Raw genomic sequence first — 57671 nt, 5'->3', positions numbered from 1 at the left:
GCTCGACAAGTCGACACCGATCGACTCACCACTGGCCAAGATCGGCTCCCTGTTCGGCGGTCGGGCACCGCTGGAGACCACCGAGCCCATTTCCGGCGCCACCATCACTCCCCTGAAACGTCCGGCTGAGAAGCAGCCGGACGTGGTGGTCAACGGCGAAGACCTGTCCGACTACATCGACTGAGGGAGGAAAACCTTGTCCAGGAAGGAAACCATCCCCGTCGCGGGACTGTCCATCTACGACCCGGTACACCTCGGCATCTACGAGGACGGGCATGGCGTCGACTTTGAACTGATCTGGCGCAACATCCTGCTCGCCGGGGAACCCGGTGCGGGAAAGTCCGTGGGGCTCAACAACATCGTGGCGCACGGGGCGCTCTGCCCTGACCTGTCGCTGTGGCTGTTCGACGGAAAACAGGTCGAACTCGGTCTGTGGCGAGACGTCGCCGACTTGTTCGTCGGCCCTGACATCGACGGTGCACTGTCCGCTTTGGAACGTCTCCAGGAGGAGATGAACCGCCGCTACCGCGAACTCGATCGGGTCCGGCGGCGCAAGATCGACCGGCGTGACCCCATCGACGTCATCATGGTCGTCATCGATGAACTGGCTTTGTTCTCGGCCACGATGGGCACCAAGGACCAGCAGGACGTCTTCGTGCGCCTGCTGCGTGATCTCGTGGCGCGCGGCCGGGCCGCCGGGATCATCGTGGTTGCCGCGACACAACGACCTTCGGCCGACATCATCCCGACGTCGCTGCGGGACCTGTTCGGCTACCGGATGGCCTACCGGTGTACCACCGATTCGTCCTCGGACATCATTCTCGGCCGTGGCTGGGCCAGCCAGGGTTACGACGCGTCCACCATCACCCCGGAAGAACGGGGCGTGGCGCTGCTCCTGGCCGAAGGCGGCTTCCCCCGCCGTATGAAAACCGCGTACCTCACCGACGCGCACATCTATTCCCTCGTGGAATACGCACGCCAGTTGCGTACCAAGAAAAACGCTGCCTGATTCCGCAATTCCCCTTTCTTCTCACAGGAGAGGACTGTCCACAATGCTCACCCCAAGCCAGCCGATCGCGACCAGTCCGGACCAGGTCTGGGTGTTCGTGTCGGCCACCGGCGGCGCTGTCGACGTGGTTCGGCTCGCGCATGTTCCCGGCTCACCGTTGTTCGTCGGGCTGCCGATCGAGGCATTCGACCCGTCCGCCGTACTGCCCACCTACAGCGCCACCGGGGAACTCGTCGAGGGCTACCGCTGGGCCACGGCGGCCGACGTCGACGAATACGCCTACCTGTTCGCCGAGCAGGACTGACGCGCTGGTGACCGTCTCGACCATGACTTCTGGCCCCACCGCTACGGCTGTGGGGTTAGAAGCCGTTGCCGAGTCCCAGTCACGTGACGCTACCCATCCACCGGTCGGCGAGATAGCACAGCTTCCGCACCAGGTGGAATTCCATGTCCGGGACGAGTTGCATCGTCGGTCCCATCGCAAGCCACTTCTGCCAATCGCCGTCGAGGTACCGTGCGGCTTTGTTGGTGCCCAGCTGCGAATCGAGGTACAGCAAAGCGCCGAGTGCCGAAAACTGGTCGTGGCGCAGATCGGTCCGCGGCAGGTACTTGTCCAGATATTCGGCAAGAATCCCTGCATCCTCTGGGGTGCCGAAGCGTGCCAGGGCAAGGCAATACCCCTGACCAGCACGCACGATCTCGCTGGCAAGCAAGAGCTCCCTGATGCGATCGCGATGAACGGTTCGGCGGTCGAGAGCGATGAGCCACGCGGCAGTCAGGCTTGCGCCCCATTCGTAGCTGAGCAGTTCGGCCAACTCGTGATCGGTGATCGCACGGGCGTCAGTGGCGAGTGCGCGACCGAACTGTGCACGGGTTTCCTGATCCATGGCGAGCACACCAGCCTCGGACAGTTTGAGGTGGCGCCCGCCGGGCGTGACGTACCGGCTGACGATCGCGCCAAGCTCGGGCTCCTCAAGATGATTGCGCACCATCACATCTTGCCGCGCCGTCGCGAGTTTGGGCAGGCCGTTCCGGTGGTGGTTCCGTGACCACTGCGCAGCTCGCCGAAGAAGCCACTGCCCGGGCCACGCAGCACGGATACTCGTGGTGGCTCGCGCACGTCATGCCCGCAGCGGCTTGCTCACGGCCAGTACGGCTCCGGCTGGATGCCAGGTGGGATGACGGCACCACGGAGCACGTCACCGACGACATGCCCGACGGGCGGCTCTATGTCGCTTGCAAGAACCGACGCGCATCGGTGTGCCCGGCCTGCGCGGAGACCTACCGGGCCGACACGTACCAGCTCGTGAAAGCCGGGCTCGTCGGCGGCAAGGGTGTGCCCGAGACCGTCACGGAGCACCCGTGCTTCTTCGTCACCCTCACCGCTCCGGCGTTCGGCCCCGTCCACACGCGGGTGACCGGAACAAATGGGCAGGTCCGCCCATGCCGGCCGCGCCGGTTCGCCCCGCTCTGTCCGCATGGCCGCTCGACCGAATGCCGGGTACGGCATGCCGAAGACGACCCGTGCGTCGGGGAGCCGATCTGCCGGGACTGCTACGACTACGACGCGCAGGCGGTGTGGAACTTCCACGCGGGCGAGTTGTGGCGGCGCACCACGATCACCCTCAACCGCTACCTCAAAGCAGCCGCCAAAGACCGGGGCGTCAAAGTCCGGCTCTCGTTCGCGAAGGTCGCCGAGTATCAGCGGCGCGGCACCGTCCACTTTCACGCCCTGATCCGGCTTGACGGGCTCAACCCCGATGACCCGGATACCATTGTGGCGCCGGATGCTTCGATCACGCTGGAGCTGCTGAGCAGCCTCATCGACACTGCTGCGACCGTCACGCGCTTCGCTACGGCGTCCCATCCCCGGCAACGCACCGGCTGGGCCCTGCACTGGGGCACGCAAACCGACATCCGCCGGGTCCGCCTCGCTACCGGTGACCACGACGACCACGGCGCCCTGACATCAGCCGCCGTGGCGGCGTATCTCGCCAAGTACGCCACGAAAGCCACCGAGGAAGCCGGGCACGTATCGAGGAAACTGACCCAGCAGACCGCCAACATCTACGCCGACCAGGACACCCACCAAGCCCGGCAACTCACGGCCTGCTGGTCCCTCGGCAACCGCCCCTTCTACTACACCTCGCAAGCTCAGCGCGAAGCCTGGGACGAGGGCTGGGGCCGCCTCCAGAAGTGGGCGCACATGCTCGGCTACGGCGGCCACTTCTCCACTAAGAGCCGCCGCTACTCCACCACCCTGACAGCCCTTCGCGCTGTCCGTAGGGCCTTCCAGCGCGGCGATAGGCACCCCGAGGACGCGCCGCCGTCCGACGCCGACCAGCTCGGCGACGAAGCCGCGGTAACCCTCAATTGGATCTTCGACGGCGTCGGCTGGCTCACCATCGGCGACGCCGCACTGGCCAACACCGCTGCGGCCAAAGCCCGGGAGCGCAGGCGGATTGCACGAGAGGAAAGGGAGGAATCGTTGGCACGGAAGTGAAAGGACGTGACAGATGGAGAGACTTTGGACGGTCGAAGACGTAGCCGAATACCTCTGCGTCCCGGTCAACACCTTGTATGACTGGCGCGCCCGGGGCTACGGCCCGCAGGGCAAGCGAGTCGGTAAGCACCTGCGCTACAAGGCCGAGGACGTCATCCGGTGGTTCGACTCGCTCAACGACGTGGCTTGAGAGGAAAGGGAAGTGGCACGTCAACCTCTGCCGGTGGGCACGCACGGCAAGATCGGCTCAAGACGGGACGGTGCCTCCTGGAAGGCATGGTGCAAGTACAGGGATACCGACGGTCGGGTGCGCAAGATTCGACGTTGGGCAGCGACCAAGGGCGCAGCAGAGAACGAGGTGCGTGAAAGTGTCCGCGATCGCCGGGTCGGCTCCGGGCTGATCACACCTGAGACGAAAGTTGTCGTTGTCGCCGAGAAGTGGCTTGAGGAGTTCCGCAATCAGGTCGACTTGGGCGTGCGTAGTGGTACCTCGTATGACACCTACGAACAGCGGTGGCGGACGCTCGTCAAGTCTCGCGTTGAGAGCCTGCGAATTAACGAACTCACGACCGGGCGCGCCGACAAGATCATTCAAGACATCAACACAAGCCACTCGGCAAGCACCGCCCGGACCGTCCGGGCCATCATCTCGGGGTTCTGCGCTCTCGCTGTCCGGCACGAGGCACTCAAGGCCAACCCTGTCCGCGATGCGCGGGCCGTAGAGAACCGCAAGCGCAAGAAGCCGGTGCGCGCGCTGAAGGTCGAAGAGGTTCTCGACATTTTCGCCAAGGCTGATGCCGACGAAGTGGCCGTGAGACAGGACCTACCCGACATTATGCGGTTCTACGGCGGCACTGGGGAACGAACCGGTGAGGGGATCGCCGTCCGCTGGGAGAACATCGACTTCACCGAAAAGATCGCCTGGGTTGCAGGCAACATGGTTCGCACAAAGGCTGACGGGGCGAAGATCAACGACGGCAAGACGGAAAATGCCCTCCGAGGCGTCGCGCTGGCCGACTGGCTTACCGCAATGCTGCTGGATCGCCGAACGAGGGTCGCCGCCGAAGCCGGGGTCGCCCCGGAGGAACTGACCGGCTGGGTGTTCCCGAACTCCCTCGGTGGGTTACGCGAGAGCAGTAACCTCCGCCGGGACTGGCGGGCCTTCCGGGAGCGTCACGACATCGGAGACTGGTTCACTCCCCGTACATTCCGCCGAACCGTCGCAACTCTGGTCACTGACGCGCTCCCGGCCCGAGAGGCAAGCGATCTGCTCGGCCATTCCCGCGTGTCACAGACCACAGACACCTATGTGGGCCGTCAAGCGCCGTCCCGTCGTCCGGCCGTTGTATTGGCAGCCTTGGACTCGACGAAAAGGGACAGTTTTGGGACACCAAGATCAGAAACCACAAAACCCCAGGCCGTTGACCTGGGGTGATGGTGCGCCAACAGGGACTCGAACCCCGAACCCGCTGATTAAGAGTCAGCTGCTCTGCCAGTTGAGCTATTGGCGCGAATCTGTTGCCGCGAGGTTTCCCTCGCTGGCGACGAAGAAAAGATTAGCACGCGGCCCCGACCCCCCTCACGCAGGGTCCCCACCTGCCATCACCCCTGGTCACCCGGCACGATTGACTTCGAGTGCGCTCTAAAAACTAGCGTGGCGGCATGACATCGACACTGATCACCGGAGCCAACACGGGACTGGGCTTCGAGACCGCGCGTCAGCTCATCGACGCAGGTCACACCGTCTATGTCGGCAGCCGGGACGCCGGACGTGGGCGGCAGGCTGCCGAACAGCTGGGCGGACGGGCCGTGCAGCTCGACGTCACCGACGACGCGTCCGTGCGGGCCGCGGTCAAGGTCATCGAAGCCGACGGCGGGCTGGACGTACTGATCAACAACGCCGGTATCGCTCCGGAGTGGACCGACGACGGGGTGATCGGCGCCGCTGACCTGACCGCCGACCTCATGCAGCAGACGTTCGAGACGAACGTCTTCGGCACGGTGCGCGTGCTCCACGCGTTTCTCCCGCTGCTACAGCGTTCCGCCGCCCCAGTGGTGGTGAACGTCAGCAGCGGGCTCGCCTCACTGAGCCGGCTCACCACCCCGGACACCTCGGCCTACGCCTACGCGGGAGTCGCCTATCCCGCTTCGAAGACCGCCGTCAACGTGATAACCGTGCAGTACGCGAAGGCGTTCCCGGCCATCCGGATCAACGCGGTGGAGCCCGGCTTCACCAAAACCGACCTGAACGCGAACGCCGGGGCGCAGACCGTCGAGCAGGGGGCCGAGATCATCGTGCGGATGGCCCAGGTCAGCCCCGACGGGCCCACCGGAGGCTACTTCGGCAACGACCGGACCTTTCCCTGGTAAGCGGTAGCGTCGGGCCGTGCCCACGCAGAGTGTCTTCCTGAACGCTGTCCTCACCGCACTGACCGGCGGCGGGGACAGCGTGCTGTTCCACCACCAGGGCCCGATGACCTACCGCGAGGCGCACGACCGGTTGCTGCGCCTGCACGGTGGGCTCGGCGAGGTCGACGTCGTGGCGGTCGACCTGGCGAACCGGCCGGAGACTGTGCTCGTCCAGCTTGCGGCGATGCTGCGTGGCGCGCGCGTGCTGCTCGTGGCGGCCTCGGCTCCCCGCGCGGACCAGCTGGCGGCAGCCGCCGCGGCGGGGGTCACCACTGTCGTCACCGATCGACCTGACGCCTGGCCCGCGGGCGATGTCCGGACGTTGGCCGACCTCGACGGCGAGCCCGTGCCACTCGTCCTGCCTGCCGCGGTGGACGTTCTCCTCCCGAGCGGTGGCACCACCGGCGCGCCGAAACTGATCCGGCACAGCGGGATCTACGACGGCATGGCGCATATCTTCGCGGGATCACCGGCCGAGCCGGGACGCGTGCTCGTCGTCGCGCCGATGACGCACATGACCGGTCACGCGAGCGTGGTCGGCGCCTTGCTGCAGGGCGAAACCGTTGTGGTGCATGACGGTTTCGACGCCGGAGCGGTCCTCGCCGACATCGAGCGGCACCGGATCACGTCGCTGTCCTTGACGCCGCCGCGACTGGCCGAACTGCTCGACCACCCGGCACGGCCGGGCACCCGCCTCGACAGCGTCCGCTCCCTGTCCCTTGGCGCCGCACCGCTGCCGCCGCACCGGCTCGCGCAGGCCCTCGATGTGTTCGGACCTGTTGTGGGACAAGGATATGGGCTCACCGAAGCGCCGATGATCGCGAGCATCTCGGCCGGCGAGCTGATCGGGCGGCCCGAGCGGCTGGGCTCGGTGGGCCGGATCGTGCCGGGGATGGCCGCCCGGATCGTCGACGGGGAGGTCGAGGTGCGCGGACTGGCGATGATGGACGGTTACCTCGGCGCCCCGCCGGTCGGCGACGGCTGGCTACGCACCGGCGATCTCGGGCGCTTCGACGACGAGGGCTACCTCTACCTGCTCGATCGCGCCGACGACGTCGTCGTTGTCGGCGAGCATGGCACGAAGGTCGCGCCGGCCAAAGTGGAGCGCGCGCTGGCGACGCATCCGTCGGTGCGCGAAGTGGCTGTGTTCGGCGTCAACGGGCAGTCGCTGCACGCCGTGGTGGTCGCCGAACCGCCGCTCAGCGCCGAGGAAGTCCGGGCGCACGCGCGCGCGGCGTTCGGTCGCGAGCACTACGTGCCGGCGAGCGTGGACTTCGTCGAGGCGCTCCCGACGACGGGCGTCGGGAAAATCGACAAACGCGCGCTGCGATCCGAGTTCGGACGGTAGCCCGAACAAGACGCGCAAAACCCCACGCTAGGGTGAAACCGGGCATGATCATCGCTGCCTGGGGGAATCACTACCGCAAGCCGTCGCGGGCAGGAAAGGAACAAACACGTGACACAGCTCGTCGACGCTTCACCTGACAACGCGGAGCTCCCCGAGCCCGCGCCGGAAGAACCGGACAGACGCCCGCGCGGCAATCCCGCGTGGTGGATCGCGGCTGTCGCGCTCGTCCTCGGCTTCGGGTTCGTCGCGGGATCGTTGCTGTGGAACAGCGGCAAACTGTTCGCCCCGCTCGACGACGTCTACATCCACCTGCAGTACGGCCGCCAGCTCGGCTCCGGCCATTTCTTCCAGTTCAACACCGGCGACGAGATCAGCGCCGGCGCCAGCAGCATGCTCTATGCGTTCGTGCTCGGCGCCGCGTATGCGGTCGGCCTGCACGGAAGCTTATTCCTGGCCTTCGCCATCGCATTCAACGTCTGTTGCTTCGCCGCGGCAGCCGCGCTGACCAGTGTGCTCGGCGCGCGGCTCATCGGCAGGACGGCCGGGATCTGGGCCGGTCTGCTCGTCGCGGTCAGCGGCCCGCTGTTGTGGGGCGCGGCGAGTGGCATGGAGGTCGGCCTGGTCGCCCTGCTCGTCACGGGGCTGACCCTCACCCTGGTGCGGGAGCAGCCCGCCGCCCGCTTCCGCTTCACGCCGCTGGCGGCCGCGTTGCTCGCGCTGGCACGCCCGGAAGGGCTCATCTTCGCCGGCGTGCTCACCTGCGCGGTGCTGTGGACACTGTGGACACATCGTCGCCTGTCCGGCATTCCCAGGATGCTGCTGCGCGCGGTATGGAGCCTGCTCCCGGTGGCGGTCGGCATCGCGCAGCTGGCGTTCTACCGGATCGCGACCGGTACGGCGTCGGCCAATGGCGTGCAGTCGAAATCGTTCCTGCACGACTCCCCCGTCTTCTATCCCGGCGACTTCCTCGACCGCGTCACCGCCACGCTGCGCAGCTTGCTCGGCACGTTCCTCGGCTTTTCGGCGCAGGACTTCACCTTTCCCGGCGCGCTGCTCCTCGCCGCCGTCGGCGCCGCCTGGCTGCTGCTGCCCCGCGCGAACCGGCCGGTGATCATCGCCGTGCTCGCCGGACTGCTCGGCGCCGTCGGCTCACTTTCCACTTTGAACACCGCGCTGTACCACGAGCTGCGCTACTTCCAGCCGTTCCTGCCACTGTTCTTCCTGTGCGTGGTCGCCGGCGTGCACGGGATCGCGAGATTGCTGCCGCAGCCCCGGTTCCGCCGGTTCGCGCTGCACGGCGCGCTCGTCGTCGCGCTCGTGTTCTCGCTCGTCGCGGTGCCGATGTGGGGCGTGCGCTACGCCAGGGCCGGTGCCGCGATCCGCGATTCGGACGTCTCCTACGCAGCCTGGATGACCGGGCATCTGCCCGCCGATGCCGTCGTCGCCGTCAAGGACGTCGGCGCGGTCGCGTACTTCTCCGACCGGCGCATCGTCGATCTGCTCGGCCTGGGCACCAACGGGCTCGCCGAGCCGGTCAACAACGGCATCGGCTCGCTCTACGAAGCGCTCCGGCACATGCCGCCGACGCAGCGGCCGGACTACTTCGCCACCTACGACACCGGTCCCGGCCCGAGCATGGCGCCGTTGCGCGACGCGGGCCTGCTGGAGCAGCCCGCGGTGGGCAAGTTCCAGGCGAAGACTCCCGCCGATCTGCGTGGTATCACCGCGGTGCCGTTCCGGGACTTCAGCATCGCGAAGGCGAACTGGAGCCTCGCCGGAAACGCCGACGCCGCACCGGTTCCCGGCGAGGTGCGGGACTACCTGAACGTCGCATACCTCGACGACGAGCAGGGCCACGACTACGTGTACGTGCCGGGGCAGACCGGGATGCAGCCGTGGACCGCCGTCGCGCGCGTGCAGGACGTGATCGACGCGGGCCGGATGATCGTCGGCGGCGAGACTTTCAGTCTGCACAACGCGATCCAGGGCAAGCCGGCCACGCTCACCGCCCGCGCCGACATCCGCGGCATCCCGGACATGACCGTCGTAGTGGACGGGCAGGAGGCCGGGACGTGGATCCGGAACGAGTCGGACGAGGCGTGGCAGAGCGATTCGTTCACGATCCCGGCGGAGCTGATCACCTCGCCGGACGTGCACATCGAACTCCGCCAGCCGCGGCCATTGCTGAACCCGTACCCCGAGTACACGTCCTACGGGTACTGGCTCACCCAGTGAAGGGCTCCGACGCCGGCACGCCCAGCGGGAGGGTGACAACCATCCCGTGCCCGTGCCGGCCGTCCAGCCGCACGAGGCCGACCGCCCATTCGCCCGCCACCCGGGTGAGCACGTCCGTCGCGTGCTCCAGCGCGGCCGGGTCGGCGGCGGCGATGCGCAGTGCCGCACCGGCTTCCGGTTCGGTCCCGGTTTCCCGGCTCGCGCTGACGGCGACCGTCACGGCCGCGTAAGGCGTCACAGTCAGCAGCCTGTGCAGCAATTGTGGTGCGACAGCAGGGGAAACACCGGCCCAGCCGACGAGCTGGAACGTCGTCTGCGAGACCGGCCCGCTGTAGAAGAGCCGCCAATCCTCGCGGACGTGGTGACGGCCGGCGGTGACGTGTGCGAGTGAGGCCAGTGCGCTGAAGAACTCGTTCTCCGGCAAGGTTTCCATCCGTAGACCGGACCGCTGCAGGCCGCGCCGCACCCGGCGCAGGGCGTTGCCGAGCGCCTGCCGCATCTCGGCGTCCTGGTAGACGTCGACAGTGCGCCGGGCCTGCAACGCGAGCCACGACCGAAGTGGACGATCGGGTCCGATTCCGGCGTGGTGCACCACCTGCGCGGTGAACGCGACGTCCTGCACCGGCGGCAGCAACAGGCCGGGCGGGGGCACGGCGAGTTCCCGCCCAGCGGTTTCCGGGCGCAGCACAACGGTGATCCCGGTGATCCGGCTCAGCATGAACACCGGCTCCTCGCCGACGTGGTGCACCAGGCTCACCGCCTCCGGAGAAAGCGCCCGCAGCAGCGCCCGGCCGCTCCCGCCCGCATCCCGCAGGTCATGCTCGAACCGGCGCAGCGCGTACCGCGCCCCCAGGAAAAGCCATTCGTAGAGCCAATGACCGCGCATCCGAACGCTCGCCAGCAGCACCAGGATCGCCGCGCCGAACACCACCACGGCGAACACCGCCCACCGTTCCCGCAAGGCCAGCACGGTCACCATCAGCGCGAGCTGCCAGCAGACCAGCTGTGGCACCCCGAGCCCGCCCAACGGCGCTCGCGGACGCGGCGCCGGTAGCCGGTACCGCTGCACCGCGGGGTTCGGCGCGGTGCGAATGCCACCAAGATGGGTCACCGGAATCCCTCCTCGTTTCGTCGGCACCAGCCTGGGCGGGCGAACATGAGGATTCCGTGACACCTGCGTCTTCATCTGGATTCCATCGTGGACCGCTAAAGTTCCGGGATGTACCCGCGCTGTATCCCCAGCCCCTAAGGTTGCCGCGTGACCAGTGAACCTTCCGGCGCGAAACGCCGTTTCCGGCTGAGTGCGCCGGCGCGCCGCCGTACGGTGGTTTTCGTGCTGGTCGGCGCGTGCGTCGCGGTGCTGGGCGCGGCAATGACGGGGAACGCGCCGCTCCCGTCCGCACTGGACTTCCTCCAGGTCGGGCATTGGGTCTACAACGACGCTTCCTCTTCGGCCGTGCACGTCGACGGCTCGACAGGCCAGGTCGACGCCCGCGCGAACGTTCCCGCGGCCGCGGGAAGCCAAGTGACACAAGGAGATCACTCGGGTTACGTGGTGGAACGCTCGCGGATCACCGAATTCGACAAGTCGACGCTCAGCGTGGGCAGCAGCACCGCGCCGCCGTCCACGGAGGAGCCGTTCGTCGTCGAGTCCGTCGGCGGGCCGTATCTCGTTTACCGGACCGCGGGGCAGATCGTGCGACTCGGCGACCCTGCTGCCACGATCCCGGCCGGCGGTCCGCTCTCCGCTCCGGTCGTGACCTCGGACGGAACCCTGTGGCTGCACCGGATCGACAACGGCGCGGTCTGTGAACTCCCGCGCGGGGCAACGCTGCTGGCCTGTCCCGGCCGGTTGCCGCAGGGCCACGGCGGCTCGGTCGCGATGGTCGACGACAGGCCGGTGGTGGTCGACACGACGGCCGACACGATGAGCCTCGTCGGCAAGGACGGCCTCGGCGACGGCGCCGGGCTCGGCACCGATCTCCCGGATACCGCACAGGTCGCGAACGACGCGGTGGACGGGCGGCTCGCGGTCGCGGATCCGGAACGCGGCAAGCTGGAGCTCATCGACACGGGCTCACTCGTGACCAACACCCAGCCCGCCGCACCCGTTTCGGTCGACCTGCCCGCGAACGGCCGGTTTTCCGGGCCGGTCGCCGCCGCACACACCATCGTGCTGGTCGACCAGGTGCACAACGAGCTGCTCAGCTACCACAGCGACGGTTCGCTCAACGACCGGAAGCCGGTGTCCGGGCCCGGCGGGACGGTGCAGCCGGTGGTCGGCCAGGACGGCCGGATCTACGTCGACAACGCGGACGGTTCGCACGTGCTCGTCGTCGACGGCCAGGGCGGGGCGGCGACCGACGTGGACGTCGATCAGCAGCCGCCCGGGGACCAGTCCGGCGGCGCTCCACAGACGCCCCCTTCCGCGCCGCCGTCGCTGCAGGCCGGGCCCATCGTGGTCGCGCAGCAACCGCCGCCGGACGCCACGCCGCCCGGTGCGCCGCGCAATGTCAAAGCGACGGCCGGGGACGGTTCGGCCACGGTGTCGTGGTCCGCCGCCACCTCCAACGGCGCGAAGATCAGCGCGTACGCCGTGTCCTGGCCGGGCGGTTCCACCACCGTCAGCGGATCCAGAGGCAGCGTCACGATCAGCGGTCTGGAGAACGGCCGGTCGTACACCTTCACCGTGGTCGCGCAGAACTCGGCCGGGCAGAGTGCCGGCGCCAGTTCGAAGGCCGTCGTCCCCGGCCACGCCGCCGACGCGCCGAAGGTGACCGCGACGGCCGGTTCCAGCGGGGCGGTTTCGGTTTCCTGGTCGGCGCCGGACCTGCACGGTGCGACGCTGGACCACTACGAAGTGACCGCGACCGGCCAGGGCACGCGGCAGGTTTCGGCCACGTCCACGTCGTTCACCGGGTTGAGCGGCACCATCTCGTTCACCGTCCGCGCGATCACCCACTACGGCTCGGGGGCGATGTTGACCGGCGCGTCCGGTTCGGCGAAGGCCACCGTGGCATCCGGTCCGCCGACGGTCTCGATCCTGAGCGTCCGGGGTTCGCAGTCGAACCAGACCATCTACGTGACCGTCGACGCGAACGGAAACGGCGCGCCGGCAACCTGCCAGACGACGTTCCTCAACACCACGCAGAGCCCGGTGGCGTGTTCCGGCACCACCGAGATTCCCATCCCGAACGCGTACTGGCTCGGTCAGGTGACCATCAGCGTCACCATCAAGACCTCACTCGGCACCGCGAGCGACAGCTGGACCGGCACGCCGTAGCGGCGGAGAACGGCCATGCACCAACAGAAAGGGAAGTCGTGACCCTCACGCCGAAAGCGGCCTACGATCTGATCGCCGACAACGTGCAGCGGGTGCTGCGCGGGCATCCGGAGACAGTCCGGCTGGCGGTGGCGGCCCTGTTCGCCGAAGGTCATTTGCTGATCGAGGACGTGCCCGGCGTCGGGAAAACCACGCTGGCGCGGTGCATCGCGGCGAGCCTCGGCGGCCGGTGGAACCGGATCCAGTTCACGCCCGACCTGCTGCCCGGCGACATCACCGGCGTGATGGTGTATCACCAGAACACCGAGAACTTCCAGTTCCACCCCGGCGGCATCTTCGCCAACGTGGTGCTGGCCGACGAAATCAACCGTGGCACCCCGAAAACCCAGTCCGCGCTGCTGGAGGTGATGGCCGAACGCCGGGTGACCGTGGACGCGGTGCGCCAGGACGTGCCGCGGCCGTTTCTCGTGGTGGCCACCCAGAACCCGATCGAGATGGAAGGCACCTACCGGCTGCCCGAGGCGCAGCTCGACCGGTTCCTGATGCGGCTCTGGCTGGGTTACCCCGAGCACGACGCCGAGGTGATGGTGGTGATGGGCGACTGCGCCGGGATCACGCCGGACGAGGTGCGGCCGGTGGTCGGGATCGACGACGTGCAGCAGGTGATCGGGCTGGTGCGCCGTTCGCATCTGGCGTCGGAGATCGTGTCGTACGCGGTGCGGCTGGCGGCGGCGAGCCGGGCCCATCCGGCCGTGCGGTACGGCGCCAGCCCGCGCGGCAGCATCGCGCTCATCCGTGCCGCACAAGGACTTGCCGCCACCTACGGACGTGATTTCGTGACCCCGGACGATGTGAAGGCCGTGGCGCATCCCGTGCTGGGGCACCGGCTCGTGCTCACCCCGGACGCCGAGCTGAACCAGCGCCATGCCCGCGACGTGGTGGACGAGCTGCTCGCGGACACGGCCGTGCCCGCGGTCTCGACAGGGCGATAGCCGTGCGGCTCACCCGCCGTGGCCTCGGCGTGCTCGTCGCGGCCGCCTGTTGTTACGCGCTCGGTGAAGTGGCGGGGTTTCCGTTGCTGCGTGCGATCGCCGGCGTCGGGATCGGCGCCGTGCTCGCCGGGCTGAGCGTCGCGCTGTGGCAGCCGAAAGTCGAGGTCAGCCGGTCCGTCCAGCCGGAGCGGATCGAACGCGGCAAGCCCGCGCTGGCTTCTTTGGTGGTGCGCAACGGAACCGGTCGGCGGCCCCGCGGGTTCGCGGCGCACGACCGGCTCGGCGCGGCGGAGCACCTGGTGCAGATCCGCCCGCTGGAAGACGGCGCGGCGGCCACGTACCACTACGAGCTGCCCACGCACCGGCGCGGCAGGCTCGCGGTGGGGCCGTTGGTGCTGCACAGGTCCGATCCGTTCGGGCTGGCGCGCGGCGAGCGGGCCATCGGCGGGATCGCGCACCTGTGGGCGTATCCGCGGCTGCACGCGGTGCGCGCGAACGGTGCCGGATACCCGCGGCACCACCACGACGGACCGATCACCGATCCGCCGTTGCGGGGTTCGTCGGATCTGCTGGCCGTCCGCGAGTACGTGATGGGCGACGAAGTCCGGTTGCTGCACTGGAAAGCCACGGCGCGCACCGGTCAGCTGATGGTCCGGGAGTACGCCGACCCGGCGCAGCTCCGGTTCACGGCGGTACTGGACACGCGGTCCGGTTCGATGAGCCCGGAGTTGTTCGAGGAAGCTGTCGAGGTGGCGGCTTCGTTGCTGTACGCGGCGGCGTCGGCAGGGCAGCATTGTGGACTGATCACGGCGAGCGGGGCACACACCACTGTGGACAGTGGACTGCGCGTGGCCCGGCTGCTGCTGGACGAACTGTGCGTGGTCGCACAGGACGCCGCGGACAGCGAGCCGCTGGTACCGGCCGCCCGGTCCCGCCCCGGCGGCACGCTCGTGCTGGTGACCGGTGCGGGGGCCGATCTGGGTACCGCGAACCGGTGGCGGCCCGACGTGGTGGTGCGACTCGGGGACGGGCCTTCGGGCGGCGGCACGGTCAGCGCGCCGGACGCGGCGGGGGTAGTGGCGAAATGGAACGCACTGGGGGCGCGGTGACTACGGCTCTGGACCGAGGTGGCGAGCCCGCGGAGGGCTCCCGGCTCGCGGTCGTGGGGTTGCTCGGCTCGTCGGTGGTGGCCGGCCTGTTGTTCACGCCGGTGTTCGGCCTCGGCACGCTGGCGCTGCCGGTGCTCTCGCCCGCGATCGCCGGTTACGCCGGTTTCGAGATCTGCCGTCGGTGGCTCAGTTCGTGGCGGCCGTTGCTGGTGCTGGTACTCGGCGTGCTCGGGCTGTTCGCGGCGGTGCCCGGCACCACGGCGGCAACGCTGGTGCGCGGCGTGACCGAGGGCTGGCTGCGGACGCTGCAGTCCACGTGGCCCGCCCGGCCGGACGCCGATCAGCTGCTGTTCGTGCCGATTCTGGTACTGCTCGCCGTGATGGTCGGCCTGGAAGTTTTGCTGCGCCTCAAAAAACCCGCGGTGGCACTGCTGCCGAGCCTGCTGGTGGCTATGCTCGCCCAGGCTTACCAGGCGTTGACGGGGCTCACCGCGATGCTGGCGGCGCTCGCCTACCTGGCCCCGGCGGCACTGTCACTGTGGACCGCACGGCCGGGACGCCGACGGTTTTCCGGTTCCGGCGCGGTATTGGCACTGTCCACTGTGGTCACGATCGTGGCGGGAGTGGCCGCCGTCGGCAGTCTCGACCCGGTCGGCAATGCGCCGTACCGGCTGGCGGACAGCCACCCCGCGCCCCCTCCTCAGACCGGGATCAGCAACCCCCTCAACGAAATCGCCTCACGGCTGATGCATCCAGGACAGGAGGTGTTCCGCTACCGCACCGACGCACCCGTCGACCGGTGGCGGCTGGTCGTGCTGGACGGGTTCGACGGGGCGGGCTGGTCCGCCGACACGAACCTGCGGCGGCTGGGAGTCGGGCCGGACGGCAACGGTGCCGCGGTGAACACCGCGGATGTGCGGGTCGACGGCCTGTCCGGCCCGTGGCTGCCGAGCCAGCAGAACCTGGTGAGCGTGGCAGGCGCCGATCCGCTCGTGGACGAGACGGCGGAAACCCTGCTCGCACAGGGCAACGAGCAGGCGGGGTACCGGCTGAGCTGGTCGGCGCCACCGTTGCCGGCAGACCTGGGCGCCGCGCGGGTGGACACGCAGGCGCCAGGCGGGCTCGGTGCGCTCGGCGTGGTGCCCGACGACATCAGCCAGCTCGCGTGGCACGCCGTGCGCGGGCTGCGCCCGAGCTTCCAGGCCGCGCTACAGCTGGAACGGTTCCTGCGGGAGAACTACCGGGTCGTCGACGGCGGCACGCCCCCGACCGGGGACGGCTGGCCGCAGCTGCGGGAATTCCTGACGCGGACGAAGGCAGGGACGAGCGAACAGTTCGCCGCGGCGTACGTGGTGCTGGCCAGGATCACCGGCATCCCGGCGCGGCTGGCCGTCGGGTACCGGGGTTCGGCGGAGACGGTGGACGGGTTCCACGTGGTACGCAACAAGGATGTCCTGGCCTGGCCGGAGGTCGCGGTGTCCGGGGTGGGCTTTGTGCCGCTGGATCCGACCTCGGGGGCCGACCGCACGGACCGGCCGCAGAGCGCGCTGTCTCAGGCGGCCGCACAGGCCCGGGCGCAACTGCCGCCGGAGAACCAGCTGCAGCCGCAGACTCCGATCCCGCCGGACGCGAGTGGGGACCAGGTGACCAGCGCCGGATCGAACGTGAGCTGGGCGGTCGCGATCGGGGTTGCCGCGCTGTTGTTGTGCTGGCTTCTCGGGGTACCACTGGCGAAAGCCCTGCGCACGCACCGCAGGCGGCGCCGCAACGGTACCGACGGCGTGCTGGGGGCTTGGGCTGAGGCGCGGGATCTCCTTGTGGCGCACCGGATCCCGTACCGGGCCGGGATGACCCCGCGGGATCTGGCGGCGACAGCGGGCACGCCGATCGAGGAGCCGCTGCTCGGGCTGGCGCAGGTGCTGGACTGGGCGCTGTGGTCGAGAATTCCGGTCAACGACGACGCGCCGCGCCACGCCTGGGCTGCCGTGCGGGCGATCCGCCGGAGCCTGGCGCGGAGGCCTTTCCGCGAGCGCTTGCGGGCCGCGCTGGAGGCACGCACTTTGCTGCGTTCGCGGCGTTCTTGAAGCGCCTTCAGGGATTGCAGCTCGCGCCCCGGAGGGCGACCGGGGCGGTGGAGTAGATGTGTGTGCCGTCCGTGGCCCGGATCTGGAAGCAGTACTTCCGGGTCTGGTCCACCGGCACCGTCATCGCGTGCTGCCGCCCGGCGACGATGGTCGCGGTCGGGATCCGCTCGCCGGCCACCACCACGGCGAAATCCAGGTCACCGGTCGCGGTCCAGTTCAGCTGGACCTTGTCGCCGAGGTCCGATGGCGGGTTCAGCACCAGCTTCACGTCGGGCGCCGGCGCCACGGACGAGACCTGCGCCGGGCCGACAGCGGCCGGCAGGTTCTGCTGCTCCGGCGCCTGACCCGGCCGCAGCACGAACGGCAGCACGCTCAGCCCCACGACCGCGACCCCGAGCACGGCGAGCGCCAGCGGCCGCCAGCGGATTCGCTTGCCCGCCTTGGGTTTGTCCTCGGGCCCGTAGCTCAGGACCAGAGCACGGCCCAGCGTCGGCGCGGGAGGAGCGGGAGCGGGGCTCGGGGCGGCGGCGAAGTCGTCGAACTCCACGGCGCGCCCGTCGCCTGCCCGGTACAGCTTGCGGAACGTGTCCGCCAGTACCGCCGGGTCGCGCGGGCGGTCCTTGGGATCCTTTGCCAGCAACCGGCCGACCACTTCGGACAGTTCCAGTGGCAGGCCCGGTGCCTGCAGCGGCGGCACCGGTTCCCGCAGCACCTGCAGGATCCGCTCCCCCGGCTGCTGTCCGGTCCGCCGCGGGAACGGTGGCGCACCGGTCAACGCCGCGTACAGCACCGCCCCGAGGCCGTAGAGGTCCGTCGCCTCCGTCAGCGCGTCGTCCCGCAACATCTCCGGCGCCGAGTACTCCACGGAATACATCGGGTCACGGGGGAACGCTCTCCGCAGCGCGGTACCGAAGTCGGCGAGAACCAGCTCGCCGGTATGACGGAAAAGTACGTTGTGCGGGGTGACTCCGCCGTGTACCACGCCGACCCGGTGCGCGGCCGCCAAGGCGCCGGAGACGGTCTGTCCGATCGCGAGCGCGTCCCGCACCGTCAGCCGGGCGCCGGAAGCCAGCAGCCCGGCGAGCGAGCCGCGGCACCCCGCCATCCGCAGGCCCGCCCGGCCGTCCGCGAACTGGATGACCTCGTCGGCCTGCAGGATCGCGCGCTCCGAGCGCACCGAATCGAGCGCCTTCCGCTCTCTCTCGAGCCCCGTCGAGGTGTCCCGGCCGAACCCGGCGGGGAACACCTTGACGGCAGCGGCGCCTTCCGCGTACACAGTGGCGACCGGCCCCTCCGCGAGCAGCCTGACTCGCCCGGCCTCGATGCTCATGAGCCCATTCTCGCGCATCCGGGACGGATTCCTGATGCACTACGGCAGGTTCCTGCCTCTGTCAACCATCCGGGCACCGGCCGGCCGAAGCTTTTCCCATGCAGACTGCCGGTTTGATCAGGATCACGATCGCCACACCGAAGCGGCGCATCGACATGGCGCTGCCCGACCACGCGTCCGTGGCCGAGCTCCTGCCCGGAGTCCTGGCCCGCGCGGGCGAGGGCATGGTCGACAAGGGAGTCGCCGGGGGCGGCTGGCTGTTGCGCCGCGCCGACGGCACCCCGTTCGACCTGAACCGGACGCTGGGTGCGCACCGGGTACGGGACGGGGAGGTCCTGCACCTGACCTCGGCGCGGACCACCTGGCCGGAGCCGGAGTACGACGACCTCGCCGACGCGATCGCCACCGGCTCCGGCCGGACCGGCGGCGCGTGGGGGCCGCAGCACACCCGCCGGGCCGGGCTCGCCGCGGGCGCGGTCGTGATCGTGCTCGGGCTGTTCGCGGTGCTGCGTGCCGGGCCGCCGTGGACCGGGCCGGGGCTGTGGTCGCTCGGCACGGCGGTAGTGCTGCTGGTCGCGGGGGTCGTGCTGGCGCGGCCGGTCAGCGACGCCGGAGCCGGTGCGGTGCTCGCTGCCGCCGCGCTGCCGTTCGCCTTCGCCGGTGGGGTGCTGTCGCTGCTCGGGGGACACGCCTGGACCGACGTCACGGCGGGGCACGTCATGTTTGCCGGTGCCGCGCTGTTGTTCGCCGGACTGGTGGGCTATCTGGGAGTTGCCGTCGCGCAGGCCCTGTTCGCGGGCGCGGCCGCGGCGGGGCTGTTCACGGTGGTCGGCAGCGGCGTCGCACTCGCTTGCGGCCTGGCCGCGAACCAGGCCGCGGCGGTGCTCGCCGCCGGGCTGTTGCTGTTGTCGACGTTGTTCGCGCCGATCGCGCTGCGGCTCGGGAAGGTGCCGATGCCGGTGCTGCCCCGCTCGACGGCGGATCTGGTGCGGGACGATCCGCAGCCGCCGCTCACCCGGGTGCACGCTGCCGTCGCGCGCGCGGACGGGCTGCTCACCGGGATGGTCGCCGGAGCGGCGGTGGTCGTCTTCTGCGGCCTGTGCCTGCTGGCCGTCGCCGGCGATACCGCGTCCATGGTGCTGATCGCCGTGGTGACGGCCGGGTTCCTGTTGCGTGCCCGGCTCTATCCGGTGCCGCGGCATCGGATTCCGTTACTGGGCACCGGAATCGCCGGGATCGCGTGCCTGGTCGCGGGTCCGCTCGCGCTGCCGTCGGCCGCGGTGCTCGTTCTGCTGCTCGTCGTGGCGGCCGGGGTGATCACGGCCGGCATCCTGCTCAGCACGCGCACCGCGAACCCTTACCTCGGCCGGTTCGCCGAGTACTCCGAGATCCTCGTGCTGGCGGCTGTCGTGCCGATGGCGTGCTGGGTGCTCGGTCTCTACGCGTACGTGCGCGGGATGGGGGGCTGAAGGATGGCGTCCAAACGCGACCAGCTGCAGGCGTACCAGTTTCTCGTGCAGCGCGCGATTTCCGCGCTGGTGACCCGGGAGACCGACCCCGAGCAGCCGCCGTTCCGTCGTCCTGTCGGGGCGGCTTTCGCCAGTATCGCGCTGGCTGTCGTTTCGCTCGCGGGTGTCGGCGTGTACGGGATGATCAAGCCGGGCGGCAATGACTCGTGGAAGTCGGCCTCCGCGGTGATCGTGGAGAAGGAGACCGGCACACGGTACGTCTACCTGAACGACAAGCTGTACCCGGTGGCCAACTACACCTCCGCGCTGCTCCTGCTCGGACAACACAGCGCCACGGAACAGGTTTCGGCCAACTCGCTGGCCGGCGTGCCCCGCGGTCCGCGGATCGGGATTCCCGACGCACCGGACGCGCTGCCCACTTCGGACCGGCTGCTGACCGGTTCGTGGTCGCTGTGCTCGGCCCCGGCGGCGGACGTCGCGGGCAGCCAGATCGAACAGTCGGTGCTGCTCGCCGGTGCCGACCCGTCGGGCGGTTCTGCCTTGGGCGACAACGCTTTGCTGGTCCAGCTGACGTCCACAGGGGACCGTTACCTGATCTGGCGCGGGTACCGGCACCGGATCGACGACTACGAAACGGTCGGTACCGGGCTCTCGTTGAAGTCGGAACCGTGGGCGCGGGTCGACCAAGCATGGCTGGACGTGCTGCCGGAGGGTGCGCCGATCGGGCCGCTCCCGGTGCCGGACTCCGGTACACCCTCCACCGCGGTGCCAGGACGCGGCGACATCCTGACCGGGATGCTGCTGCTGGTCGAGACGAACGGCGGCGGAAAGCAGTACTACCTCGCGGAAAAGGACGCGCTGCGGCCGATCACCGAACTGCAGTACGACGTCCAGCTGGCCAGCAGCCGGCTTATGTCGGCGGCCTACCCCGGCGCGGTGCCCAGCGCGACGCAGCTCGCCCCCGCACTCGCCGCCGCGTCCCGGCAGCTCGACCCCGTTGCCGCGGCGCCGGAATCCGCCCCGCCCGCGCGACCCACGATCGCCCGCCTCACCGACGAATCGACCGCGGTGTGCGCGACTTTCGATCCCGGCCAGGCTTCGCCGCGGATGACTGTGGGCCCGTCGCTACCGGCCGCCGACACCACCACGGCCGGCCGTTCGGCGGACGGAACGCCACTGGCGGACCGGGTTTACGTGCCGCCGGGCTCGGGCGCGCTCGCGGAGTCGATGCCATCGGCCCAGGCGCCCGAGGGGACACTGGTTCTGGTCACGGACATGGGGCGCCGGTATTCGCTGTCCTCGCCGGATGTGCTGAAGGTACTCGGCTATGAGGCTTCCAGCGCCGTGAAGCTGCCGGCCGGTTTGGTCGCTCGCGTTCCCGAAGGGCCGGGCCTTGATCCTGACGTCGCGAAGGAGCAGACGGTCGGAGGCTAGTTCTCGCGCCCAGTCGTTCGACACCAGACGCTTCCCGGGGCCGATCGTGCGGGGCGACGGTAATGCTCTGCCGCTGGCCGAGGCTTCCTGCGACCTCATCACGTAGGCCCAGTCCTGGCAGCGGACCGACCCAGCTGGTTCGTTCCGGAGGCATTGCGCCTCCTGCGAGCAGGCGGAGCGAGCGTCAGCGGCTGGTCGAGATTGGTCGCACTCCGCCCCTGACGCAACGAAAACCGCCCCTGACGGAGCGGTTTTCGTTGTGTTTCAGCGCCAGAGGTCCTCGTCGAGGAGTTGGACCGAGCCGGAGTCCGTGTCGTCCTCACCGCGACGCCGGGCAAGCGTGAACTCCCCGGCCTCCTCGGTGCGCGACCGTCCCCGCAACGTAGCCGGGACCCCGTCGGTGCCGCTGGCGGACTTGCGTCCGCTGCTGGACCTGCTACCCGGCTCGACGGATCCCGGATGGAGCGTGCCCGCCGTGTTCGTGCCCGTGCGCGGCATCATCGGCGCCATCGCCCCGGTCGACGGCTTCGTCGCAGATTCCTCGGCCCGGCCCGGTTCCGGCTCACTCGCGAGACTGGGCGCACGCTTGCCGGCGACCGGCCTCGCTGCGGGCATGAGCCCCGCGGCGGCACCGGCCGCGCCGCCCGCCCAGCCGAACATGCCACTGGGCACCGGCGGCGTACCCGCCGAGGGCAGGGAGCCGAGCGACAGACCGGCGACCGGCGTCAGGCTCGGCGCCAGCCCGGCGAGCGTCGGCCCCGTCGAACCGGCGGAAACGGAACCCGGCTGGGCCAGCGCACTCGACAGGTCCGTCCCGGTAACCGAGGAACCCAGGTCCTGCAAGGCCGACAGCGTGTCCATCCCCGCCGAGGCGGCGTTCACGCCCGAGGTGGCGGCCTTGATGAAGTCCGCGGGAGAGTTGCCGTCCTTGGCCGGTTGCGGACCTTCCGGCAGCACGTCACCGGGCGACCCGAGCCCGGACCCCGAGACCACCTGGAGCATCGACGTGTCGAACTGCCCGCCCAGCGCGGTCATCGCCGTCCCCGCCGCCTGCTGGAGGCCCGGTAGCGTCGGCCAGGCCGCCGGGTTGAGTTTGGCGGCGTTGTAGGCGGCGTTGATGCCCTGCATGGTGACGTAGGTCGCTTCGACGGTGCCCGCGAGTGCATTGAGCCCGTCCGGAATCCGCGCCGCGTCGAGGCGTTCACCCCACATCTTGAGCTCGGAAAGGGTGCGCTGGGCTTTCGCCTCGTGCTCGCGCCCGGCCTCGTCCGTCCACTGTGGAGCGAGTTCGCCGACGCGGGTGTTCAGCTGGGTGCTGGTGTCCTCGATCCACTGCCGCACCTGTGTCCACATCCGCGCGGCGTCGGTCAGCTCCGGCACCTTGCTGTGCTGGGCCTCGATCATCGGCCACATCAGCTCGACCGGCAGGAAGTTGTAGGGAACTACCATGATCCAGCCTCCTCAGGCCTTCGTCCGCGCGCTGGTGTCCGAGCTGCCGCCGGACTGCTGCGCCTGCCCGGCGAACTTCTTCACCAGTCCGATCCCCTGCGTGGCGAGTTTGGCCGTCGAAGCAGCCAGATCCAGTGCTGTGGCCACGTCGGCTGCGCTGTACATCGTCGCGATTTCCTTGGCGTCGGTGGAAATCCGGACGATGTCCTGGGTCATCTTGACCATGAAGGCATTTATCTCCGCGGTCGCCGCCTTGTCCAGCAGGGTCATCGCGATGCCCTCGAACGTCCCGGTCAGGTTGGGCATACTGCCCAGCCGCGCCATCGACGCCGGTGGCGGCGGCGCCTGCAGCCGCGTGGAAAACGCGGTCATCGCCGCGGTGTTGCCGTTGATCTCGTTGCCGGCCATGTGCCCTCCTGCGGTTCGTTTTCTTCCGGGTTGAGCTGCCACAGCTCTTCGTCGAGCAGCTCGGTGACCGGCTCCCGCCGCCGCTGCGGCGCCGGCTCGCCCGGTTTCGCCACGCTTCCCTTGCGCGGCTTGGTTTTCCCCGCGCGCCCACGCAACGGCACGCCCGGCGTACCAGTGGTCTTGCGCTTGCGCACGCTGCCGGTTTCTTCGGCGGCGCCGGGGTTGACGCCACCGCTGCCCTGTCTCCCGGCCGTACGGGCCGGGTACATCGGCGGCATCATCCCGGGCCGGACCGCGCTCGCCGCCGCAGCCGTTCCGCCCACCGTGGCGCCGAGGCCCGCCACCGAGGTAGCACCGTCGGCCGAAGGGATGGCGGGAATCCCTGGCGTACCGCCCAAAGCAGCTCCGCCGACGCCGAGCCCGCCGGCACCGGCCAGCCCGGCCAGCGTGGGCAGTCCGACCGAACCGGCGTTCAGCTGGTCCAGGTACTTGCCGTAGTCCTCGGGGGTCATGGCGGCGAGATCAGCGGGGTTGTAGTCGCCGGGCGAACTCGTCAGGTCCGAACCGCCGCCGAGCAGACCGTCCAGCGACTGCATGGCTTGACTCAGCGCGTCGACCGCGCCAGGGGCCGCCGCGAGCGCGTCTTCTGCGGGATCCTGTTGGCGGGACGGCTGATCATCGGGCTGCTGGGGTGCAGAAGGATTCCGCGGGGCCTCGCCGCCCGGTGTTCCGGCCGGGGCCCGCGCCGTTGTGTCGTCAGGGCCGGCTTGCGGGCTCGTCTGTGCCGGGGGCGGCGTCATGACCCGGCGGCCGCTCCAGTCGGGACCCCGCACCTTGCCGAGCGCGGCGCCGACCGCCTCATACCTGGTGGCGAGTTGATTGAGCAGGCACCCGCCGGACCGCTGGTAGTCCGTGTCGTCGAACGTCTGCCCCGCCTGCTGTGCGGCCGCCTTCCCCCGGTCGTACTTCTCCGCCAGCACGGCGAAGTTCTGCGCGGTGTCGCCGATCAGCTGCGACAGGTCCGTGAGCGCGGCCACGACGGCGTTGTCCTCGATCGGCCCGGTCCAGTTCAGCATTTCGATCCGGCCCTGCTCCAGCTTTTCCCCGAAGTAGGGAAAAGTTCCGTCCGTCCAGGCGTTCGACAGTTCGACCTTCTTGTCGGCCAGCCTGTCCAGCTGTACACCGAGCTGGGTGGCGCAGTCCGCCCACATCCGCTGCGCGGCATCGACCTCACCGCGCCGGACACCGGCCTCGGCGGCGATCAGCCGCACCTGTTCCTCGAACGGGGTCTTCGTGTAATCGTCACTCATCACGGTTGTCCCGGAAAGTTGCCCAGCAGCTGGGGCAGGTTCGGGTCGTTGGCGCGTTTGGCCAGCACGGCGAACTGGTCCGCGGTCAGGTTTCCGGCGTGCTCGTAGCAGTCGGCGCATTCGCGGAGGATCTCGACCAGCCCGGCGACCCCCTGGCGCACCTCCGTGAGAAACCGCTCCGCCGCGCGCACCCGGTCCAGATCCGTCCTGGAGAAGCCTTCTCCCTCCCGCATCCCCCCGGAGAACACCGCGGGCAGCCAAGCGATGTCGCCGGTCAGGTTCATGGCGTCGAAATCCCGTGCTGCGCCGCGGATCCGGTCCGGGCGCCCCTGGACGTCAACCCCGTCTCCCATGTTTCCTCCTCGGTCATCGGGTCGGCGGCAGCCACGCGAGCTGCACGAGGTCCTTCTGCCCGCGCCGGTCCACCAGCCAGCCACGGCCAGGAGGCAGTACCTGCGCGCGCATTCCGCCGAGCAGCGGGCCTTCGTCGCGGTCGCCGGACATCATCAGGCCGGGCGTGCCGACCTCCCGGAGCCGCGAGAGCAGCGGTTCGAACAGGCCACGGCCCGCACCGCCGGTACGGCGCGCCAGCACCACGTGCAGCCCGATGTCCGCCCCCTGCGCGACCAACGGCACCAACGGCATCAGCGGGTGCTCCTTGTAGGTGGCGACCATGTCGTAGTCGTCGACGAGCACGAAGATCTCCGGGCCGCGCCACCAGCTCCGCTCCCGCAGCTGGTCCGGGGTGATGTCCTGCCCTGGCAGGCGTTTCGCCAGCGCCTCGGCGACCTGCTCGATCAACCCGGCGGTGTGCGTGTCGTTGGCGCCGGTGCCCAGCAGGTGATCCTCGCTGATCTGGCCCAGCAGCGCGCGCCGGTGGTCGACGAGCACGATCTGCGCGTCCTCCGGCGAATACGCCCCGGCGATCCGGCGCGCCAGCAGGCGCAGGAACGCCGTCTTGCCGCTTTCGGTGTCGGCAAGGAGGAAGAAGTGCGGGTCCGCGGCGAAATCCAGCCGCATCGGGGCCAGGTCGCGTTCGCGCACACCGACCGCGAATCCCGCGTCGTCCCCGGAAAGCCGGTCGGTGTCCGGCAGTTCCGCGTAGTCCAGCGTGCCGGGAAGCAGCCGGACCAGCGGCGCCTCTTCGCCCGGCCATGCCGAGGCGATCGCTTTCGTCAGCGCGCCGAGGCCGGCCGCGAGGTCCGCGCTTTCGTTGCTCCCGTCGATGCGCGGCAGTGCGACCAGCATCTGGTGCCCGCTCATCGCGAGTCCCCGACCCGGCGCGTCCGTCGGCACGCCCATCGCGGCGCGGCGGTCGATGACCGAGTCGATCGGGTCGCCGATCTTCAGCTCCAGCCTGCTGGCGAACAGGTCCCGCACGTTCATCCGCAGGTCGAACGCCCTGGTGCACGTCGCCACGACGTGCACGCCGTAGGACAGCCCGCGCGCCGCGATGTCGCCGAGCATCTCCTCCAGTTCGGGGAAGTCGCTGCGCAGCGTCGCCCAGCCGTCGACGACCAGGAACACGTCACCGTGCGGATCCTCGGCGAACTTCCCCTCCGCGCGCAGTTTGCGGTAGGTCACCATCCCGTCGATCCCGTGCGCCGCGAACAGCCGTTCCCGCTTGGCCAGCAGCGTGGCGACCTCCGCGACGGTGCGGCGGACGCCACCGGTGTCGAGCCTGCCCGACACCCCGCCGACGTGCGGAAGCCCGACGACCGACGCGAGCGTGCCACCACCGAAATCCAGGCAGTAGAACTGGACCTCGCGCGGAGTGTGCGTGAGCGCCAGGCTCGCGACCAGCGTCCGCACGGCCGTGCTCTTGCCCGTCTGCGGGGCACCCAGCACCAGCACGTGCCCAGCTGCGCCGGAAAGGTCGAGCACCAGTGGATCGCGGCGCTGCTCCAGCGGCCGGTCCACCAGCCCGAGCACCGGGCGCAACGAGCCGGCCAGTGCCGCCGAGTCGACGGTCAGTCCGCGCCGCGGGCGCTCGACGAGCGGGGGCAGCAACCCGTCCAGGGTGGGCGAATCCGCCAACGGCGGCAGCCACACCTGGTGTGCCGGCTTGCCATGTCCTTCCAGCCGACCCACCAGGATGTCCAGCAAAGTCTCGCCGACCGCCGCGTCGTCGTCCGGCTGCTGTTGCGCGGCCTGCTGTTCGTCCGGATCGATTTCGGGGGCGTGGTAAGCGGTGGTGTACTCGTGCAGGACCAGGTGCGGTGCCGCGGACTGCGCCGCCCCGCGGCCGGTTTTCCGTTGGTGGACACCGGAAACGTAGGCCGAGCGGAACCGGTCCATCGGCTCGGTACCGACCTTGAGGAACCCGTGCCCCGGTGCCCGCGGCAGCCGGAACGCGTCGGGCACGCTCAGCACCGCCCGGCTTTCCATCTCGGAGAACGTGCGCAGCCCGATGCGAAACGACAGATGGCCCTCCAGACCGCGCAACCGGCCCTCGTCGAGCCGCTGTGAAGCGAGCAGCAGGTGCACGCCGAGCGACCGGCCCAACCGTCCGATTTGGACGAACATATCGATGAAGTCGGGCTTCGCCGACAGCAGCTCGGAGAACTCGTCGCAGATCACCAGCAGCGTCGGGACCTCCGGCAACGGCGCGCCCGCCGCGCGTGCCTTCTCGTAGTCGCGCAAGGAGGAGAAGTTCCCCGCCGCGCGAAGAAGTTCCTGGCGGCGGATCAGCTCGCCGTTGATCGCGTCGGTCATCCGGTCGACCAGGTGCAGCTCCTCGGCCAGGTTGGTGATCACGGCGCTGGTGTGCGGCAGCCGGTCGAGCCTGGTGAAGGTGGCGCCACCCTTGAAGTCCACGAGCGCGAAGTTCAGCGAGCTCGGCGGGTGCGTCACGGCCAGCGCGAGCACCAGCGTGCGCAGCAGTTCCGACTTGCCCGAGCCGGTGGCGCCGATCAGCAGGCCGTGCGGCCCCATTCCGTCCAAAGCGGACTCTTTGAGGTCGAGTTCGATCGGGACCCCGTCGGCCTGGATGCCGAACTTCACCCGGAGCCGGTCCCGGCTCGGCCGCGCCTGCCAGGCATCGGCCGGATCGAACTCGTACGGGTCGCCGAGGTCGAGCAACTCGGCGAGGCCGAGCTCCGAACTCATCGGGGCATCACCCCGCATTCCCGCGGTGAGCCGCAGCGGCGCCAGCTGCCGGGCGAGCCCTTCGGCGGCGACCGGGCCGAACAGGTCCGCCTGCCCGAGCGGTGCTTCCCCGTCGACGGTCTCGCTGACGACCGCGCCCTCCGCGTCGACGGTGAGCACCACCGTCGTGCGGTCGAGAGTCCGGGGCGGCGGACCGCTCAGGTCGATGACGGTCACTCCTTCGACGCCGCTACCGGTCATCAGATGGTCCGAGCCCGCGGCGGAACCGCCGTCCACGACGACGACCAGATGCGGCCCCGGCACCCGGACGTCCGCATCCGGTTCGAACCGCGGCCGTTTCGCCAGTTCCTCTTCGAGCATCGATTCCAGCGCGCGGACGGTCGGCGCGACCATGCGCAACGGGCCGAGCGCGTCGGTGCGCTCCGGGTGCAGCGCGTGCGGCAGCCATTTGGTCCATTCCCATTCGCCACGCCGGTCCTCGCCGGCGCACACCCCGATGCGCAGGTCGTCCGGCGACTGCAGAACGGCCAGTTGTGCGAGCAGACCGCGGAGCAGGCCGAGCACCGCCTGCCGGTCGCCACGCAGGTGGATCCGGCTGAACCCGTCGATCGCGATGGCGATCGGCAGATCGTCCACAGTGGATTGCGTGGTGATGAAGCGGCGCAATGCCAGCGCGGACAACGGTTCCAGCTCGTCCAGCGGTTTCGTGTCCGGGGCGACGAGCGCCATCGCCGAGCGCTGCGGGCCGCGGCCGATCCGGGCGACGGCGAAGTCCTCGTCGTCCTTCCGCCGTTCCCACAGCCGGTAGCTCGCGGCGAGGGACCAGAGCGTGGCCGGGTCGGGGTGCAGGTACTCCATCGCCGTGCGCTGCCTGCGTGCCGCGCGGCGAAGCCGCAGCCGGTGCTGGGCGAGCTGCCGCAGGTATTTCCGGCGCGCGTTTCCCATCTCCCGCTTGCCCGGGCCGCCGCCCTGCAGGAAACCGGTGAGGACCATGCCGAGCATGCCGACACCCATCAGGCCGTAGATGACGTACCGGATCGAGCCGCCGAGCGAGCCGGAGTACATCAGCAGCATCGCGCCCATCATGGCCACCATCGGCAGCACCAGGAAGACCTGCGCCCACTGCCTGCCCGGCGGTGCTGGAATCTCCGGTGGCGGCTGCAGGATCAGTTCCCCCGCCGGCATTTCGGGCGCGGGTTTGCGCGCCGGCCTCTTCACCACGACAGTCGCCATACCCTGATGGTTCGCGATCGGAGCCGCTCCGTGCGGGCGCTGGCAGGAACTTGCCGTGGCAGGCGATTCGGCTTCGCCGCCCCATACCTTCGGACCGCGGAAGCAACTCGCGAAAAGGAGGGTGTATGACCCAGGGCAATTCGCTGAACCTCGACACTGCGGCACTCAGCCAAGCGACGAGCAAATACGAACAGGGCAACGAGACCAGTTTCCAGCTCAGGTCCCGGTTGCACGCCGACAGCAGCGCGGCGATTCCGGACGCGATGGGCGGCCGGGCAGGCGCGACCGCCTCGAACGTCACCGACCAGGTGCTCACCGACTACCAGCAGCACTACAACAACAACATGCGGCCGCTGCCGGACAAGTTCCGCCAGACCGGCCGGGCCTACGGCGACGCCGACGTGCAGGCCGCCGCGGCCATGAACATCGGCAACACCATCAATCCCTGAAGGAGGCTGAAATGTTCGATCCGAACGAGGTGAAGCTCATCGGCGGCCAGCTGGTGGAGCTGGCCGAGAACCATGGGGCCGCGGCCCGGAACATGCAACAGGAGGCCGAGGACCGGCTCAGCCAGATCCGCAACCTGGCCGGGCACTGGCTGGACGACAACTTCCACGTCGCGCACGACGACGGGCAGCGCGTCAGCAAGCTGGACGACGAGCAGAACAGCTTGGTGCTGGGTCTGCGGAAGGCCCATAACGACGCCAACGACATCGCCTGCTCGACGGCCGCACAGGCCCGCAACATCCTCGGTGCCTGAAACCGACCCCGAAACGCCCGGCGCCAGTGCGCCGGGCGTTTCGGGGTGCTCATTCAGCGAGCAGGAAAATCTGGTCCGGCGGCTCCACAGCAGGCGACTCGGCCGGCACCGGCGCGGCACGGCCGGCCTGCCAACGCCGTCGGCGTCCACGCGGCAGCACGACCGCCGCGATCGCGGCGAGGACGATCGCGGCTCCGACAGCGATTGCCGACCAGACAGCGGAAGAAGCGGCGTGCTGTTCCCACGCCGTTCGGTCGAGCTGCGCCTGATCTGGCGGCCGCGGCACAAAAGGCGGTAACGCGGCCGCCCGGCGGGTGTCGAGACCGTCCGTCACCGCGCGGTACGGATTCACGAGCCCCGCGCCGTAGGCATCGCTGTCCGCGCCCCCACGGGCCGGGCTCGCTGTCGCCTTCAACCGCTGGATGACCTGCGCCGCGGTGAGTTGTGGCCATTCCGCGCGCACGAGAGCAGCTGTCCCGGAAACGAAGGGCGCGGCGAAACTCGTTCCGTCGTCGTAGGCGTGCCCGTCGACCCGGGTCGCCGCAAGCACTTTCCCGCCCGGTGCCACGACATCCACGTACGGACCGATCTGCGAAGCGGAAATCCGCGCGCCGTCGATGTCCACCGCACCGACTCCGAGCACCCCGTCGTAGGCGGCCGGGTACGACGGCAGCTCGGGGCTCGTGTCCTGTTGCGCGTTTCCCGCCGCGGCAACGACGACCGCGTCTTTCGCCACCGCGTAGGCGACCGCAAAACGGATCGCGGGGAAGTCGTCGAGCGCGGCCAGCGACAGGTTGATCACCCGCGCGCCCTGGTCCGCGGCGTACCGGATGCCGTTGGCCACCACCTGCGGGTCGATTTCCAGGGACTGCCCCTGATCGCTGACGTCACGGTCGCTGATCCGCACCGGCAGGATCCGCGCGTCCGGTGCGATGCCGGCGAACCCGATGCCGGGCAGCTGGTCCGCGGCGATGATGCTGGCGACCCCGGTGCCGTGGGAGACGCAGTCGAAGTTCCCGGCCAGGGCGCCGTTGAGGTAGAAGTCGCGGCCCGGCAGGACTTTCCCGTTGGCACGCAGCTGTGGATGGTCGGCGTCGACGCCGGAGTCCACCACCGCGACCAGCACCCCGGCGCCCCGGCTGTACGGCCAGGCCCGCTGCGGGTCCAGCACCTGTTGCGCCCAGGGCAATGCCGGGATCTCGGCCCGGGCGGGATCGGCATTCGGGCAGGCACCGGCCGGCGGCGCCGCGTCCGCCGTCGGTCCGGTGAAGGTCTGCGAAGCGATCAGGGCCAGCGCGGCCAGGACCGTCGGCGCTCGATGTCGTCTCACGCCGCCATGGTCTGCCGGGCACGTGCTGCCAGTGCCGATGTGGCCGCAACAGGCCAACCGCCGATCGCGGGCTCGTCGTGCCGACACACTGAGCGGGAGACGACCGAGGAGGCACCATGGACGCGGATCTGTATGCCGACTACCGGCAGCTGGCGGAGGACGTGCGGGCCGCGCAGGACCGGATGGCCACGATACGCGTCACCGCGGAGTCCGACGACGGGCTGATCAGCGCGACCGTGGACAGCTCCGGCGGCCTGGCGGAACTGTCGCTGGACCCGCGCGTCTACCACGCTCCCGACTCGACGGCGCTGGCGCGGACCATCGTCGAAACCATCCGTCGTGCGGCGCAGAACGTGCTCGAAGAGCGGTTCGCCATCCTGGCCCGCTATCTGCCTGCCGACGCGACCCCGGAGACGTCCGATCTGAAACTCGGTCCCTTCCTGCACGAACTGGACCGCGAGGCGAACGGGGACCGGCGATGACAGACGCGGGCGAGGACACGGTCCACGTCAAACTGGACGAGACCGCGGCCCAGCTGAACCGGCTTTCCGCGGCGGCCCAGGACTTCAACGCCGCCTGGCAAGCAGCCGCCGCCGACTGCAACCCGACGGGCAAACTCGGTAACGGCCCGATGGGCAAGGCTTTTCAGCCGACGATCGCCACTGCCGCGAAGGCCGCCGAGCCGATCGCTTCGGTGCCCGTCTTCTACCAACGGCAAAGCGACAACGGCCGGACCGCGCTGCAGCAGTACCAGAACGGAGAAGCCGAAGTCATCATGGTGTTCAACCAAGACAAGTAGCCATGGCCGATTATCCCGAATCGTGTCTGGGCGACTCCCCCGAACCGGACTCCGACCTGTGGTACTGGGTGACCACCAAGGGCGGTTACGCCAAGGACGAAATCTGGCCGCCGGACAGTGTGGCCGAGGCCGACTTCGTGGGCCGCTCACTGCACGGTGTCGCACAGAAAATGCGCGACGCCACCAAGGTCGGCGCCGATGTCTGGGACAAGCTGTCCGGTACCTGGCCGGATTCGGTCGGCCTCCAGCTGCGTCACCTCATCAAGACCGGGAACGGCCGGATCTCCATCATGGCCGACGACGTGGACGGGCTCGCTGCCGCGTTCCGGGGCTACGCGGAGCTGACCGCGGCGGTTCGCGGGCAGATCGGCACCACGGTGTCGGACAACGAATTCAAGTTCTCGCTGATCAGGTTCACCAACCCGTGGGAACACGATTTTCTCCGTACCCAGTTCGCGAAACACCTTGCCCGGAACATCGCGGGCCAGGTGTCGAAGGCGGCGGAGGCGATCAGCAACCCCCAATCCGTGCACTCGGACAAGCCCCCTATCCGTCATCCCGGCGCACTGGGCGCGGTCGTGGACTTCGTCGAGGATCTCGGCGGCCTGATCGGCTACCGCGACGGCGACTGGAACGTGTTCAACGCGGTGGACACCTGGGAGGGTCTGGGAAAACTGGGGCTGGCCCTCGAGTCCTACGCCACGGCGTCCCCCACTGCCTTGCTGGACCTGACGACGGGTCAGCCCGGGCTCGCGCGACACGAGCTGTTGAACACACTGATCACGGCGGGCAAGGGGTTCGTCCATTCCGACGAATGGGGCACCGACTGGCCCCATGCCCTGGTCGGCACCGCGCTGAACGTCGGCACCCTCGTGGGTTCCGACGGTATCGGGGCAGCACTGCGCGCTGCCGGCGCCGGCGCCAAGGCGACCGAGCTCGCGGGCCTGTCACAACTGGGCTCGGGGGCAGTCCGCCTCGGCGAGGGTCTGGCCAAGGTCCCCAAGGTCAGCAACTTGGCGCTGCGCGGCCTGAGCAAGTTCGGCGAAGGTGTGGAGAAGGCCGAGAACGCGTTGCGCGACGTCGGCAAGGTCGACGACGGCGGACCGAATCCGCCCACAGCCAGGGAATCCGGCGAAGCCGTCCGGTGGACTCTCCACAAGCCGAGTACCGACGCGGTGACCGGCATAGTCGGGAAACACGTGGTCGGCGAGCTGTTCAATGAGAAGCTGCCCCACTTCCACGAGAACTCCACCCCGGACCCGCGAGCCACCGGGGCGCCGGCCTGGTCGGACAAACTCGGGCCGTACCTGCGCCAGTCGGATCTGACGAACGGGACTCTTGGTCACCCGGCGAAGCTGGGCGATGGGACCGTCCCGAAGGAGCTACCCGGCGACGGCGGATCGACCGTGCCTGCGCACGGTGGCGATCCGACCCCGCCGCCGACTCATGGTGGTGGCGCCGCCCACAGCGGTGGTGACGCCGGACCGTCCAAACCGGACGGTGGCGGTCGTGCCAGTACCTCCACGTTGGAGCATCATGGTGCGGGAACACCGGGCACCGCGGCAAAGCCTGCCGGTGAGGCCGCGCGGTCGGTCGAGCAGGCGCCGGCGGTGGCAAGGGCAACAGCGGAGAAGCCGGAAGTCGAGAGTTCACTCGCGCCGCTCGGCAAGGCGGCGGAAGATGCGGCCGAGCCACTCTCGGTGCGGATCATCGAAAAATCCGTGGAAGACAGCCGGGAGAGCCGACTTCCGCACGCCGAACCGCCCGAGCCCCCGCGGCTGGGCTGGATCGGCTCGATCGTCTCCCCCGCCGCTCCGCTGGACATGCCGCAGGTTCCTCACGAGATCACGCCCGCGCGTCCCTTGGAGGTGCGCGAGCCAAAGCAACTGGAGTACCGGCTCGACGGTTGGCCGAAACCGGTGGCTCCGAAGTTGCTGCCCGGACTTCCCACCGCGCCGGCGAATCCCGCCGCCCCAGGGGATTTCCCGGCTCCGGAACCCGGGAAACCGGACCTCCCGTATCACCGGCCACCGCAGCCGGCGGAACCGGCACCGATAGAGATGCCGATGCGCCCCGAGCACGACCCGGCCTTGCCCGCGACGTTGCCCGCCCGGATCGACCAACCTCATCCGCTCCCGCCGGAAATCCCGGCCCATCCTGGAAAAGGCCACGACATCCCCGACCCGGGCCGTGATCCACTATCGGAGATTCCGCCCGAGGTACTGGAGCAGCTGACCGACGCGGAGCGCGAGGCAGTGCGGAAACTGGCCACCGACGCCGGTGCCGCAGAGGTCCTGCACTTCGTTCTCGACGAGATCATCGACCGGATCCTCGCCGCGCCGCGGCCAGGGGAGCCACGCCGGATGATCTCTCGCGGCGCCGGCCTGGCGGACAAGCTGAAATTCCTGGCCGAGGAGGACGAACGCGACTGGCTCGGCGAGCGGCTCGCGGAGCGGACCGGCACCAAGCCGGAAAAACCGCGCCGGGTACGACCGAGAGGGCGCCCGATCGGGCCGGTTGTGCGCTTGCGGAATCCGATCTCGGTGGACTTCGCCGATGCCGCCGAACGGGAGCGGCAGGAGATCCTCGCGATGGACCGGTTCGCGGCGTATCTGGCCGATCCCGGGAATTTTCCCCTCACCGCCGAGGAACGGGCCGAGATCCGCGAGATTCTGGCGTACCGGGCGCAGCGGGCCGGCGGCGACAACCCAAGCCGGGCCGCAACGTACCGATGGGCGCTGGACAGTCCCGATCCGATCCCCGCGCCGGCCATGGCCAAACGTCTCCACGAGGAGGTGGAGACCAGGGCAAAAGCGTTCCTCGAGAAGCATCTGCCCGAACGGCCCGCCGACCCGCCGCCGGGCCTCCCGCCGCAGGTGTGGGAGAGGCTCGACGAAACCGCCAGGCAGGCGCTCATCGGATTGGACGGTCTCGACGTAAACGGCCGCGGAGTCCTGACCAGCATCGTCCGGGAACTGACGAAAGGAAAATCCGGTTTCAGCCGGAAAGGCGGGCTGGACAATTTCGCCCTGGTGGCCGACGAGCAGCTCCCGTACATCAGCGAAAAGCTGGACACCATGTTCCGGCAGAAGGCAAACAAGCCGAAGCCCGCCACTCGCGGCGAGAGCGAGGCCGTGTTCGACGCGTTGGGCTTTTCCCGGCACCTCGCCAAAATCGAGCGCCGGCTGCGAAAGCAGGGCGTGAAAACCGGGGATATCGCTTCGCAATTGCGGCACTTCGTGGACCTCGTCCGCGAGAATCCGGAGGCACCCGAGGTCCTGGTGGGGGCCCGCAACAACCTCAGCGGGCTCGAGGGAGAGCTCTACACGGCCTGGATGCTGAGCGTGGCCGGTGACCGGCAACTGGCCGAACTCGGTTTGGCAGGCTTGGAAATCGTCGAGGTGCGGGAGGGCTTCGAAAACGGCGACGGGCGATCAGGCGACATCGACGTGCGGGGCAGGCTGCCGGATGGGCGCACCGTCCGGATCGAGATCAAGAACACCGACCACATCGGCGTCGGCAAAGAGGCGAAATGGCTTGAGCAGGCCACAAAAGAAATCGAATCGGCCCCGCCAGGCACCGTCAGCCTGTTCGTGATCAGCAACAGGCTGACTCCGGAGACGACCAGCGGGCTGGCCGCATCCGCGAAAACGATCGTGGCGGCCGGTTTCGATGCCGTCGTGCACCATTCCACGTCTTTCGCGGCGCGTCAGGGCCGCCCCCGGTTCACGGTCATCGCGACCAAGGGCCGGGAGGCTTTGGGCGGCGACCCGCGTCTTGATCTGGACACCGGATGGTGGCTGACCGGCACAGCGCCAGGTTCATCGGCGCGGAGCTGCTCGACGCGGCGCCACAAGCCGCCGCTGCGCCAGGGGCCACATCCGTCACCCCGGAGGAACGCCCGATCGGCCGAGGACGGTTTCCAGCGGGCCAAGGCCGCTGTTCTGGCGGATCCCGCGGCGAGGAACCACCTGCTCGCGGTGGACCTCGACCTGGCCGAGTTGTACGCGCGGTTCGGGGACGACCTGCCCAAGGCTGTGCGCATCGCCGGGGTGCGCGGGGTCGGTTACCTGACCGACCTGTATGAGCGCTGGACGGGCCGCCCCTGGTCGGAGCCCGTTGTGCTGGCGGACGCGGGGCCGGCCGTCCGCGCCGATCTGGACTCGCTCGACCTCGCCCTGCGGCGCATCGTCGCTCGGTCGCCGGAGCCGCGCGTGGCCCGGGACGCCATGCCGTGGTTCGGCTTCAATCCACGTGATACCAGCGAAGTGGCCCGGTTCCGCCGCCTGCTGACGCGCGGCGGCCTGGCCGATCCCACCCCGGCGGAACTGCTGGCGTTACGGGAAACCGCCTTCGATCTGTCGGACACGCACGACCTTGCCGGCCGCCGGAACCTGTTCCAAACCCGGCCCCGGCTCGTCGGGGATGCAGTCCGGCACAAGATGGGCCGGTCGGCCACGCCGGCAGCGGTGACCGCGGGTCCGCCGCGGGAGTTCCACCGGGCCACAGCCCTCAGTCCCGAAGCGGCGCACCGGAAACTGAGCGACGCGCGGCGGAGATACGAGGACGCGCGGCAAGACCTCGCCGACCGGTTCGACCACGTCAAATGGCTCGTCCGGCAGTTGGCCCGGATGGTGGCGCCGGATGCCGGAACCGACCAGCAGGCCCTCGACCCGGCGGTGATCGAGACAGTGGCCGAAAGCTATGGCCTGACCACCAGCCTGGTCATCGCGATCCTGTTCGACCCCGACCGGCCGCTGCACGCGCCTGCCGCCTACCAGCACACCCAGAACGCGCCCGAACTGGCGCACGCCGCCGCCACCCATTACCGCGCACTCACCGAGCGGTTCAAGAAGGCACACCGGGAACTCCAAGAGGCCGAACGAATCTGGGCCGGCCTGCCGCAGGAACGGCGCGCGAACTTCTCGGCCGGCACCGGCACGGTTCCCGATCCCGGTCCGCTCCCGGCCGTCAAACCGTTGCACACCAAGCGTCCGCCGGCCGTGTTCGGGATCATGGGCGCGATCGCGTCGGCCGTGCACGAGGCGGAACCGGCGCGGCTCGCGGCGGAGACCCGGTACCGGAAAGCCTGGCGAGAACTGCGGGACGCGACCACGATCGCGCTCGGCACGGCGTTGCGTGACCAGCAGCTGGAGGACCGTCTCTCCGCCGCTTTCCTGGAGTTCCGGGAAAGCCAGGCGCTGCGCGTGGCGGCACATCTGGACTACGTACGGGGACTGTCCGGCGTGATCCACGACGCCGCCGCGCGGAAGATCTCCAACGCCCGGATCGCGAAGGCCACCAGACTGCCGGTCACCGAGGTCGCCGCCATCACGCTGGCGCCGGAAATGCCGCCGGAGCACCAGCACTGGCTCCGGGAACGGTTCCTGAACGTGCGCGAAGCCCTCGCGAACAGGCGGCACGGCCAGCCGCTGCCGAAGGAGGTCCGGGCCTGGTTCCGAGACCAGGACCCGACAGACCCGGAGCTGGCCGCGAAGCTCACCGACGCCGGTTTGGACCCGTGGGTCGCGCGGATGCTCGGCAAGAACCTCGACGCCAAACGGGATCACCACAACTCGCACGAGCACTGGTCGGGCTACGACCTCGGCGACGTGCCCACCGAGGCACGGCTGAACTGGGTACTCGGCCAAGGACTGTCGACCATCACCGTGATGTCCCCGATCCCGCAGCGCGGCATGGGCCTGATCAGCAGCTCCAGTGGCTCCTTTTACTACGGGGCACTGAATGCCAGCCGGCTCGCGACGGTGTTCGGGCATCAGGTGATGCACATGCGCGGGCAGCTTTCCGACGCGATGAACTTCGCCCTGCGGGAGAAATTGTCCACACGGCAACGGGATCGCTACTTCCCGGGCATCTCCGGGCACCGCGTGGACATCCCGGGCCCCGGCGCTTACCTGATGGCACAGGCGGTTCTGCACGGTGACGCCGGCCGATGGCTGGCCGAGACGACCTTCGCCAAGGAACTGGTCAAGCCGATGCTCAAGCGGCACGCGGGGGAGCTCGTCAATCCGCTGTGGCGCGAATACGTCGGCAAACTGGTCACCGCGGTGGAGCTGATCCGGCACGACCTCGCCGAGCGTCCCGGCACAGCCGGCCGGCTCCACAACCAGATCACCGACGCCGGCTGGACCGGACTCCTCCCGCTCGACGGCAGCGGCAGCCGCCTCGGCAGCATGGAATTCCTGGACGCCGCAATCGAAAACGCCGACGAGATCGACCGGCTGCTCGCCATCGCGGGGCACGGGCAGCTGCCCCGCACGGTGCCGGAGCCCTACAACCCGAACGCCGTCGAACTGCTGGAGGCGATCAGCGCCACTGGCCAGATCCTCATCCTGCACAACGACATGGGCGAAGCCCGGCTGACCGCCACCGGCCAGCCCGCGGTCGGGCCGCCGGACGAGCGCAACCTCTGGGCGATGGCCGCCCTGCTGCAGCGGGAGAAGTTCGCCAAGGCGAACGTGGTGTGGGCGCACCTCGGCGTCGGGCACTGGACCAACCTCACGGAAGACCACCTCGGCTGGCTGCGCTGGCTGCTGAAGACGGTGCCGGGCCTGAAAATGGACATCTCCTGGAACGTGCTGCCCCAGCACCTCCAGGAAGCTCACGACGACCGGCTCAAGGAGCAGTTCAAACAGTTCTTCGTGGACCACCGCTACCGCCTGCTGTACGGCTCCGACGCGGTGAACCCCCAGCCCGGCGGGCACTTCTACCGGCACCTGTACGAAATGCATCCGCTGTTCGCCGAGATCGAGCGGACGATGCCGGCCGGGAAAGAAGCCGTGCGGGACGTGCTGACCGGCAACTTCCTGCGGCTGCACCAAGAGGCGGGCGAACGGGTGGAGCGCTTCGCGTTCAACGAGATCCACTCCGGCGCCTGGGACGGCTTCCTCCGGCACCTCGGCGAAGAGAAATACGAGAAAGTCCGGCGTTGGTACGACACCAAAGCGAAGGACGGCTGGCAGCCGACAGGCGACCCGATCATGGGCCCCGCCTTCGGGATGGCCCCGCACCAGTCGTGGCAAGACAACCCGCAGCTGAAGGCCATGCTGCGCTGGCAGCGCGACGCCGATCTGCGGCTGGGCAAGGCGAATCTGCTCCGCCGTTGGACCGGCGCCGCGGGGCTACCGTTCGCCGATCTGGGCAGTGACGCGCGGATCGTCGCGGCCGAAGCGCTGCGGCGCCGGCGGGAGGACGGCCGCCTGCGCCCGTCGACGGCAACGGGCGGAGCGCTCGCCAAGCCCACGACACTGGCCACCCTGATCGCCGAACGGGACCTGCGCATCGCGCTCCGGCAAAGCGATCTCGATCCGGACACGCAGGAACGAGAACGCCGCCGGATGGCCGCGGCGGTCGAGGACCTCGAACGCGGCCAGCTGGCCAACCGCGCCAAGATCAACGAGCTGCGCCGGACGTGGGTCCGCCGGACCCGCGCGTACGCCGCGGCCCTGACGCTCGGCGCGGTCGGCGCGTCCACCGCCGTCGGGCTCCTCGGCGTTTCCCAGGACGTCCTCACCGCGATGACGCTCGGACCCGCCGCCGCGGCCTTCCTCGTCCGCGGCTCGCTCAACGCGCTCAAGGTGACGAGCAGCCAGAACAGCCGCGTGGCCTGGGAAGCGATGGTCGAACGCAGCCGGTTCGGCGCCGGGCTGGCCGGCTCGCTGACCCGCGTGATCGTGAAGAACATGGGGCGCGAGGTCGATCCCGAGGGCCATAACCCGACGGCACGGCACCAGCTCGCGTCGTACGTCCGGGAGCAGGCCGACAAGTTCCTGCTCACCATGGAGGCACTGCAGGACGTGCCGCTCGGCCCGGACGAGCCGGTGGAACAGCGCGCGGCGATGGTGAACATGATGTCCTCCCGGTTCCTGAACCTGGTCGGGCGGGCGCTCGGCGGCGCGGCCGAGTCGCTGAGCAGTCTCGCCCCGCACGCGGGCCCATTGGGCAAGACGATCGCCACCGGAATCGGGCTCAGCTGGATCGTCAACTTCGCCGGCCACGTCGGACAGGCATTCCACGGCAGTTCGCTGGGCGCACTGACCGGGGGTACCTACGCGCTGGCGGACGCGTTGTTCATGGTGGCCGCGCTGCCCAACGCCGTCGGCGGCTGGTCCGGTTACGACAACTCCCTGCGCGCCCTGTACCGGAGGGTGCAAAATGCGCTCGCGTTCCCGGTGCTCACTGCCGCCAACGGACTGCTCACCGTCCAGTACGCCGGCCACCTGCAGGGATGGCAGGCCCTCATCGCCGCCCTGCTCACCTACTCCACGGCCAAGATCTCCGCGCTGGGACTGCGGATCGAAGCCCAGCGCGGCAGGGTTTCGCCATGGGTCGGCCCCGCGCACGCGGGCACCACCGCCGCCGCACTGGCCGCGCTCGGCGCCATCGGACTGTTCCCCGGCCTCACCACGGAACTGCTGGGCGTGGGCGCGACCTTGACGATTCCCGCGGTCCGCGGGATCAACAAGCTGAAGAAGACGATCGACGCACGCCGGGATCCGTTCGTGTACGCGAAGGACGGTCCAGTATGGACACTCGACCTGGACCCGGTGACGGGTGAGCTCAACGCGGAGCGCACCCGTGGACCACGCGTTTTCTCCGGCCCCCGCGGTGTTTCGGTCGAACTCACGCTCGGCCGCCTGCCGAGGGTGACCCCGGTGGTGCCGCCGAAGCGCTGGGCACCGGATCCGCCCGGGCACGTGCAAGCCGTGATCGGCGGCTTGGTCAAGCCCGGCCGCACCCCGGCCGAGCGGGACGACAGCTGACCCCACGCCGCGGTGGAGCCCGCGTGCTCAGGCCCCGCTCAACGGCAACCGCAGTTCGAAGATCGCGCCGCCCTCATCCGCGTTGTAGACGGCGAGGGTGCCGCCGTGGGCCTGCGCCACCCAGCGCACGATCGGCAGGCCAAGACCGGATGAGCCGCCGGTGCTGCTGAAGCGGTCGAAGGCGTCGGTGGCGGCCGCGGGGTCGATACCGGGGCCGTGGTCGGCCACGGTGACCGCGCCGCCCGCGACGGTGATGTGCACAACGGCCTCCGTGCCGGGCTGGCGCCCGTAGCGTACGGCGTTGTCCACCAGGTTCCGGATCGCACGCTGCACCAGGACCGGGTCGACGTCCACTTTGGTCGGTGCGGCGGTGACGGTGACGTGCGCGTCGCCGGTCACCGCCTCTTCCACGACGCCGGTCACGAGCTGGTCCAGCCACACCGGTTGCACGTTCAGCTGCTCCACCCCGGCCGCCAGCCGCGCGCGCATGAGCAGCCCTTCGATGATGCTGCCCATCCGCACCGACAGCTGCACCGTGCGCGCCAGCAGCTCCTCCCGCTGGTCCGGGTTGCCCGACGCGCTTTCGGCGAGCGCGCGCAGCGACGCGATGGGGCTGCGCAGGTCGTGCGCCGTCTCGGCGAGGAGGACCTCCTGTTGTTGCAGGGCCGCCGCCGCGGGCCGGATCGACCGGCCGGACAGCACGTGTCCCGCCACCCCCAGTGCGGCGATGAGCACCGCGGACCCGCCGATCACCATGAGCAGGAGCCCGGTGTGCCGCGAGTTCTCGGGCCCGAGATCGGCCACCGCGACGACCGCGCCGATGGAGTGGCCGCCCTTGCTCAGCAACGGATTCGCGCGTACCCGCACCGCACCACCGGTCGTGCTCTCCTCGTCCCGGGTGATCACCGAACCCGTGCGCACCGCGTCCGTGGCCACTCCTTCGAGCACCGCGAGGTCCATCGGCACGCACGTGCGGGCGGACAGGTGCGGGTCGAAGGCAGGCGCGCCGCCGGGCAGGACCGCGAACTGCGGGCAGGCAGTGTTCAGCTCGTCGGCGTTGACCAGGGTGAAGTCGAAGGTCCCGTCGAAGCCGACCAGCCTGTCCACCGAGGACGTGACCCGGTTCAGGTCGGCGTCCACCCCGGCGATGCCCTGTTTCCCGTCCGCGTACACGAAAAGCCAGGCGAACACGATGAGCGCGACGGCGTTGATCACGGTGAACAACCCGGTCAGCACCCAGCGGAGCCGGCGAAGCCGGTCGGCGGCGGAGTTGGTGCCGCTCATGAAAGACCGAGCCGGTAACCGAAGCCGCGCACGGCGTGGATCAGCTCGGGTTCCCGCAGCTTCCGGCGCAGCCGCTTGACCACCGCGTCCACCACATTGGACGACGGATCCGCCAGCTCGTCCCAGCAGTGTTCCATCACCTCCGCGCGGCCCACCGCCTGCTCCGGCCTGCTCAGCAGGTACTCCAGCACGGCGAACTCCTTGTGCGACAGGGTGAGCAGCACTCCGGCCCGGCGCACTTCGCGGCGGGCACAGTCCATCACGAGATCGGTGTGGGCCAGCACCGGCGGTCTGTCCACTTCGGACCGTTGGCACAGGTTGAGCACGCGCTCGGTCAACTCCGCCATGGCGAACGGTTTCACCAGGTAGTCGTCGGCACCGTGCTCGAAACCGGCCACCCGGTCGGCCGGCGTGTCGCGGGCGGTGAGGAACAGGACCGGGGTGCGCCAGCCCTCCTGGCGACGCAGGTGGACGTACGAGATCGCGTCCCCGTCCGGCAGCATCCGGTCGAACACGACGCAGTCGCAGCCGGTGCCGCGCAGGACGTTGTCGGCGCCCGCGATGTCGCCGGCGGCGTGGACCCGGAAACCGACGGAACGCAGCTGTGCCGCCACCGCGATCCGCAGGTCGTCGTCGTCCTCGACGAGCGTGACCAGTTTGCCCTGCTCCATCGCCATCCCCCGCGGCTGCTCCGCTGTCATCGAATCCTCATGTGCCGCGTCGGAAAGTTAGCGCATGCAGTTTTACGTACTCGGTCCGATCGAGGTGAGCACGCCCGGCGGGGCGCACGTCGAGCCTGCGGCCACGAAGCCCCGCGCCCTGCTGGCTGTGTTGCTCCTGCACGCTAACGCCTGGGTCGGCGTAGAGCAGCTGATCGACGGAATCTGGCATGAACAGGCCGTCCCCTCCTCCGCTGTCCGAAACCTGCGCAGCTACGTGTGGCAGCTCCGCAAGACGCTCGGCGAGCGGCTGGAGAGCCGGCCGGGCGCGTACCGGCTCAGGGCCCTGCCCGGCGAGACCGACCTCGAGCAGGCCGAACTGGCCGTCGACGCCGCTCGTGCCGCCATGTCCGACGGCGCGTACGAGACGGCCGTGGACCAGGCGTCCGGCGCGCTCGCGCTGTGGCGGGGCACTCCCTTCGACGACGTGGCGGCCGAGGCGGCAAAAGCGAGGTGCGCCGAGACGCGCCGGGAGCTCCGCACGATGCTGGCCGAAGCGCAGCTCGCGCTCGGCCGGACCGCCGCGGCGATCGCCGTCCTGCGCGAGCTCACCGACCAGGAGCCGCTTCAGGAAATCATCTGGACGAAGCTCGTGCTGACGCTGCACCAGGCCGGCCGCACGGCCGAAGCGCTCGCCGCGTACGACCGGGCGAAGGAGATCCTGCACTCCCGGCTCGGCATCGAGCCCGGCCGGCAACTCGTTGCCGCGCAACGAAAGGTGCTCTCCGCGACGGAACCGGCCGGCAATCCGCGGCTCAGCCTCGTCGTGGGCGGCGGCAAGCGCACCGGGGTCGACGCGCTCCTGGCATCGGCGACGAAGGAAGTGCTCATAATGAGCGCGGGCGCCGGGCCCGGCCCGATCGACGCGATCCGCCGGCTCAGCCGCGCGAGCCTGCGGCCCGGGGTGCGCTACCGGGTGCTCTGCCCTGATGCGGCACGACTGTCCGGTGTCCTCAGCGCCGTTTCCCTGGCCGGGGTGGACGTCCGGACGGACGCCGAGGTGCCGATGGAGGCGCTGGTCGTCGACCGGACCGCCGCGCTGCTGCCCGCCGACCGCGCGACCTCCCCCGCCGGCGTCGCCGTCTTCCGGTTGCCCGGCGTGGTGACCGCGACGACCGGCCTGTTCGAGCGGATCTGGCAGGACGCGGTCCCGCTCGCGCCTGCCGACCTGGCCGAAGCACGCGACGCCGCACTGACCGGCCGGGAACGTGACCTGCTCACGTTGCTGTGCGCAGGAAGCACCGACGAATCGGCCGCCGCCCGGCTCGGCATCTCCGTCCGCACGGTGCGGCGAATGGTCGCGGACATCATGAACCGGCTCGGCGCACGCAGCCGGTTCCAGGCCGGGGCCAAGGCGGCGGGGCGTGGCTGGCTGCTGGACAGGGCGGGCTGATGACCGCCGCAACCCGGAACCTGCTGGTCGCGGACCGGCCCGGCGCCTTCCCCACGATCGGCGACGCACTGGTCACGGCGACCGGCGAAACGGTCGTCACCATCGCCGAAGGTACCTACCCGGAACTGCTTTCGCTGTTGGGAATGCACGTGAGCCTGGTCGCCGAGGCCGGGGCGAAGGTCGTCATCGACGGCAGCGGAGCGGACCACCCGGTGCTGCGCGCGCACGGTGGATCCCTGATGCTGCAGGGCATCGAACTGCGCGCCGGTAACCACGCCGCGCTCTTCGCCGACGACGCGGGGCTGGACGTCCGATCGTGCAAGGTGACCGGCGGCCGGGGCCCGGCGGTGAGCATCCGCGGCTCCCGGGAGTTCACGCTCAGCCGTTGCACGATTTCCGCGGTGGAGCAAGGACTTCTCATCGAAGGCGCGTCCGGGCGGGTGCAGGACACGGTGATCGAAGACGCCACCGGCGACGGGATCGTGGTCAGCGTCGGCGCCGCTCCGGTGATCCGCGACTGCACGATCACCCGCTGTGGGCTGCGCGGGGTGTACGTCTACCAGTACGGCCGCCCGGTGCTCGAAGACTGCGAAATCTCCGGCACCGGACACGAAGGCATCGCGGTCGCGCACCACAGCGCACCCGTGCTCCGGCGTTGCTCCGTGCACGACACCAGCGGCCCCGGCATCTCCTTCGCGGCCGACTGCCAGGGTTCCGTCGAGACCTGCAGCGTGACCAACACGGCGGAACCAGGTCTGCTGCTGGCCCAAGGCGCGAGCCCGGCGGTGCAGGAGGCGGCGGCACGGGCCTCCGGGCTCGAAGATCTGCTCGAGGAACTCGACAGCATGATCGGGCTGCCGAACGTGAAGGCCGAGGTGCGCGCTCTCGTCGACGAGTTGCAGGTCAACGAATGGCGCCGCGAAGCCGGGCTGCCCGTCGGCAGCGCGAGCCACCACCTGATCTTCGCCGGCGCGCCGGGCACCGGAAAGACCACCGTGGCACGGATTTACGGCAACCTCCTCAAGGAGCTCGGCGTCCTGCCGCGGGGCCGGTTCCGTGAGGTCTCCCGGCGTGAACTCGTCGGCCAGTACATCGGGCATACCGCCGAAAAGACGACACTCGTCTTCGAGGAAGCCCTCGGGGGTGTGCTGTTCATCGACGAGGCCTACACACTGTCGCGCGCCGGTGGTGCGGGCGGGGATTTCGGACAGGAGGCCATCGACACCCTGGTGAAGCTGATGGAGGACCACCGCGACGAGGTGGCCGTGATCGTGGCAAGCTACACCGGGGAGATGACCGGTTTCCTGGCCGCGAACCCTGGGCTCGCGTCCCGGTTCGGCAGGCAGATCCAGTTCGAGAACTACACCCCGGGCGAGTTGCTGGGCATCGTCGGGCGGATGGCGCTGGCCGAGGACTACGAGCTGGACCCGGCCGCGGAAAGCGTGCTGCTGGAGCATTTCGAGCAGATCGCGCGCGACGCGAATTTCGGCAACGCCCGGGACGCGCGCCGCTTGTTCGAGGGGGTGCGGAAGTCGCAGTCGCAACGGCTGCGGACGCTTGGCAGGGTGCCGGTGTTCGAGGAGCTGCGCGGTCTGCTGCTCGACGACGTGCGGGCGGCCGTGACACGCTAGCCTGCTTGCGTGCGGGTGCTGGTGACCGAGGACGACGGCGATCTACGAGTGGCACTCGACGCGGCATTGCGCGGGGCGGGTTTCGCGGTCGATGTGGCCGAGGATCTGCCTGCGGCGGATTTCTCGATCGCGGTGAACGCCTACGACTGCATCGTGTTCGACCGGATGCTCCCGGCGGGCGACGCGCTGGAGTACGTGCGCGCGCGACGGCAGACGGGCTGGCCGGTGCCGGTGTTGTTCCTGACCGCACGCGACGGGCTCGACGACCGGCTCGACGGTTTGCGGCTCGGCGGGGACTACCTGGTGAAGCCGTTCGCGATGGCGGAACTGGTGGCCAGGGTGCGGAGTCTGTGCCGGCGCAGCGCGGGCGGCCAGGCCACGGTGCTGCGCTGTGCGGACGTCGAACTCGACGTCGCCCGGCGCGAAGTCCGCCGCGCGGGCGTGCTGCTCACGTTGACGCCCAAGGAGTTCCTCGTACTGGAACGGCTGATGACCACCCCCGGCACGCCCGTTTCGCGCAAGGAGCTGATCCGGCACGCCTGGGACGAGATGGCCGATCCGGGTTCGAACGTGCTGGATGTGGTGATCGCGCAGCTGCGCCGGAAACTCCGGGAGCCGCAACTGGTGCGCACCGTCCGCGGTACGGGCTATCTCATCAACGGTTGAGGCTCTGCCGGACCATCTCGAAACCACCGCCGAGCAACGCGACCGCACCACCCGCCCTGGCCAAGCCTTTCCCCACGCGTGCCCGAGCCCCCCGAAACCCCTACTCCGCCAACAACTCCCGCACCCGCGGAATGACGACCGAACCGTACAGCTCGATCCCCTTCATCATCTGCTCATGTGGCAGCGTCCCGTTGGAGTACTTCAGATCGAACCGCTGGATCCCCAGCGTCCGGGCCGTGTCCGCGATCTTCCGTGCCACCGTCTCCGGCGATCCGACGTGTTGCGCGCCGTGGGCGATGTCGGCCTCGAAGCGGTCCCTGGTCAGCGGCGGCCAGCCCCGCTCCGCGCCGATGCGGTTGGTCATGGCGCGTGCGTGCGGCCAAAGGATCTCCGCGGCTTCCTCGTCGGTCTCGGCGACGAAACCCGGGGCGTGCACGGCGATCGGCAAACGCGCCAGGCCGAGTTGGTCCAGCGCCTTGTGGTACAGCTCGACGTAGGGCGCGAACCGCGCCGGGGCGCCGCCGATTATGGCCAGTACCAAGGGAAAACCATAACTCGCCGCCCGTACGACGGACTCGGGGCTGCCGCCGACACCGATCCAGGTGCGCAGCCGCCCGGACTCGGTCTTCGGGTACACCGCCTGGTTCGACAGTGCCGCCCGCACGGTGCCCTCCCAAGTGACAGCCTTCTCGGTGAGCAGGTGCGCCATCAGGTCGACCTTCTCCTCGAACAGCCGCTCGTAGTCGGCGAGGTCGTATCCGAACAGCGGGAAGGACTCGGTGAACGAGCCGCGGCCGAGGGTGATCTCGGCCCGCCCGTCGGACACCGCATCGAGGGTGGCGAACTTCTCGAAAACCCGCACCGGGTCGTCCGAGCTGAGCACGGTCACGGCGGTCCCGAGCCGGATGCGCGAGGTCCGGGCGGCGATCGCGGCGAGCACGACCTCCGGCGCGGAGACGGCGAAGTCCTCCCGGTGGTGCTCCCCGAGACCGAACGCGTCGACGCCGAGCGAGTCGGCCAGTGCGGCCTGCTCGACGACGTTCCGGATCACCTGGGCGTACGGCAGCCGGTCGCCTTCGGCATCGACAGTGACATCGCCGAAGGTGTCCAGGCCCAATTCCAACTCCATGTCACGGTAAACGGTCCGCGCCCGCCGGAATTCCCGCAGGTGGCCGCCCTCACCCCACGTGTCATCATGGCTCCCGTGAGCACGCACGCGGAGGACGACGGCGAACCGGCGCCGTTGACGCTGTACCTGGTCAAGCGCCTGGAGCTGGTGATCCGCGCCCTCCTGGACGACGCGTTGCGCCCGCGTGGCCTGACGACGTTGCAGTACACGGCGCTGACGGTGCTGCGCAACCGTGGCGCGCTGTCGTCGGCACAGCTCGCCCGGCGCTCCTTCCTGCGCCCGCAGACGATGCACGAAATGGTGATGACGCTGGAGAAACGCGGGCTCATCAGCAGGCAAAGCCAGGAGACGAACAAACGCGTCCTGCTCGCCACGCTGACCGACGCCGGCCGCCGGCTGCTCGACGACTGCGCCCCCGCGGTACAGGAACTCGAAGACGTCCTGCTGGACGGGCTCGGCGAGCGGGCCGTCTTCCGTGCGGACCTGCAGCACGGCATCGCCGCGCTCGCCGAACTGGCCGACGCCCGCCGCACCGACTGACACCGTCCACAATGGCCGGTCTACCCCAGCCGGACGGGTAGCGTGGTCAGCCGCCAGGTGCCCGGGTCGGGCGCGCGCACGGCCGGGCCGGCCGGGACGATCTCCTGGAAACGGCTCAGCAGAGCCGAAAGCGCCAGTTCGGTCTGCACCCGAGCCAGCCCGGCGCCGAGGCAGAAGTGTGCGCCGTGCGCGAAGCCCAGGTGTGGCAGGCCGTCCCGCGTGAGGTCGAGCCGCTCGGGTTCGGCGAAGGCGCGCCGGTCACGGTTGGCCGAAGCGATCACGACGGTCATCTGCGCCCCCGCCGGCACGGTGATCCCGCCGATTTCCACGTCCGCCCGCGCGAACCGCGGGATGGTCATGATCTGCGGGCCGCACCAGCGCATCAGCTCCTCGACCGCCGTCGGCATCAGCGCGGGCTCGGCGCGCAACCGTTCCGTCCACTCGGGATTGTCGAGCAGGATCGCGACCGCGTTCGCGATCAGGTTCGTCGGGGTCTGCCCGGCCAGCACGATGTTCCACACCAGCGTGACCAGCTCGACATCGGTCAGCCGGTCGCCGTCCACCCGGGTGCGCAGCAGATCGGAGATCAGGTCGTCGCCCGGCTCGGCCCGGCGAGCCCGCACAGCGGATCGTGCGCCGTGGATGATCCCGGGGACGGCGGCCGCGAAGCCGGCTCCGGCGCCGCTCGCGAGGTGGGCACCGTACTCCCGCCACCGATCCCGGTCTGCCACGGGAACCCCCGCCAGCTCGCAGATCACGTCGATCGGCAGTGGCCGGGCGAAGGACGGCACCAGATCCACTTCACCGCCCAACTCCCCGAGCAACGCGTCGACCAGTGGCTCGATCCGTGACCGGAACGGCCGCCGCGGCGTGAACGCGGGCGCCACCAGGCGCCTCAACCGAAGGTGCTCGGGGCCCTCCATCTCCTGCATTGTCCGCAGGTAGACCTCGCAGTCCTCGGGCACCGCCGGTTTGAAGGCGAAGCTGTCGGCGGACAACTCGAACCTCGGATCGCTCAGCGCGGCCTTCGCATCGTGGTAGCGCAGCACCGCCCACAGCGGTGCCATACCGGGGATCAGCAGCCGCGCGACCGGCGTCTGCTCCCGCACTCGCCCGTAGGTGCCGAACGGATCAGTGACGACCGCCGGGTCGGTCAGGTCCACTTCCGGTATTTCAGATGTTCTCATCATCTGAATGTTAGGGGTATCTTCGCCGGAAACGGAAGGGGGCGCTGCGATGGCCCGGCTGACCAGGGCGGAAACCCAGGAACGCAACCGCGCGAAGGTGCTCGCCGCGGCAAGGGCCGAGTTCGCCGAGCGCGGCTACCGCGAGTCGAAGGTCGACGCCATCGCCGAGCGCGCGGACCTGACGCGCGGCGCCGTCTACTCGAACTTCCCCGGTAAGCAGGCGCTCTACTTCGCGGTGCTCGCCGAGGACGCCGAGCGCGCGGCCGCCGCGCCGCACGCCGAGCCGGGCCTCACCCCGCCCGAAGCCCTCGGCGCGCTCGCCCGCGCCTGGGTCGCGCGCCTGCCGTTCCCCGGCGAGCCGCACGTGGGGCAGCACCTGTACGCCGAAGCCCTTACCGGCGAGCGCACCCGCCGGCCGTTCACCCAACTGCTGAAACTGGACGCGCTGCTGCTGTCGCTGGCGCTGGAACGCTTACGCCCCTTGAAAAAGCCCGCGGGCGGCCCGGCTCCACGGCTCGTCCGGCTCGCGGAAACCGTGCTCACCACTTTGCACGGCGCGAGCCAGCTGGCCGATTTCGTCGAAGCCTTCGACGTGGTCAGTGCTTGCGAACAGCTCGCCGCGCTGGAGTTGAACGACTACTGGGCGCCCCCACAGCGCAGCCCGGTGCCGCAACGGGCTGACGAGCCGTGGCCCTCGCCGGTGGCGCACGACCTCGTCACCGGCGAGTCCGTGGAGATCGGCGACGGCGTGCTCGCGGTGCTGGGCTTACACCGGCTTCCCGCCGTGGAGCAGGCGATCCGGGCGGGGGCGGACGTGACGCTCGCACTGGTCACGGACACGCCGGCGGAGCTGGAACCGTTGGCACGACTGATGATCACCGACCTCTGCCGTTGCCTTCGGCAGGCCGTTCCACGCTCGGCCCTGCCGTCTGTCCGGGTCGTCTCGGCCCCGCTCGGCGCAGTGTCCGAACGCGACAACGAGACCGAAGTGGCTCTGCGCATCGAAGCCGGGAAGGTCGTGGCCCGCGCGGAAGGCCCCGGCGCCTGCCACTCGATCGCCACCGGGCAGCGCGTTTCCGCCTAGAGCCAACCACGTTCCTGCGCGAAGCGAGCGGCGTCCGCGCGATTGCGAGGATCAGCCTCGCCCCACGCCGAAACGGCCAGCTTCGGATCGACCACCCACTCCCGCCCGCTGGGCCCGGGCATTTCGATGTCGGTGAGCAGCACGTCCGGCCGGTACCGCTCGACGGCGCCAGCGCCAGCACCTGGATGCCCAGCTGCAGATCGAGCAGCGCGGCGAAGGCGCTCAGCACGGACTACGCCGAGCGGGCGCGCGAGGCGACGGACCTGCGGATCCGCAACGCCCGCATCGAGCACCCCGCCATCGTGTCCGAACGCCAGCACATCGCGCGGGATCTGCACCATGTGGTCGGCCATTCGCTCACCGCTGTGGTCGTGCGCGCGCAGCTGATCGGGGCCGGTCCGAGCCGGGCCGAAGAGGAGGCGGCCGAGATCGTGCGGTCCGCGTGCGACGCGCTGACCCACCCCCGTCATCGCCGTGACGGCTTCGGCGAGCCCGGCAGCTTCCACTCGTAGTTCGGACAGCTCGCGGTCCTGCGCGAGCAACGCCCGCGGCAGGTCCTCCGGGCTGCGCGTGCCCAACCGCACGCGCGTGCCGTCGCCGTGCACCGAGACCGCCCCGGGAAACGCGGGAACCCCAGCGCCTGCTAGGCGACGCCGGGTGCGGGCCCGGCGCGGATCTCCGCCGCCGAGCTGGATTTCCCTTTCCTGGCAAGGAAGAGGCCCGCTCACGAGGTTGACGAGCGTGGTCTTCCCGGCGCCGTTCGGGCCCGGCAGCGCGACACATTCACCGGCACCGGCCCGCAGGTCCACGCCGTCGAGCACGGCTGTCCCGCCAGAGCGACGCCGCACCGACCGCACCGTCAGTATTTCGTCCGTCGGCCGCGCCATGTCCAGGGCACTGCCCGGCGCCGTTCGACCCCAGCAGTGCAGCGGCGTCACCACCCCGGCATGACAGACGTCAACGCTGATCCAGCCGGCGGACGAGAGCGAGCGCCGCGGCCAACTGCACGCTCACCAGGTTGCGCAACGGGAAGGGATCCTCGGACAGCTCGTCCGCCGCGCTGTCACACCAGAGCCCGAACAGCTTGTCCGCCTCCCGGAAACCCGCGCGCAGCAACGGAGTCTGGTTCCCCGCCGCGAGTTCCAGCGCCAGCTGCCGGCGCAACACCCCGGACGCCCGCATCCGCAGCATGTGCACCACGCTCTCCGCGCCGAACACCTCCGCCACGGTCGCGTTGCGGCCGGTCTTGGACTTCGCGATCAGATCGTGTGTCGCCGCCATCGACACCGGATACACGAGGAAATCCCGGACCGCGCGCAACAGTGGCGACGGCACCCGTAGCTGCGGCTGGACCCTTCGCACCAGCTCGGCGAGCACTGCTTCGTCGGCCCGCATCTCACCGGCGGTCCGGCGCAGCACCTCGTCGTAGGGCTGGCCCGAGTCGCTGTCGTCCGAAGCGCGGTTTTCCCGCCAGAACGGCACTTCCGTGATGAGGGTCGTCGTCCCGTGGCGCCGCGCGTAATGCGTGCTCGAACCTCCGTGCTTGGCTTCCTGGGCCCCGGTGCCCCGCAGACTGGCCGCGATCACCGACTCCGCCGGCGGCATCACGTACACCCCCGGCCCCGGGATGTCCCAGCCGAGCGTGTCGATCGGCCCCAGCGACAGCGGCACCTCCCCGGCCTCGGCGACCGCCGCGAGATCCTCGGCGGCGCCCGGCACCGGGTGGTCGAGGATGAAGAACACCCCGCCGAAATCGGTGTTGTGCAGGGAGTACTGGAATCGCGGGCGCAGCTGGTCGATGACCCGCGCCAGCGCCTGGGTCTCCGGCAGCATCCGGTCGAACCAGGCGCGCTCGTCGGTGACCGGGAAGGTCCACTCGGGCTGGTCTTCGATGGCGGGCCGGAAGAACTGCTCGTGGTAGCGGCGGATGGTGCGTGGCCCGGCGAACCAGCCCTCGTTCATCCGGGTGCCGTCGGGATCGATGCAGGGCAGGAAATGCCAGGTCAGCCCGGCCCGGAGGGTGGGCTCCGTGGCAACGAGCCGGGCCAGCGTGAGCACTGTGAGCAGCCCGATCGGCTCGTTGGGGTGCGGGCCGCCCACCACGAGCGCGTGCTGCGGGCCGTCCCCCACCGACAGCAGCCGCAGCGGCTCGCCGAGCCGGGAGGTCCCGATCCGCCGCAGCCCCGTCACCTGCGGAAACCGGGCGGCCAGTTCGTCCACCGCGGCGTTCAACTCGTCGACCGTGCACAGGCGCTCGAACTCGGGCACCCCGCCCAGGTACGCCAAAATTTCGGCGAGCTCCACTCGGGCCTCCGTTCCTCACGAAATTATCGCGCGAAAGAGCCGAGTACTGCGGCGGAAACCATCCTGCCGGTTCCACCCGGCAGCCGTCGCTTCCCCAGGTGGAGGATGGTTCTTGGCAGTCTGTCGTGATACAAGACCAAATCGGGGCCGCTGCCGGGTTTGGCGCACCCCGCGTACCGGGTACCTGGCGAGAACGGGTTACGAGGCGCCCGGGCGCCCCGTCAGACTCGAGGCCTCAGGTTTCAACCTTGCGTGACCTGGGGCCGCTCCTATTTTTGGTCCACTGTGGACGCACCGAGCAGCAGCCCGATGGTGATCGCGCCGGGATCCGGGACCCCCACTGCGTGAGTATCACTTCGGGGTCGCAGGCGACAGGGATGACCACCCACCAGGCAAGACGGGTTACGTCCACAAGGGACGATCACCTTGCCCGCGCGGAGAGGAGCGAAGCAATGCGGATCGACCGGCTCGACCATCTGGTGCTCACGCCGGGCAGCGCGGACCTTGTTTCATCACGGAACAGCCACTCGACGAGATCATCGCGGAGCTGACCGCGACCGGAGTGGCCATCGAGGAAGGTCCCGTCGCACGCACCGGCGCCAGGGGCGAGATCCGGAGCGTCCACGTCCGCGACCCCGACCGGAACCTCATCGAGATCAGCAACTACTGACCGGCAAAGGCCAGCTTCCCCAGGGCATCGACCAGCGGCGCCAGCTCGGGCAGCTGCTCCGCCTCGGCCAGCGCGCCGGCAAGCGCCTCGTCGTGCGTCGGGCGGGCTTCGTCGAGCAGGGCTTGCCCGGCCTTGGTGACCTCCGTGTAGATGCCGCGCCGGTCGTCGGCACACAGGTACCGCTCCAGCAACCCGCGCCCTTCCAACCGCGCCACCAGCCGCGTGGTCGCGGACTGGCTGAGCACGACGGCGTTGGACAACTGGTTCATCCGCAGGTGAAAACCATCCTGCCGGGCGAGCACGTCGAGCACCGTGTACTCGCTCACGGACAGCTTGTGCCCCTTCTGCAGAGCGCGTTCCAGCCTGTCCTCGATCCGCGCGTGCAGCGCCGCGAGCGTGCGCCAGCCCTGCGCGCGGGCTTCGACGGCGTCGTCGTCGAGTGACACGGTTCACCGCTCCTCTCCTGCTCATCCACCTTGCCCCGCCATCATTGCATGCTACCGTAGCCAACGCGTGCAATTACCCGCGTCTGCAACTATTGCAAGCGCATCATGAAGGAAGGGTTCATGCCTGTCGCTCTGCTCGCCCTGGCGCTGAGTGCCTTCGGCATCGGCACCACGGAGTTCGTGATCATGGGTCTGCTGCCCGAGGTCGCGGGCGATTTCGGGATCTCCATCCCGACCGCGGGCCTGCTGATCTCCGGCTACGCGCTGGGTGTCGTGGTCGGCGCGCCGGTGCTCACCGCGCTGGGCTCCCGGGTGCCTCGCAAAAAGGTACTGATCGCGCTGATGGGGCTGTTCATCCTCGGCAACCTGATCTCCGCGCTCGCCCCGGGCTACGGACTGCTGATGACCGGCCGGGTCGTCGCCGCACTGTCCCACGGCGCGTTCTTCGGGGTCGGCTCGGTGGTCGCGGCTTCCCTTGTCGCACCGTCGAAACAGGCCAGCGCGATCGCCATGATGTTCACCGGGCTGACCGTCGCCAACGTGCTCGGCGTGCCCGGCGGCACCGCGCTCGGCCATGCTTTCGGCTGGCGGTCCACGTTCTGGGCGGTGAGCGCGCTCGGTGTCGTCGGGCTGATCGGCATCGTCGCGCTGGTGCCGAAACAGACCACCACCCCCGGCGCCGGCCTGCGCAGCGAACTCGCCGTGTTCCGGCGGCCCCAGGTGTGGCTCGCGCTGGCGATGACCACGCTCGGCTTCGGCGGCGTGTTCGCGTCGTTCACCTACATCGCGCCGATGATGACCGGGATCGCCGGGTTCTCCGACGGGGCCGTCACGTGGCTGCTGGTGCTGTTCGGCGTCGGCCTCGTGATCGGCAACTTCCTCGGCGGCCGGGCGGCCGACCACGCGATCATGCCGAGTATCTACGTGATCCTGGCCGCGTTGTCCCTGGTACTGCTGGTGTTCGCGGTCACCGCACATGCGCAGCTGCCCGCGGCGATCACCATCCTGTTGCTGGGGCTGGCCGGATTCGCCACCGTGCCACCGTTCCAGGCCAGGGTGCTGGCGAAGGCGGAGGGGGCACCGGCGCTCGCGTCGGCGGCGAACATCGGCGCGTTCAACCTCGGCAACGCCGGTGGCGCCTGGCTCGGCGGCCTCGCGATCGAGCACGGTCTCGGTTACACCGCCCCGAACTGGATCGGCGCACTGCTGGCCGCGGGCGGCCTGCTGGTCGCAGTGGTCTCCGGACTGCTCGACCGCGCCAGGAAAACCAGGCCCGTACTATCTACTGTGGACTGAAAGAGGTCAGCCCGCCCCGGGAGCGGGACCGATCATTCGGCCAGTGCCTCGGACCGGTTACGGCAGACGGTGATCTCCTGATCGAGCCCGGTCAGCTGGAGCGGCCGCGCGGTGGCGTTGCTCTCCGCGACCACGCGCAGCGAAGTCCGTTCGCCGGCTTCCTGGTGCGCGGCCACCAGCGCGGTGAGCCCGGCCGAGCCCAGAAAGTCCACCCCGCCCAGGTCCACGACCAGCCTTGCCGGCCGGTCGCGTAGCGCGGTCATCAGTGCCTTCTCGAACTCGGGCGCGGTGACCATGTCGATGTCACCGGACACGACAAGTACCGCGGCCCCACCGTGTTTCTCCACGGTGACCTTCACGATCTGCCCGTTCGGGGGACCGGCTTGGGTCGAATCGGCTTCACTCACGGCGTAAATATCTCACAGGTCAAGGGACAACTCCCAGCGATGGGCATCATGTGTGTGCCGCCCGCTCTTCTCGGGCCGACGCAACGAATCCGCGACAGCGGGAACCACAGCACACACCTCCGGACGGGGCCGGCGGACATCACTGCCCGCGAGGCCTCGGCGGCTGTGCTCTCAACCGCTTGCGGCCCTTGTTTAGCATGGACAGACCGGTCTGTACAGCTACGGCACGAAGTGCGAGAGACAATACTCACGATCCATGCCCACCACACCCGGCACGTAACGCGGAAGCGCACCGGACTGCCCGCCGTCACAGCGTGCTTTCCGGTGCGCTCCCGAGGTTTCAGGCCACTTCGGCGCGGGAGCGGCGAACCAGCTTGCGCCGCTCGCCCCCCGTCAACCCGCCGAAGATGCCGAAGTCCAGGCCGTCATCCAACGCGGACGTCAGACACTCGGCCCGGACCGGACAGCGCGCGCAGACGGCCTTCGCCTGCGCTACCTGCCGGGCACCCGGGCCCATCTCGGACACGGGGAAGAACAGTTCGGGGTCCTCGTCCCGGCAGGCGGCGCGATGCCGCCAGTCGGTGTAGTCGTCACCCATCTCGTGCCGCCTCCTTTCTTGGCATTTCATGAACATGGCTCCGCCCCGTCTGCTCTCGAATGGGAGTACGAAGACGCAGCAGTCCAAACCAGCCGGATAATTAACGCATAGCCGGGCCGGAAGATTCCCGTCCTTCGGTTGTGGTGTCGCGCACCCCGGCTCACCCGGCCGGGCGGTGATCCAATCAGACTTCTTTGACCTTCTTCCGGGGGAACCGGCGCCGGGCGTACTCGCCCGCCGGGGAGCCAGGGCGCACGTAGACCGTTTCCTCCTTGTCCTGCAGCGGACGCAGGACCTCGGCCATGAACTGCTTGCGATCCTCGAGATAGGGCCCGAGCACGTCCTCCCCCGCCGGGCAGACCGCCATGCAGTAGGCCGCCTTGTAGTTCGCCTTGAACGAGAGGCTCTGCCACATCGACGCGTTCTCCGAATCGGTGACCCGGCCGCGAAAATCCGCGCCGTTCTCGCTGTCCGCGATCGTCTCGACCCAGTCCGTGAACCCGCCCATGAATTCGCGATAATTGTGGGTGGCACACGCGCCCGGGTCGAAGGCCCCGTCCTTGCCGATCGCGCCCACCGGGCACGCGGCGACGCACAGTTTGCATTCCAGGCAAGGGTTGTAGTCCAACGGGCGGCCGTACTCGCTCACCTCGGCGTCGACGAGCACCGTCGCGAGCAGGATGAAGTTGCCGAAGCGCGGATGAATGACGTTCCGGTGGATGCCCATCACCCCGAGCCCAGCCGCGACGGCCACCGTTTTGTGCGCCACCACCCAGATCCGGCCGGGATACCTGTCCATCTCCATCGGGAACGTGGCCGAGGGGTTGATCACCCGGTGGCCCTCGTCCTGCAATGCCCTGGTGAGGTCCCGGGCCACCTCGTTGATGATCTCGCCGCTGCGGTGGAACTCCTGGTTGGCCACACTCCGTGCCGGGCTGCGCACGTTGTCGCGGTTCATCCGGACCACGAGAGAGATCAGGCTTCGGGCGCCGGGCAACGCGTTGCGCACATGCGGCACCTCGCCCGCGAGATCGGGATGGTCGAGCGAAACCGCCGCGACGTCGTCCGCCCCGGCGGCCAGCGCAAGCTCCCGGAGCCTGCCGAAGTCGATCACCGTCGGCGTGGGCGCAGCCGCTCGCGCGAGCACCCTGCGCACCGACGGATGGTTGGCAATCTTCGACGGTAGCTCGGTCACGGGACGTCCTTCCAGGTAAGTTTGGAAACCAAATTCACCTTCTCACGTGCTAAGTTGGATTACAAGACGAGGAGGTGTGCCGCCCATGACCGCCCGCCAATGCTCGATCGCCAACGCACTCGGCGTGATCGGCGAACGCTGGAGCCTGCTCGCGCTGCGCGAGGTGCTGCTGGGCGCCCGCAGGTTCGACCAGATCGCCGCGAACACCGGTGCCAGCCGGGACATCCTGGCCGCGCGCCTGCGAAAGCTGGTCGATGCCGGGGTGCTGGCGAAGGAGCAGTACGAGGAGCATCCGCCGCGGTACGAGTACGTCCCCACCAAGGCCGGCCGGGAACTCTCCCCGATCCTGCACGCCCTCATGGAGTGGGGCGATCGTCATGTGACCGAGGGCCCTCCGCCGACCGTGTGGGAACACTCCTGCGGCGAGCCCCTGCACGCGCGGACGGTCTGCGCCCACTGCGGCGAGCCCTTCGGCAAGGGCGAGTCGAAGTTGATCAGACTAGGCGGCGTGGCCCAGTAGGGGCTCTGCCTCACCCCGCCACCCGCCCAGCACCGGATCACGCGGCACCCGGCAACGCGAAGCGAGCCTCACCCCGCCCACACCCCTCCCCCGAACCGATCCCCAGCGCCCTCAGCGGTCGACGTGCCGTGTCAAGGCATCTTTCCCGCCTTGACACGGTGCGGCGACCGTTGAACACTGCGCGGATTGGGGCGGGGGTGGGGTCACAGAGCGCGGC

At 69.6% G+C, this 57671-nt stretch carries 47 protein-coding genes, 1 tRNA gene and 1 pseudogene (1 of these 49 running past the window's edge); 28 read left to right on the top strand and 21 right to left on the bottom strand.

Annotation, left to right across the window (positions count from 1 at the left end):
- The 3 genes in view from VHD82_RS07170 to VHD82_RS07160 are tightly spaced (at most 43 nt apart) and all read left to right on the top strand, a layout consistent with a single transcriptional unit that may run on beyond the window.
- On the top strand, positions 1 to 184 hold the 3' portion of the coding sequence (locus VHD82_RS07170; protein ID WP_325698336.1) for a hypothetical protein. Its footprint begins 512 nt before the window's first position; 184 of the gene's 696 nt are visible here — the last part of the coding sequence; its start codon lies beyond the left edge, outside the window; the stop codon is at positions 182 to 184.
- Between the two features lie 12 nt (positions 185 to 196).
- Positions 197 to 1009, top strand: coding sequence for an FtsK/SpoIIIE domain-containing protein (locus tag VHD82_RS07165; protein ID WP_325698333.1), 813 nt, complete (start codon positions 197 to 199; stop codon positions 1007 to 1009).
- 43 nt (positions 1010 to 1052) lie between these two features.
- Positions 1053 to 1313, top strand: a complete 261-nt coding sequence (locus VHD82_RS07160) for a hypothetical protein (protein WP_325698330.1) — start codon at positions 1053 to 1055, stop codon at positions 1311 to 1313.
- Between the two features lie 79 nt (positions 1314 to 1392).
- On the opposite strand, the gene VHD82_RS07155 is transcribed toward VHD82_RS07160, so the two are convergent.
- A complete protein-coding gene (locus tag VHD82_RS07155) occupies positions 1393 to 2001 on the bottom strand; it encodes a DUF6000 family protein (RefSeq protein ID WP_325698327.1) in 609 nt (202 codons plus the stop codon).
- A gap of 53 nt (positions 2002 to 2054) precedes the next feature.
- On the opposite strand from VHD82_RS07155, the gene VHD82_RS07150 reads away from it, so the two are divergent.
- From VHD82_RS07150 to VHD82_RS07140, 3 genes are read left to right on the top strand one after another with little or no spacing between them, the layout of a single operon-like run.
- Entirely contained in the window at positions 2055 to 3512 is a 1458-nt protein-coding gene (locus VHD82_RS07150) for a replication initiator (RefSeq protein WP_325698324.1), read from the top strand.
- Between the two features lie 13 nt (positions 3513 to 3525).
- The gene (locus VHD82_RS07145) at positions 3526 to 3702 is read left to right on the top strand and encodes a helix-turn-helix domain-containing protein (protein ID WP_325698321.1); all 177 of its coding nucleotides are present in this window, start codon (positions 3526 to 3528) and stop codon (positions 3700 to 3702) included.
- Positions 3703 to 3735: 33 nt separating this feature from the next.
- A complete protein-coding gene (locus VHD82_RS07140; RefSeq protein WP_325698318.1) occupies positions 3736 to 4947 on the top strand; it encodes a site-specific integrase in 1212 nt (403 codons plus the stop codon).
- Here the strand turns inward: VHD82_RS07140 and VHD82_RS07135 are convergent.
- Positions 4948 to 5023: transfer RNA gene (locus VHD82_RS07135), tRNA-Lys, on the bottom strand.
- A 151-nt stretch (positions 5024 to 5174) separates the two neighbouring features.
- Between VHD82_RS07135 and VHD82_RS07130 the strand changes: the two genes are divergently transcribed.
- The 3 genes from VHD82_RS07130 (at position 5175) to VHD82_RS07120 (ending at position 9504) form a co-directional block, all read left to right on the top strand.
- Positions 5175 to 5882, top strand: coding sequence for an SDR family NAD(P)-dependent oxidoreductase (locus VHD82_RS07130; protein ID WP_325698314.1), 708 nt, complete (start codon positions 5175 to 5177; stop codon positions 5880 to 5882).
- 16 nt (positions 5883 to 5898) lie between these two features.
- Positions 5899 to 7269, top strand: coding sequence for a fatty acid--CoA ligase family protein (locus tag VHD82_RS07125; RefSeq protein ID WP_325698311.1), 1371 nt, complete (start codon positions 5899 to 5901; stop codon positions 7267 to 7269).
- A 108-nt stretch (positions 7270 to 7377) separates the two neighbouring features.
- Complete coding sequence (locus VHD82_RS07120; RefSeq protein WP_325698307.1) at positions 7378 to 9504, top strand: hypothetical protein; 2127 nt, start codon at positions 7378 to 7380, stop codon at positions 9502 to 9504.
- On the opposite strand, the gene VHD82_RS07115 is transcribed toward VHD82_RS07120, so the two are convergent.
- Positions 9494 to 10615 carry a hypothetical protein gene (locus VHD82_RS07115; protein ID WP_325698304.1) on the bottom strand — a complete coding sequence of 374 codons (1122 nt, stop codon included), beginning with the start codon at positions 10613 to 10615 and terminating at the stop codon, positions 9494 to 9496. The two genes, VHD82_RS07120 and VHD82_RS07115, sit on opposite strands and share 11 nt — an antisense overlap.
- Positions 10616 to 10762: 147 nt before the next feature.
- Here VHD82_RS07115 and VHD82_RS07110 point away from each other — a divergent pair, with 147 nt between their 5' ends.
- The 4 genes from VHD82_RS07110 to VHD82_RS07095 are packed head-to-tail and all read left to right on the top strand — an operon-like array spanning position 10763 to position 16972.
- A complete protein-coding gene (locus VHD82_RS07110; protein ID WP_325698301.1) occupies positions 10763 to 12787 on the top strand; it encodes a fibronectin type III domain-containing protein in 2025 nt (674 codons plus the stop codon).
- Positions 12788 to 12825: 38 nt separating this feature from the next.
- Positions 12826 to 13779, top strand: coding sequence for a MoxR family ATPase (locus VHD82_RS07105; protein WP_325698298.1), 954 nt, complete (start codon positions 12826 to 12828; stop codon positions 13777 to 13779).
- A 2-nt stretch (positions 13780 to 13781) separates the two neighbouring features.
- Entirely contained in the window at positions 13782 to 14888 is a 1107-nt protein-coding gene (locus VHD82_RS07100) for a DUF58 domain-containing protein (RefSeq protein WP_325698295.1), read from the top strand.
- Positions 14864 to 16972, top strand: a complete 2109-nt coding sequence (locus VHD82_RS07095) for a transglutaminaseTgpA domain-containing protein (RefSeq protein ID WP_325698292.1) — start codon at positions 14864 to 14866, stop codon at positions 16970 to 16972. Before VHD82_RS07100 ends, VHD82_RS07095 begins: the two co-directional genes overlap by 25 nt.
- A 7-nt stretch (positions 16973 to 16979) precedes the next feature.
- Here the strand turns inward: VHD82_RS07095 and VHD82_RS07090 are convergent, their stop codons facing one another.
- Entirely contained in the window at positions 16980 to 18302 is a 1323-nt protein-coding gene (locus VHD82_RS07090; RefSeq protein WP_325698289.1) for a serine/threonine-protein kinase, read from the bottom strand.
- Positions 18303 to 18415: 113 nt separating this feature from the next.
- On the opposite strand from VHD82_RS07090, the gene eccD reads away from it, so the two are divergent.
- Complete coding sequence (eccD, locus tag VHD82_RS07085; protein ID WP_325698285.1) at positions 18416 to 19771, top strand: type VII secretion integral membrane protein EccD; 1356 nt, start codon at positions 18416 to 18418, stop codon at positions 19769 to 19771.
- Between the two features lie 3 nt (positions 19772 to 19774).
- Positions 19775 to 21205: a type VII secretion protein EccB gene (eccB, locus tag VHD82_RS07080; RefSeq protein WP_325698281.1), complete on the top strand. Its 1431-nt coding sequence runs from the start codon at positions 19775 to 19777 to the stop codon at positions 21203 to 21205.
- A gap of 264 nt (positions 21206 to 21469) precedes the next feature.
- Here eccB and VHD82_RS07075 read toward each other — a convergent pair whose 3' ends face one another.
- The 5 genes from VHD82_RS07075 to eccCa are packed head-to-tail and all read right to left on the bottom strand — an operon-like array spanning position 21470 to position 28713.
- Positions 21470 to 22654: a hypothetical protein gene (locus VHD82_RS07075; protein WP_325698278.1), complete on the bottom strand. Its 1185-nt coding sequence runs from the start codon at positions 22652 to 22654 to the stop codon at positions 21470 to 21472.
- 12 nt (positions 22655 to 22666) lie between these two features.
- Positions 22667 to 23062 (bottom strand): hypothetical protein, encoded by a 396-nt coding sequence (locus tag VHD82_RS07070; protein ID WP_325698275.1) that lies wholly within the window; start codon positions 23060 to 23062, stop codon positions 22667 to 22669.
- Positions 23023 to 24372 carry a hypothetical protein gene (locus VHD82_RS07065; protein ID WP_325698272.1) on the bottom strand — a complete coding sequence of 450 codons (1350 nt, stop codon included), beginning with the start codon at positions 24370 to 24372 and terminating at the stop codon, positions 23023 to 23025. The genes VHD82_RS07070 and VHD82_RS07065 overlap by 40 nt, the downstream gene beginning before the upstream one ends.
- A complete protein-coding gene (locus VHD82_RS07060; RefSeq protein ID WP_325698269.1) occupies positions 24372 to 24725 on the bottom strand; it encodes a hypothetical protein in 354 nt (117 codons plus the stop codon). Before VHD82_RS07060 ends, VHD82_RS07065 begins: the two co-directional genes overlap by 1 nt.
- A 13-nt stretch (positions 24726 to 24738) precedes the next feature.
- Complete coding sequence (eccCa, locus tag VHD82_RS07055) at positions 24739 to 28713, bottom strand: type VII secretion protein EccCa (RefSeq protein WP_325698266.1); 3975 nt, start codon at positions 28711 to 28713, stop codon at positions 24739 to 24741.
- Between the two features lie 125 nt (positions 28714 to 28838).
- On the opposite strand from eccCa, the gene VHD82_RS07050 reads away from it, so the two are divergent.
- Positions 28839 to 29162, top strand: a complete 324-nt coding sequence (locus VHD82_RS07050) for a hypothetical protein (protein ID WP_325698263.1) — start codon at positions 28839 to 28841, stop codon at positions 29160 to 29162.
- Between the two features lie 11 nt (positions 29163 to 29173).
- A complete protein-coding gene (locus VHD82_RS07045) occupies positions 29174 to 29473 on the top strand; it encodes a hypothetical protein (RefSeq protein WP_325698260.1) in 300 nt (99 codons plus the stop codon).
- A gap of 49 nt (positions 29474 to 29522) precedes the next feature.
- On the opposite strand, the gene mycP is transcribed toward VHD82_RS07045, so the two are convergent.
- Complete coding sequence (gene mycP / locus VHD82_RS07040) at positions 29523 to 30803, bottom strand: type VII secretion-associated serine protease mycosin (RefSeq protein WP_325698256.1); 1281 nt, start codon at positions 30801 to 30803, stop codon at positions 29523 to 29525.
- A gap of 116 nt (positions 30804 to 30919) precedes the next feature.
- Between mycP and VHD82_RS07035 the strand changes: the two genes are divergently transcribed.
- From VHD82_RS07035 to VHD82_RS07025, 3 genes are read left to right on the top strand one after another with little or no spacing between them, the layout of a single operon-like run.
- Positions 30920 to 31285 (top strand): YbaB/EbfC family nucleoid-associated protein, encoded by a 366-nt coding sequence (locus VHD82_RS07035; protein WP_325698254.1) that lies wholly within the window; start codon positions 30920 to 30922, stop codon positions 31283 to 31285.
- A complete protein-coding gene (locus VHD82_RS07030; RefSeq protein ID WP_325698251.1) occupies positions 31282 to 31602 on the top strand; it encodes a hypothetical protein in 321 nt (106 codons plus the stop codon). Before VHD82_RS07035 ends, VHD82_RS07030 begins: the two co-directional genes overlap by 4 nt.
- 2 nt (positions 31603 to 31604) lie before the next feature.
- Positions 31605 to 40385, top strand: a complete 8781-nt coding sequence (locus VHD82_RS07025) for a hypothetical protein (RefSeq protein ID WP_325698248.1) — start codon at positions 31605 to 31607, stop codon at positions 40383 to 40385.
- 27 nt (positions 40386 to 40412) lie between these two features.
- Here VHD82_RS07025 and VHD82_RS07020 read toward each other — a convergent pair whose 3' ends face one another.
- Together VHD82_RS07020 and VHD82_RS07015 are read right to left on the bottom strand one after the other, a co-directional pair.
- A complete protein-coding gene (locus VHD82_RS07020; protein WP_325698245.1) occupies positions 40413 to 41669 on the bottom strand; it encodes a HAMP domain-containing sensor histidine kinase in 1257 nt (418 codons plus the stop codon).
- A complete protein-coding gene (locus VHD82_RS07015; protein ID WP_325698243.1) occupies positions 41666 to 42370 on the bottom strand; it encodes a response regulator transcription factor in 705 nt (234 codons plus the stop codon). The genes VHD82_RS07020 and VHD82_RS07015 overlap by 4 nt, the downstream gene beginning before the upstream one ends.
- A gap of 34 nt (positions 42371 to 42404) precedes the next feature.
- On the opposite strand from VHD82_RS07015, the gene VHD82_RS07010 reads away from it, so the two are divergent.
- From VHD82_RS07010 to VHD82_RS07000, 3 genes are read left to right on the top strand one after another with little or no spacing between them, the layout of a single operon-like run.
- Positions 42405 to 43781 carry a BTAD domain-containing putative transcriptional regulator gene (locus VHD82_RS07010; RefSeq protein WP_325698241.1) on the top strand — a complete coding sequence of 459 codons (1377 nt, stop codon included), beginning with the start codon at positions 42405 to 42407 and terminating at the stop codon, positions 43779 to 43781.
- Positions 43781 to 45412, top strand: a complete 1632-nt coding sequence (locus tag VHD82_RS07005; protein WP_325698239.1) for a right-handed parallel beta-helix repeat-containing protein — start codon at positions 43781 to 43783, stop codon at positions 45410 to 45412. Before VHD82_RS07010 ends, VHD82_RS07005 begins: the two co-directional genes overlap by 1 nt.
- A gap of 9 nt (positions 45413 to 45421) precedes the next feature.
- Positions 45422 to 46078 (top strand): response regulator transcription factor, encoded by a 657-nt coding sequence (locus tag VHD82_RS07000; RefSeq protein ID WP_325698237.1) that lies wholly within the window; start codon positions 45422 to 45424, stop codon positions 46076 to 46078.
- 100 nt (positions 46079 to 46178) lie between these two features.
- Here the strand turns inward: VHD82_RS07000 and VHD82_RS06995 are convergent, their stop codons facing one another.
- On the bottom strand, positions 46179 to 47207 hold the full coding sequence (locus VHD82_RS06995) for an LLM class flavin-dependent oxidoreductase (RefSeq protein ID WP_325698236.1): 1029 nt from the start codon (positions 47205 to 47207) through the stop codon (positions 46179 to 46181).
- A gap of 63 nt (positions 47208 to 47270) precedes the next feature.
- Between VHD82_RS06995 and VHD82_RS06990 the strand changes: the two genes are divergently transcribed.
- Positions 47271 to 47747, top strand: a complete 477-nt coding sequence (locus VHD82_RS06990) for a MarR family winged helix-turn-helix transcriptional regulator (protein ID WP_414637468.1) — start codon at positions 47271 to 47273, stop codon at positions 47745 to 47747.
- A gap of 20 nt (positions 47748 to 47767) precedes the next feature.
- Here VHD82_RS06990 and VHD82_RS06985 read toward each other — a convergent pair whose 3' ends face one another.
- On the bottom strand, positions 47768 to 48934 hold the full coding sequence (locus VHD82_RS06985; RefSeq protein WP_325698233.1) for a cytochrome P450: 1167 nt from the start codon (positions 48932 to 48934) through the stop codon (positions 47768 to 47770).
- A gap of 49 nt (positions 48935 to 48983) precedes the next feature.
- Here VHD82_RS06985 and VHD82_RS06980 point away from each other — a divergent pair, with 49 nt between their 5' ends.
- A complete protein-coding gene (locus tag VHD82_RS06980) occupies positions 48984 to 50018 on the top strand; it encodes a TetR/AcrR family transcriptional regulator (protein ID WP_325698231.1) in 1035 nt (344 codons plus the stop codon).
- Here the strand turns inward: VHD82_RS06980 and VHD82_RS06975 are convergent.
- The gene (locus VHD82_RS06975) at positions 50015 to 50161 is read right to left on the bottom strand and encodes a hypothetical protein (protein WP_325698460.1); all 147 of its coding nucleotides are present in this window, start codon (positions 50159 to 50161) and stop codon (positions 50015 to 50017) included. The genes VHD82_RS06980 and VHD82_RS06975 overlap by 4 nt on opposite strands.
- A gap of 42 nt (positions 50162 to 50203) precedes the next feature.
- On the opposite strand from VHD82_RS06975, the gene VHD82_RS06970 reads away from it, so the two are divergent.
- On the top strand, positions 50204 to 50530 hold the full coding sequence (locus VHD82_RS06970; RefSeq protein WP_325698229.1) for a histidine kinase: 327 nt from the start codon (positions 50204 to 50206) through the stop codon (positions 50528 to 50530).
- A 156-nt stretch (positions 50531 to 50686) separates the two neighbouring features.
- Here VHD82_RS06970 and VHD82_RS06965 read toward each other — a convergent pair.
- From VHD82_RS06965 to VHD82_RS06955, 3 genes and pseudogenes are all read right to left on the bottom strand, one after another.
- Positions 50687 to 50905: pseudogene (locus VHD82_RS06965) on the bottom strand (ATP-binding cassette domain-containing protein); the annotation flags it as partial.
- A 70-nt stretch (positions 50906 to 50975) separates the two neighbouring features.
- A complete protein-coding gene (locus VHD82_RS06960; RefSeq protein WP_325698225.1) occupies positions 50976 to 52322 on the bottom strand; it encodes a M14 family zinc carboxypeptidase in 1347 nt (448 codons plus the stop codon).
- A gap of 663 nt (positions 52323 to 52985) precedes the next feature.
- Positions 52986 to 53438: a MarR family winged helix-turn-helix transcriptional regulator gene (locus VHD82_RS06955; RefSeq protein WP_325698223.1), complete on the bottom strand. Its 453-nt coding sequence runs from the start codon at positions 53436 to 53438 to the stop codon at positions 52986 to 52988.
- A gap of 120 nt (positions 53439 to 53558) precedes the next feature.
- Here VHD82_RS06955 and VHD82_RS06950 point away from each other — a divergent pair, with 120 nt between their 5' ends.
- Complete coding sequence (locus VHD82_RS06950; protein WP_325698221.1) at positions 53559 to 54734, top strand: MFS transporter; 1176 nt, start codon at positions 53559 to 53561, stop codon at positions 54732 to 54734.
- Between the two features lie 32 nt (positions 54735 to 54766).
- Here the strand turns inward: VHD82_RS06950 and VHD82_RS06945 are convergent, their stop codons facing one another.
- The 3 genes from VHD82_RS06945 to VHD82_RS06935 form a co-directional block, all read right to left on the bottom strand.
- On the bottom strand, positions 54767 to 55141 hold the full coding sequence (locus VHD82_RS06945; RefSeq protein WP_325698219.1) for an STAS domain-containing protein: 375 nt from the start codon (positions 55139 to 55141) through the stop codon (positions 54767 to 54769).
- Positions 55142 to 55481: 340 nt separating this feature from the next.
- On the bottom strand, positions 55482 to 55739 hold the full coding sequence (locus tag VHD82_RS06940; protein WP_325698217.1) for a WhiB family transcriptional regulator: 258 nt from the start codon (positions 55737 to 55739) through the stop codon (positions 55482 to 55484).
- A gap of 184 nt (positions 55740 to 55923) precedes the next feature.
- Positions 55924 to 56934 (bottom strand): 4Fe-4S binding protein, encoded by a 1011-nt coding sequence (locus VHD82_RS06935; RefSeq protein ID WP_325698215.1) that lies wholly within the window; start codon positions 56932 to 56934, stop codon positions 55924 to 55926.
- An 85-nt stretch (positions 56935 to 57019) separates the two neighbouring features.
- Here VHD82_RS06935 and VHD82_RS06930 point away from each other — a divergent pair, with 85 nt between their 5' ends.
- On the top strand, positions 57020 to 57454 hold the full coding sequence (locus tag VHD82_RS06930; RefSeq protein WP_325698212.1) for a helix-turn-helix domain-containing protein: 435 nt from the start codon (positions 57020 to 57022) through the stop codon (positions 57452 to 57454).
- The last annotated feature ends 217 nt before the right edge of the window (positions 57455 to 57671 follow it).

Origin of the sequence: Amycolatopsis sp. (assembly GCF_035546795.1) — a bacterium.
GTDB lineage: Bacteria > Actinomycetota > Actinomycetes > Mycobacteriales > Pseudonocardiaceae > Amycolatopsis_E.
The sequence above is the reverse complement of the archived record's forward strand: the minus strand, read 5'-3'. Positions and strand labels throughout refer to the sequence as shown.

Bases quoted from the DNA above. Each gene is read 5' to 3' on its own strand.
- VHD82_RS06950 (WP_325698221.1), top strand. From the start codon at position 53,559: ATGCCTGTCGCTCTGCTCGCCCTGGCGCTGAGTGCCTTCGGCATCGGC.
- VHD82_RS07155 (WP_325698327.1), bottom strand. From the start codon at position 2,001: ATGGTGCGCAATCATCTTGAGGAGCCCGAGCTTGGCGCGATCGTCAGC.
- VHD82_RS06970 (WP_325698229.1), top strand. From the start codon at position 50,204: ATGCCCAGCTGCAGATCGAGCAGCGCGGCGAAGGCGCTCAGCACGGAC.
- VHD82_RS06980 (WP_325698231.1), top strand. From the start codon at position 48,984: ATGGCCCGGCTGACCAGGGCGGAAACCCAGGAACGCAACCGCGCGAAG.
- VHD82_RS07025 (WP_325698248.1), top strand. From the start codon at position 31,605: ATGGCCGATTATCCCGAATCGTGTCTGGGCGACTCCCCCGAACCGGAC.
- VHD82_RS07130 (WP_325698314.1), top strand. From the start codon at position 5,175: ATGACATCGACACTGATCACCGGAGCCAACACGGGACTGGGCTTCGAG.
- VHD82_RS07070 (WP_325698275.1), bottom strand. From the start codon at position 23,062: ATGGCCGGCAACGAGATCAACGGCAACACCGCGGCGATGACCGCGTTT.
- VHD82_RS07020 (WP_325698245.1), bottom strand. From the start codon at position 41,669: ATGAGCGGCACCAACTCCGCCGCCGACCGGCTTCGCCGGCTCCGCTGG.
- VHD82_RS07050 (WP_325698263.1), top strand. From the start codon at position 28,839: ATGACCCAGGGCAATTCGCTGAACCTCGACACTGCGGCACTCAGCCAA.
- VHD82_RS07035 (WP_325698254.1), top strand. From the start codon at position 30,920: ATGGACGCGGATCTGTATGCCGACTACCGGCAGCTGGCGGAGGACGTG.
- VHD82_RS07095 (WP_325698292.1), top strand. From the start codon at position 14,864: ATGGAACGCACTGGGGGCGCGGTGACTACGGCTCTGGACCGAGGTGGC.
- eccCa (WP_325698266.1), bottom strand. From the start codon at position 28,713: ATGGCGACTGTCGTGGTGAAGAGGCCGGCGCGCAAACCCGCGCCCGAA.
- VHD82_RS07090 (WP_325698289.1), bottom strand. From the start codon at position 18,302: ATGAGCATCGAGGCCGGGCGAGTCAGGCTGCTCGCGGAGGGGCCGGTC.
- VHD82_RS07075 (WP_325698278.1), bottom strand. From the start codon at position 22,654: ATGGTAGTTCCCTACAACTTCCTGCCGGTCGAGCTGATGTGGCCGATG.
- VHD82_RS07065 (WP_325698272.1), bottom strand. From the start codon at position 24,372: ATGAGTGACGATTACACGAAGACCCCGTTCGAGGAACAGGTGCGGCTG.
- VHD82_RS06995 (WP_325698236.1), bottom strand. From the start codon at position 47,207: ATGGAGTTGGAATTGGGCCTGGACACCTTCGGCGATGTCACTGTCGAT.
- VHD82_RS06930 (WP_325698212.1), top strand. From the start codon at position 57,020: ATGACCGCCCGCCAATGCTCGATCGCCAACGCACTCGGCGTGATCGGC.
- VHD82_RS07030 (WP_325698251.1), top strand. From the start codon at position 31,282: ATGACAGACGCGGGCGAGGACACGGTCCACGTCAAACTGGACGAGACC.
- VHD82_RS07045 (WP_325698260.1), top strand. From the start codon at position 29,174: ATGTTCGATCCGAACGAGGTGAAGCTCATCGGCGGCCAGCTGGTGGAG.
- VHD82_RS07060 (WP_325698269.1), bottom strand. From the start codon at position 24,725: ATGGGAGACGGGGTTGACGTCCAGGGGCGCCCGGACCGGATCCGCGGC.
- VHD82_RS07145 (WP_325698321.1), top strand. From the start codon at position 3,526: ATGGAGAGACTTTGGACGGTCGAAGACGTAGCCGAATACCTCTGCGTC.
- VHD82_RS07160 (WP_325698330.1), top strand. From the start codon at position 1,053: ATGCTCACCCCAAGCCAGCCGATCGCGACCAGTCCGGACCAGGTCTGG.
- eccB (WP_325698281.1), top strand. From the start codon at position 19,775: ATGGCGTCCAAACGCGACCAGCTGCAGGCGTACCAGTTTCTCGTGCAG.
- VHD82_RS06985 (WP_325698233.1), bottom strand. From the start codon at position 48,934: ATGAGAACATCTGAAATACCGGAAGTGGACCTGACCGACCCGGCGGTC.
- VHD82_RS06940 (WP_325698217.1), bottom strand. From the start codon at position 55,739: ATGGGTGACGACTACACCGACTGGCGGCATCGCGCCGCCTGCCGGGAC.
- VHD82_RS07015 (WP_325698243.1), bottom strand. From the start codon at position 42,370: ATGACAGCGGAGCAGCCGCGGGGGATGGCGATGGAGCAGGGCAAACTG.
- VHD82_RS07010 (WP_325698241.1), top strand. From the start codon at position 42,405: ATGCAGTTTTACGTACTCGGTCCGATCGAGGTGAGCACGCCCGGCGGG.
- VHD82_RS07005 (WP_325698239.1), top strand. From the start codon at position 43,781: ATGACCGCCGCAACCCGGAACCTGCTGGTCGCGGACCGGCCCGGCGCC.